General features: G+C 71.9%; 54 protein-coding genes (1 of these 54 cut by a window edge). 34 read left to right on the top strand and 20 right to left on the bottom strand.

Annotated features, from left to right (window positions below):
* Nucleotides 1-415: 415 nt before the first annotated feature.
* The 8 genes from ACIQPT_RS18530 to ACIQPT_RS18565 all read right to left on the bottom strand — a co-directional run bounded on the left by ACIQPT_RS18530 (nt 416) and on the right by ACIQPT_RS18565 (nt 10,520).
* Nucleotides 416-1,873 carry a catalase gene (locus ACIQPT_RS18530; RefSeq protein ID WP_401156953.1) on the bottom strand — a complete coding sequence of 486 codons (1,458 nt, stop codon included), beginning with the start codon at nt 1,871-1,873 and terminating at the stop codon, nt 416-418.
* Between the two features lie 229 nt (nt 1,874-2,102).
* Entirely contained in the window at nt 2,103-2,996 is an 894-nt protein-coding gene (locus ACIQPT_RS18535) for a 2-hydroxy-3-oxopropionate reductase (RefSeq protein WP_401156954.1), read from the bottom strand.
* An 80-nt stretch (nt 2,997-3,076) separates the two neighbouring features.
* On the bottom strand, nt 3,077-3,916 hold the full coding sequence (locus ACIQPT_RS18540) for a TIM barrel protein (RefSeq protein ID WP_401156955.1): 840 nt from the start codon (nt 3,914-3,916) through the stop codon (nt 3,077-3,079).
* A gap of 228 nt (nt 3,917-4,144) precedes the next feature.
* On the bottom strand, nt 4,145-5,605 hold the full coding sequence (locus ACIQPT_RS18545) for a cellulose binding domain-containing protein (protein ID WP_401156956.1): 1,461 nt from the start codon (nt 5,603-5,605) through the stop codon (nt 4,145-4,147).
* Nucleotides 5,602-7,269: a beta-N-acetylhexosaminidase gene (locus tag ACIQPT_RS18550; protein WP_401156957.1), complete on the bottom strand. Its 1,668-nt coding sequence runs from the start codon at nt 7,267-7,269 to the stop codon at nt 5,602-5,604. Before ACIQPT_RS18550 ends, ACIQPT_RS18545 begins: the two co-directional genes overlap by 4 nt.
* 83 nt (nt 7,270-7,352) lie before the next feature.
* Complete coding sequence (locus ACIQPT_RS18555; protein WP_401156958.1) at nt 7,353-8,198, bottom strand: carbohydrate ABC transporter permease; 846 nt, start codon at nt 8,196-8,198, stop codon at nt 7,353-7,355.
* Nucleotides 8,195-9,178, bottom strand: coding sequence for a carbohydrate ABC transporter permease (locus ACIQPT_RS18560; RefSeq protein WP_401156959.1), 984 nt, complete (start codon nt 9,176-9,178; stop codon nt 8,195-8,197). Before ACIQPT_RS18560 ends, ACIQPT_RS18555 begins: the two co-directional genes overlap by 4 nt.
* Before the next feature lie 73 nt (nt 9,179-9,251).
* Complete coding sequence (locus ACIQPT_RS18565; protein WP_401156960.1) at nt 9,252-10,520, bottom strand: extracellular solute-binding protein; 1,269 nt, start codon at nt 10,518-10,520, stop codon at nt 9,252-9,254.
* A 270-nt stretch (nt 10,521-10,790) separates the two neighbouring features.
* Here ACIQPT_RS18565 and ACIQPT_RS18570 point away from each other — a divergent pair, with 270 nt between their 5' ends.
* The 10 genes from ACIQPT_RS18570 (at nt 10,791) to ACIQPT_RS18615 (ending at nt 20,497) form a co-directional block, all read left to right on the top strand.
* On the top strand, nt 10,791-11,630 hold the full coding sequence (locus tag ACIQPT_RS18570) for a GntR family transcriptional regulator (RefSeq protein ID WP_401156961.1): 840 nt from the start codon (nt 10,791-10,793) through the stop codon (nt 11,628-11,630).
* Between the two features lie 122 nt (nt 11,631-11,752).
* Nucleotides 11,753-13,012: a lactonase family protein gene (locus ACIQPT_RS18575; protein WP_401156962.1), complete on the top strand. Its 1,260-nt coding sequence runs from the start codon at nt 11,753-11,755 to the stop codon at nt 13,010-13,012.
* A gap of 110 nt (nt 13,013-13,122) precedes the next feature.
* Nucleotides 13,123-13,374: a thiamine-binding protein gene (locus ACIQPT_RS18580; RefSeq protein ID WP_401156963.1), complete on the top strand. Its 252-nt coding sequence runs from the start codon at nt 13,123-13,125 to the stop codon at nt 13,372-13,374.
* Nucleotides 13,371-13,793: a helix-turn-helix domain-containing protein gene (locus tag ACIQPT_RS18585; RefSeq protein WP_401156964.1), complete on the top strand. Its 423-nt coding sequence runs from the start codon at nt 13,371-13,373 to the stop codon at nt 13,791-13,793. Before ACIQPT_RS18580 ends, ACIQPT_RS18585 begins: the two co-directional genes overlap by 4 nt.
* Nucleotides 13,794-13,957: 164 nt before the next feature.
* Nucleotides 13,958-14,494, top strand: coding sequence for a 2-oxo-4-hydroxy-4-carboxy-5-ureidoimidazoline decarboxylase (gene uraD / locus ACIQPT_RS18590; protein WP_401156965.1), 537 nt, complete (start codon nt 13,958-13,960; stop codon nt 14,492-14,494).
* 20 nt (nt 14,495-14,514) lie between these two features.
* On the top strand, nt 14,515-14,904 hold the full coding sequence (uraH, locus tag ACIQPT_RS18595) for a hydroxyisourate hydrolase (RefSeq protein WP_018514694.1): 390 nt from the start codon (nt 14,515-14,517) through the stop codon (nt 14,902-14,904).
* A gap of 7 nt (nt 14,905-14,911) precedes the next feature.
* The gene (gene pucL / locus ACIQPT_RS18600) at nt 14,912-15,835 is read left to right on the top strand and encodes a factor-independent urate hydroxylase (RefSeq protein ID WP_329161286.1); all 924 of its coding nucleotides are present in this window, start codon (nt 14,912-14,914) and stop codon (nt 15,833-15,835) included.
* 68 nt (nt 15,836-15,903) lie between these two features.
* Complete coding sequence (locus tag ACIQPT_RS18605) at nt 15,904-17,307, top strand: nucleobase:cation symporter-2 family protein (RefSeq protein WP_401156966.1); 1,404 nt, start codon at nt 15,904-15,906, stop codon at nt 17,305-17,307.
* A 45-nt stretch (nt 17,308-17,352) separates the two neighbouring features.
* Nucleotides 17,353-18,741 (top strand): 8-oxoguanine deaminase, encoded by a 1,389-nt coding sequence (locus ACIQPT_RS18610; protein WP_401156967.1) that lies wholly within the window; start codon nt 17,353-17,355, stop codon nt 18,739-18,741.
* A gap of 295 nt (nt 18,742-19,036) precedes the next feature.
* A complete protein-coding gene (locus ACIQPT_RS18615; protein ID WP_401156968.1) occupies nt 19,037-20,497 on the top strand; it encodes a nucleobase:cation symporter-2 family protein in 1,461 nt (486 codons plus the stop codon).
* Nucleotides 20,498-20,570: 73 nt separating this feature from the next.
* Here ACIQPT_RS18615 and ACIQPT_RS18620 read toward each other — a convergent pair whose 3' ends face one another.
* A complete protein-coding gene (locus ACIQPT_RS18620; RefSeq protein WP_401156969.1) occupies nt 20,571-21,392 on the bottom strand; it encodes a chitosanase in 822 nt (273 codons plus the stop codon).
* 65 nt (nt 21,393-21,457) lie between these two features.
* Here ACIQPT_RS18620 and ACIQPT_RS18625 point away from each other — a divergent pair, with 65 nt between their 5' ends.
* Complete coding sequence (locus tag ACIQPT_RS18625) at nt 21,458-22,141, top strand: alpha/beta fold hydrolase (RefSeq protein WP_103532689.1); 684 nt, start codon at nt 21,458-21,460, stop codon at nt 22,139-22,141.
* Between the two features lie 18 nt (nt 22,142-22,159).
* Here the strand turns inward: ACIQPT_RS18625 and ACIQPT_RS18630 are convergent, their stop codons facing one another.
* Complete coding sequence (locus tag ACIQPT_RS18630) at nt 22,160-22,777, bottom strand: TIGR03086 family metal-binding protein (RefSeq protein WP_401156970.1); 618 nt, start codon at nt 22,775-22,777, stop codon at nt 22,160-22,162.
* 159 nt (nt 22,778-22,936) lie between these two features.
* Here ACIQPT_RS18630 and ACIQPT_RS18635 point away from each other — a divergent pair, with 159 nt between their 5' ends.
* From ACIQPT_RS18635 to ACIQPT_RS18650, 4 genes are all read left to right on the top strand, one after another.
* A complete protein-coding gene (locus ACIQPT_RS18635) occupies nt 22,937-23,929 on the top strand; it encodes a fibronectin type III domain-containing protein (RefSeq protein WP_401156971.1) in 993 nt (330 codons plus the stop codon).
* 111 nt (nt 23,930-24,040) lie between these two features.
* The gene (locus ACIQPT_RS18640; RefSeq protein WP_401156972.1) at nt 24,041-24,346 is read left to right on the top strand and encodes a hypothetical protein; all 306 of its coding nucleotides are present in this window, start codon (nt 24,041-24,043) and stop codon (nt 24,344-24,346) included.
* Complete coding sequence (locus tag ACIQPT_RS18645) at nt 24,343-25,875, top strand: YfcC family protein (RefSeq protein WP_401156973.1); 1,533 nt, start codon at nt 24,343-24,345, stop codon at nt 25,873-25,875. Before ACIQPT_RS18640 ends, ACIQPT_RS18645 begins: the two co-directional genes overlap by 4 nt.
* A 105-nt stretch (nt 25,876-25,980) precedes the next feature.
* Entirely contained in the window at nt 25,981-27,339 is a 1,359-nt protein-coding gene (locus tag ACIQPT_RS18650; RefSeq protein ID WP_401156974.1) for a hypothetical protein, read from the top strand.
* Nucleotides 27,340-27,416: 77 nt separating this feature from the next.
* Here the strand turns inward: ACIQPT_RS18650 and aceB are convergent, their stop codons facing one another.
* Nucleotides 27,417-29,036, bottom strand: coding sequence for a malate synthase A (gene aceB / locus ACIQPT_RS18655; protein ID WP_401156975.1), 1,620 nt, complete (start codon nt 29,034-29,036; stop codon nt 27,417-27,419).
* A 307-nt stretch (nt 29,037-29,343) separates the two neighbouring features.
* Nucleotides 29,344-29,973: an NTP transferase domain-containing protein gene (locus ACIQPT_RS18660; RefSeq protein WP_401156976.1), complete on the bottom strand. Its 630-nt coding sequence runs from the start codon at nt 29,971-29,973 to the stop codon at nt 29,344-29,346.
* Between the two features lie 202 nt (nt 29,974-30,175).
* On the opposite strand from ACIQPT_RS18660, the gene ACIQPT_RS18665 reads away from it, so the two are divergent.
* Nucleotides 30,176-30,478 (top strand): DUF5955 family protein, encoded by a 303-nt coding sequence (locus ACIQPT_RS18665; protein WP_401157149.1) that lies wholly within the window; start codon nt 30,176-30,178, stop codon nt 30,476-30,478.
* An 18-nt stretch (nt 30,479-30,496) separates the two neighbouring features.
* On the opposite strand, the gene ACIQPT_RS18670 is transcribed toward ACIQPT_RS18665, so the two are convergent.
* A complete protein-coding gene (locus ACIQPT_RS18670; protein WP_401156977.1) occupies nt 30,497-31,150 on the bottom strand; it encodes a response regulator in 654 nt (217 codons plus the stop codon).
* On the bottom strand, nt 31,147-32,346 hold the full coding sequence (locus tag ACIQPT_RS18675; RefSeq protein WP_401156978.1) for a sensor histidine kinase: 1,200 nt from the start codon (nt 32,344-32,346) through the stop codon (nt 31,147-31,149). The genes ACIQPT_RS18670 and ACIQPT_RS18675 overlap by 4 nt, the downstream gene beginning before the upstream one ends.
* 110 nt (nt 32,347-32,456) lie before the next feature.
* Here ACIQPT_RS18675 and ACIQPT_RS18680 point away from each other — a divergent pair, with 110 nt between their 5' ends.
* Both ACIQPT_RS18680 and ACIQPT_RS18685 read left to right on the top strand, forming a co-directional pair.
* Entirely contained in the window at nt 32,457-33,539 is a 1,083-nt protein-coding gene (locus tag ACIQPT_RS18680) for an ABC transporter permease (RefSeq protein ID WP_401156979.1), read from the top strand.
* Nucleotides 33,536-34,216 (top strand): ABC transporter ATP-binding protein, encoded by a 681-nt coding sequence (locus tag ACIQPT_RS18685; protein ID WP_401156980.1) that lies wholly within the window; start codon nt 33,536-33,538, stop codon nt 34,214-34,216. The genes ACIQPT_RS18680 and ACIQPT_RS18685 overlap by 4 nt, the downstream gene beginning before the upstream one ends.
* 192 nt (nt 34,217-34,408) lie before the next feature.
* On the opposite strand, the gene ACIQPT_RS18690 is transcribed toward ACIQPT_RS18685, so the two are convergent.
* The gene (locus ACIQPT_RS18690; RefSeq protein WP_401156981.1) at nt 34,409-35,212 is read right to left on the bottom strand and encodes an IclR family transcriptional regulator; all 804 of its coding nucleotides are present in this window, start codon (nt 35,210-35,212) and stop codon (nt 34,409-34,411) included.
* A gap of 365 nt (nt 35,213-35,577) precedes the next feature.
* Between ACIQPT_RS18690 and allB the strand changes: the two genes are divergently transcribed.
* The 3 genes from allB to ACIQPT_RS18705 all read left to right on the top strand — a co-directional run bounded on the left by allB (nt 35,578) and on the right by ACIQPT_RS18705 (nt 38,573).
* The gene (gene allB, locus ACIQPT_RS18695) at nt 35,578-36,921 is read left to right on the top strand and encodes an allantoinase AllB (RefSeq protein ID WP_401156982.1); all 1,344 of its coding nucleotides are present in this window, start codon (nt 35,578-35,580) and stop codon (nt 36,919-36,921) included.
* 25 nt (nt 36,922-36,946) lie between these two features.
* On the top strand, nt 36,947-38,068 hold the full coding sequence (alc, locus tag ACIQPT_RS18700) for an allantoicase (RefSeq protein WP_401156983.1): 1,122 nt from the start codon (nt 36,947-36,949) through the stop codon (nt 38,066-38,068).
* 181 nt (nt 38,069-38,249) lie between these two features.
* A complete protein-coding gene (locus ACIQPT_RS18705; protein ID WP_401156984.1) occupies nt 38,250-38,573 on the top strand; it encodes a putative quinol monooxygenase in 324 nt (107 codons plus the stop codon).
* Between the two features lie 13 nt (nt 38,574-38,586).
* On the opposite strand, the gene ACIQPT_RS18710 is transcribed toward ACIQPT_RS18705, so the two are convergent.
* The 3 genes from ACIQPT_RS18710 to ACIQPT_RS18720 all read right to left on the bottom strand — a co-directional run bounded on the left by ACIQPT_RS18710 (nt 38,587) and on the right by ACIQPT_RS18720 (nt 41,123).
* Nucleotides 38,587-39,417, bottom strand: coding sequence for an aldo/keto reductase (locus tag ACIQPT_RS18710; RefSeq protein WP_401156985.1), 831 nt, complete (start codon nt 39,415-39,417; stop codon nt 38,587-38,589).
* Between the two features lie 171 nt (nt 39,418-39,588).
* Nucleotides 39,589-40,344 carry an SDR family NAD(P)-dependent oxidoreductase gene (locus tag ACIQPT_RS18715; RefSeq protein ID WP_401156986.1) on the bottom strand — a complete coding sequence of 252 codons (756 nt, stop codon included), beginning with the start codon at nt 40,342-40,344 and terminating at the stop codon, nt 39,589-39,591.
* 137 nt (nt 40,345-40,481) lie between these two features.
* On the bottom strand, nt 40,482-41,123 hold the full coding sequence (locus tag ACIQPT_RS18720; protein WP_401156987.1) for a TetR/AcrR family transcriptional regulator: 642 nt from the start codon (nt 41,121-41,123) through the stop codon (nt 40,482-40,484).
* A 241-nt stretch (nt 41,124-41,364) separates the two neighbouring features.
* Between ACIQPT_RS18720 and ACIQPT_RS18725 the strand changes: the two genes are divergently transcribed.
* Nucleotides 41,365-42,306 carry a DMT family transporter gene (locus ACIQPT_RS18725; protein WP_401157150.1) on the top strand — a complete coding sequence of 314 codons (942 nt, stop codon included), beginning with the start codon at nt 41,365-41,367 and terminating at the stop codon, nt 42,304-42,306.
* Between the two features lie 15 nt (nt 42,307-42,321).
* Here ACIQPT_RS18725 and ACIQPT_RS18730 read toward each other — a convergent pair whose 3' ends face one another.
* Nucleotides 42,322-42,525, bottom strand: coding sequence for a hypothetical protein (locus ACIQPT_RS18730; protein ID WP_401156988.1), 204 nt, complete (start codon nt 42,523-42,525; stop codon nt 42,322-42,324).
* 145 nt (nt 42,526-42,670) lie between these two features.
* Between ACIQPT_RS18730 and ACIQPT_RS18735 the strand changes: the two genes are divergently transcribed.
* The 3 genes from ACIQPT_RS18735 (at nt 42,671) to ACIQPT_RS18745 (ending at nt 45,965) form a co-directional block, all read left to right on the top strand.
* Nucleotides 42,671-43,891, top strand: a complete 1,221-nt coding sequence (locus tag ACIQPT_RS18735; RefSeq protein WP_401156989.1) for a sensor histidine kinase — start codon at nt 42,671-42,673, stop codon at nt 43,889-43,891.
* Between the two features lie 115 nt (nt 43,892-44,006).
* On the top strand, nt 44,007-44,756 hold the full coding sequence (locus ACIQPT_RS18740; protein ID WP_401156990.1) for a response regulator: 750 nt from the start codon (nt 44,007-44,009) through the stop codon (nt 44,754-44,756).
* A gap of 36 nt (nt 44,757-44,792) precedes the next feature.
* Nucleotides 44,793-45,965: a cytochrome P450 gene (locus tag ACIQPT_RS18745; RefSeq protein ID WP_401156991.1), complete on the top strand. Its 1,173-nt coding sequence runs from the start codon at nt 44,793-44,795 to the stop codon at nt 45,963-45,965.
* A gap of 73 nt (nt 45,966-46,038) precedes the next feature.
* On the opposite strand, the gene ACIQPT_RS18750 is transcribed toward ACIQPT_RS18745, so the two are convergent.
* Nucleotides 46,039-47,058, bottom strand: coding sequence for a Gfo/Idh/MocA family oxidoreductase (locus tag ACIQPT_RS18750; RefSeq protein WP_401156992.1), 1,020 nt, complete (start codon nt 47,056-47,058; stop codon nt 46,039-46,041).
* A gap of 130 nt (nt 47,059-47,188) precedes the next feature.
* On the opposite strand from ACIQPT_RS18750, the gene ACIQPT_RS18755 reads away from it, so the two are divergent.
* From ACIQPT_RS18755 to ACIQPT_RS18795, 9 genes are all read left to right on the top strand, one after another.
* On the top strand, nt 47,189-47,947 hold the full coding sequence (locus ACIQPT_RS18755; protein ID WP_401156993.1) for a GntR family transcriptional regulator: 759 nt from the start codon (nt 47,189-47,191) through the stop codon (nt 47,945-47,947).
* Nucleotides 47,948-48,331: 384 nt separating this feature from the next.
* Nucleotides 48,332-49,306: a sugar ABC transporter substrate-binding protein gene (locus tag ACIQPT_RS18760; RefSeq protein ID WP_401157151.1), complete on the top strand. Its 975-nt coding sequence runs from the start codon at nt 48,332-48,334 to the stop codon at nt 49,304-49,306.
* A complete protein-coding gene (locus tag ACIQPT_RS18765) occupies nt 49,303-50,358 on the top strand; it encodes an ABC transporter permease (RefSeq protein WP_401156994.1) in 1,056 nt (351 codons plus the stop codon). The genes ACIQPT_RS18760 and ACIQPT_RS18765 overlap by 4 nt, the downstream gene beginning before the upstream one ends.
* Complete coding sequence (locus ACIQPT_RS18770; RefSeq protein ID WP_401156995.1) at nt 50,355-51,224, top strand: ATP-binding cassette domain-containing protein; 870 nt, start codon at nt 50,355-50,357, stop codon at nt 51,222-51,224. Before ACIQPT_RS18765 ends, ACIQPT_RS18770 begins: the two co-directional genes overlap by 4 nt.
* Nucleotides 51,225-51,357: 133 nt before the next feature.
* Nucleotides 51,358-52,524: an ROK family glucokinase gene (locus ACIQPT_RS18775; RefSeq protein WP_030592117.1), complete on the top strand. Its 1,167-nt coding sequence runs from the start codon at nt 51,358-51,360 to the stop codon at nt 52,522-52,524.
* A 71-nt stretch (nt 52,525-52,595) separates the two neighbouring features.
* Nucleotides 52,596-53,192 carry a hypothetical protein gene (locus tag ACIQPT_RS18780; protein WP_401156996.1) on the top strand — a complete coding sequence of 199 codons (597 nt, stop codon included), beginning with the start codon at nt 52,596-52,598 and terminating at the stop codon, nt 53,190-53,192.
* 462 nt (nt 53,193-53,654) lie between these two features.
* Complete coding sequence (locus tag ACIQPT_RS18785) at nt 53,655-54,881, top strand: alpha/beta fold hydrolase (RefSeq protein ID WP_401157152.1); 1,227 nt, start codon at nt 53,655-53,657, stop codon at nt 54,879-54,881.
* Between the two features lie 12 nt (nt 54,882-54,893).
* Nucleotides 54,894-55,547, top strand: coding sequence for an MBL fold metallo-hydrolase (locus ACIQPT_RS18790; RefSeq protein ID WP_401156997.1), 654 nt, complete (start codon nt 54,894-54,896; stop codon nt 55,545-55,547).
* A 42-nt stretch (nt 55,548-55,589) separates the two neighbouring features.
* Nucleotides 55,590-55,918, top strand: the 5' end (the start) of a protein-coding gene (locus ACIQPT_RS18795) for an exodeoxyribonuclease III (RefSeq protein WP_401156998.1). Its footprint extends 451 nt past the window's final position; 329 of the gene's 780 nt are visible here — the first part of the coding sequence; the start codon lies at nt 55,590-55,592; its stop codon lies off the right edge, out of view.

Below are 55,918 nucleotides of genomic sequence, written 5' to 3' on the forward strand. Positions count from 1 at the left end.
TGTTTTGGGGGTGGGGCGCCCCCCCCCCCCCCCGGGGGGCCGGGTTGGGGGGGGGCCCCCCCCCCCCCCCCGCGCGGGGGGGGGGGGGGGCCCCCCGGGGGGGGGGGCCCCCCCCCCCCCCCCCCGGACGGGCTGGGGGGTGTGCGGGCGCACGAGAAGGGCGCGGAGTACGGGACCGTATCCGTACTCCGCGCCCTCGTTCATGGGGTGACGCAAAGGTCATGCTCGGGTGACAGGGACCGCGGCGGCGGCGATCGGCCCGGGGGAGGGCGTCTCCTTCAGGTCAGGAGACGGTCCCCGGGTCCTTCACCACCGCACTGGCATCGCTCGACCGCCGCGGCCTCGTCGTCCTGCCCGTGCCGCGCGGCACCCCTCATCCGGGTGCGCGGTACGGGCAGGGGTCTATAAAGGGGGCTCAGTCCTCGCGCAGGGCGCGGACGGCCTCCTCCACGCGCTTGCCGTAGTCGGCGTCGGCGGCGTGGAAGTGGGCGAGGTTCTTCTCGATCACGTCGTCGCGGGTGACCTGCGAGAGGCCTCCGGCGATGTTCGCGACCAGGCGGCCCTTCTCGTCCTCCGACATGAGCCGGAAGAGTTCGCCCGCCTGGAAGAAGTCGTCGTCCTTGGTGTGGGCGGGCGCCTCGTGCGTGCCCGTCCAGCCGTGGATCGCCAGCGGGGCGGCGAGCGCCGCGTCGGTCTGCGCCGGACCGGCGTACGAGTTGGGCTCGTAGTTCTTGTCGTGGCGCGAGCCGTTGCGGGTCGCGTGGATCCCGTCGCGGCCGTAGTTGTCGACGACCGCGGTGCGCGGCGCGTTCACCGGCAGGTGGGTGTGGTTGACGCCCAGGCGGTAGCGGTGCGCGTCCGCGTAGGCGAACAGCCGGCCCTGGAGCATCTTGTCCGGGGACGGACCGATGCCGGGCACGAAGTTGTTCGGGGAGAACGCGGCCTGCTCGACCTCGGCGAAGACGTTGTCCGGGTTCCGGTCGAGGACCAGGCGGCCGACCCGCTGGAGCGGGTAGTCGCTGTGCGGCCACACCTTGGTGAGGTCGAACGGGTTGAACCGGTAGTCCGCGGCCTCGGCGGCCGGCATCACCTGGACGTACAGCGTCCAGGAGGGGTTGACGCCGCGCTCGATGGCCTGGAGCAGGTCCGTCTGGTGCGAGTTGGCGTCCTTGCCGACGAGCTCGGCGGCCTGGTCGCCGGAGAGGGACCGCACGCCCTGGTTCGTCTTGAAGTGGTACTTGACGAAGAAGGCCTCGCCCGCGGCGTTCGTCCACTGGTAGGTGTGCGAGCCGTAGCCGTTCATGTGACGGTACGAGGCGGGGATGCCGCGGTCGCCCATCAGCCAGGTGATCTGGTGCGTCGCCTCGGGGGCGTGCGCCCAGAAGTCCCAGACGTTGTCCGGCTCCTGCTTGCCCGTGAACGGGTCGCGCTTCTGCGAGTGGATGAAGTCGGGGAACTTGATCGGGTCCTTGATGAAGAACACCGGGGTGTTGTTCCCGACCAGGTCGTAATTGCCCTCGTCCGTGTAGAACTTGAGGGCGAAACCGCGCGGGTCGCGGACCGCGTCCGCGCCGCCGAGCGAGTCGGCGACGGTCGAGAAGCGGATGAACGTCTCCGTGCGCTTGCCCACCGCGCCGAGAAAGTCGGCGCGGGTGAAGCCGGTGACGTCGTCGGTGACCTCGAAGTAGCCGTACGCGCCGGAACCGCGGGCGTGCACCACGCGCTCCGGGATGCGCTCACGGTTGAAGCGGGCGAGCTTCTCCAGGAGGTGCTGGTCCTGGAGGAGGATCGGTCCACCGACACCGGCGGTGGCGGAGTTCTGGTTGTCGGCGACCGGGGCGCCTGACTCGGTCGTGAGCACACGCTTAGCCATGTGGCGGGATGACCTTTCGTACGAGCTGCTGACGGCTTGAGGAGCGTAGATTCGCCGCGAGGCAACGTCAACAGTTTGTTGAAAACGAAGTAGGTGGTTCCGGGCCGCGGCAGCGCCTGGGCGCGACAGGACAGGTGTCAGCGCCACCGCGACCCGGAGATCAGGGGGCCCGTCGTGCGGGCCGTGGCCCCGTACGAGGCCGGGGGCTCCTTGCGGAGCCGGGGAGGGATCAGACCTGGGAGCCGGACAGCCGCTCGACCGAGCGCAGCAGCGCCGAGTGGTCCAGGCCGCCGTCGCCCTGGGCGCGCAGCGAGGCGACCAGCTGGGCGACCACACCGCCGACGGGCAGCGCCGCGCCGACGTTGCGGGCGGCGTCGGTGACGATGCCCATGTCCTTGTGGTGCAGGTCGATCCGGAAGCCGGGGGCGAAGTCCCGGTTCAGGAAGTTGTCCTTCTTGCGGGTCAGCACGGTCGAGCCGGCCAGACCGCCGTTGAGGACGTCGAGCGCGGCGGCGAGGTCGACACCGGACTTCTCCAGGAAGACCACGGCCTCGGCGCAGGCCTGGATGTTGACCGCGACGATCAGCTGGTTGGCGGCCTTCACCGTCTGGCCGGAGCCGTGCGGGCCGCAGAGCACGATGGTCTTGCCGAGGGCGTCGAGGAGCGGCTTCGCGGCGTCGAAGTCCGCCTGCTCACCGCCGACCATGATGGACAGGACCGCCTCGATGGCGCCGGCCTCGCCGCCGGAGACCGGTGCGTCCAGGACCCGGACGCCCTTCTCGGCCGCGTTCTTGGCGAGGTCCACGGAGGTCTGCGGGGTGATGGAGGACATGTCCACCAGCAGCGCGCCGCGCTTGGCGTTCTCCAGGATGCCGTCCGGGCCGTAGGCGATGGCCTCGACCTGCGGGGAGGCGGGCACCATCGTGATGACGACATCCGCGTCCCTGACCGCGTCCGCGATCGAGGACGCTCCGGTGCCGCCGGCCGCGACCAGCCGGTCGATCTTGTCCTGCTCCAGGGTGTATCCGGTGACGGAGTAACCGGCCTTGATCAGGTTCTCGGACATGGGGGAGCCCATGATGCCGAGGCCGATCCACGCAACCTTGGGGAGGTTGTTGCTCATGAGGGTGCCTTCCTGAAAAACGTGTGTACGTAAGGGGGTTGGGCGCGACCCTCAGGTCCGCCCGGCCCGTCCGCGGCCGGTCAGTGGGCCGCTCGGGCCGACGCCGGGAGCCAGTCGAAGGACTCGGCGCTCGGCCGGTCGCCCGGCTTGTACTCCAGGCCGACCCAGCCCGCGTACCCGGCGTCCTTCAGCTCGTCGAGGAGCCGCTCCAGGGGGAGCGAGCCGGTGCCCGGCGCGCCGCGTCCCGGGTTGTCGGCGATCTGGACGTGACCGGTCTTCGCGGCGTACGCCTTGATGACCTGGCTCAGGTCCTCGCCGTTCATCGAGAGGTGGTACAGGTCCAGCAGGAACTTGGCGTTCCCGAGGCCCGTCGCCGCGTTGACCTTGTCGACGACCTCGATCGCGGCCGGTGCGCTCACCAGCGGATAGAGCGGCGACTCCGGCTTGTTGAGGGTCTCGACGAGCAGGATCGCCCCGATGCGGTCCGCCGCGCGGGCGGCCAGCACCAGGTTCTCCAGGGCGAGCGTGTCCTGGACCTGCGGGTCCGCGCCCTCGACGCGGTTGCCGTACAGCGCGTTGAGCGCCGTGCAGCCGACCGAGGCGGCGAAGTCGGCCGCCACCTCGATATTGGCCCGGAAGCGGTCCGACTCCGTGCCGGGCACGGAGAGCGCGCCGCGGTCGGGGCCGGGCAGCTGTCCGGCGTAGAAGTTCAGCCCCACCAGCTGGGTGCCGGCGTCGTCGAGCGCCTTCTTGAGGGCGTCGAGCTCCGCCTGCGGCGGGGTGGGGGTCTCGATCCAGGGCCACCACAGCTCGACCGCCGTGAAGCCCGCCGCGGCGGCTGCCGCGGGACGCTCCAGGAGCGGGAGTTCCGTGAAGAGGATCGAAAGGTTCACATCGAAGCGCTGGTCCGGGTATCCCATGAGGATGTCGGCGCTCCTTCCGTATTGCGGAAGTTAGTTTCTGCTTAACGGAAGATTGCCCGGAGGGTGGCAGGGCTGTCAAGGGGGTGCCGGAAAATTCGCCCCGGTCAGCGGCGTACGGAATCGGTGGCGCGGGCGCCTTCGGGCATACGAAAGCGGGGCGGGGGCCGCCGTCGACCCCCGCCCCGCCCGGCTCTCACGCCATGAGCGCCGCTTCCGTACGCAGGGCTATCCCGCCGGAACCGTGTCCTCGAAGCTCGTGCCCGCACCGCGGTACGCCCCGACCATCGCGTTCACCTGGGACGGGGTGAGCACCTGGTCCTTCACATGCAGGACGTAGTCCACCTGCTGGTCGTAGGCGCGGGGCGTGGTGCTCGGCTGCCCCTCCAGGTCGATCAGCCACTGGTTGAAGTTGATCGACATCGGCCGCTCGGGCAGATAGTCCGCCCCGTGCGTCCCGAAGTGCTGACCGTCGACGTAGTACGTGATCTCGTTGTCGTCGATCGTCACCACCAGGTCGTGCCAGCCCTCGTACGACTGCCGCGACTCGCTGTGCGCGTTGACCGCCTCCCACGGGTCGGGCCGGTAGGTCTCCCACGACGTCGTGTAGAGGATGTTCGCCGGCTCGCCCCAGCCGCCGTTCGGCAGATACTCGAAGTCGTACTCCGCGTAGTCGTCCGCCATCGGCGCCTTCAGGTCGTTGATGGTGAAGAACGTCTGCACGATCCGGTCGCCGTCCGGGCCCGAGCGCGGCGCGTCACTGAACTTCACCCGGGACGCGTACGTCCCGTTCTTGAACTTCATCGACTGCGTCAGGATCTCGGTGTGCTTCGTCGACTCCCCGGTGCCCGCCGTCGAGGTCTCCAGGTTCATCACCGAGTTCCCGCCCTGGTCGGCGAAGGTGACGTTCTCCGGTGCCCAGGTCGCGCCCGGCACCCCCGGGCCGCCGGAGTTGGACCGTACGCTCCAGCCGTTCGCGTTGATCGCCGGGTCGGTGTGGGAGCTGTAGTCGAAGTCGTCGAACAGCGCCGGCGCGTCACCGGGCGGGTCGGTGGGCGGGTCCGTCGGGTCCGGCGGGTCGGTCGGTCCGTTGCCGCCGGGAGCCTCGCCCCACACGGTCGCGCCGGAGACGTGCGCGGTCACCTTGGACCAGTCGCCGTACGCGGCCCGGTCCGGGCCGAAGGAGTAGTCGTCGGACTGGACGAGCGAGGCCCAGGAGCTCTGGTGGAAGCGGAGCTGCAGGTCCCCGGTGTCCGCGCCCGGCGCCAGCGAACCGGCCCCGGCCGTGAAGCCGATCTCCAGATAGCGGTCGGCCGTGGCGGTCGGGTTCGCGAGCGTCCCGAACGTACCGGTGATGTTCGCGCACCCCTTCACCGCCCAGGAACAGGCGAACCGGTAGGCGGCGGACGCCGAGTCGGCCTTGAAGTAGTAACGCACCTTGACACTGCTCAGCGGTACGGAGGCGGAGCCGGCGTTACGGACCTTCAGCCACGGCTCGCTCTGGTCGGCGTTCGCGCCGGACGCGCTCGTCCGGTACTGGACGACGATCCCGTCCGCCGCGGCGGACGCCGACGACGGCAGAGCGGCCAGACCGGTGACGGCCAGTGCCACGGCGGCGGCCGATGCGGCGGCGGTGCGCAGCCTGGACCTGCGCGGATTCCTGCGTGACGTGTTCCGTGATGTGTTCACGAGTGTTCCTCTCCGGAACGGTGGTGGGGGAGTGGTGACGAGTGGGGTCGCGCTGTTCCTCCGGATGGGGCTGGGGACGGGGACGCGTACGTGGCCGTCGCGAGCGACCGCGCGTCCAGCGGGCGGTAGGGGACGCCCAGGGCGTCCAGCCGGGCGGTGTGGTGACGCAGCCGCTCGACGAACCCCGGCCAGTCGTCGCGCCCGCCGGACCAGGAGCGGTCGGCGAGCGCGCACAGCCGTGGGTAGCTGAGGTACTCGATCTCCTCGGGGGTACGGGCGTACTCCGTCCACACCTGGGCCTGGGTCCCGAGCACCCGCGCCCGGTCCGCCTCCGGCCAGTCGTGCGGAGCCGGTTCGTAGCCGTGGACCGTGTGCAGGGAGACCGGCGCTCCGGGCTGGGCCACCGGTTCGGCCGGGTCGCCGGACTGGGCGTAGTCGAGGTAGGTGGCCCGGTGGTGCGCGGCGATCACCTGGTGGCCGCGGCGCGCGGCGGCCCGCGCGTGCGAGGAGTCGCGCCAGGTCATCACCGTGAACTCCGGCGGGAGTTCGGCGCCGTTCTCGACCCAGCCGAGCGGAATCCGGCCACGCTCCGCCAGGAACGCCCCGACCCGGCCCATGAACCAGCCGTGCAACGCCGCCGGGTCCGCGAGCCCGAGGGCCGCCGCGCGTTCCCGGGCCGCGGGGCTCTCCTCCCACTCGGTGGTCGGGCACTCCTCGCCGCCGATGTGGATGTACGGCGACGGGAAGACGTCCATGACCTCCTCCAGCACGGCGCGGCAGAAGTCGAAGACCCCCTCGTGCACGCCGAGGATCGTGTCGCACACCCCCCAGCGGGTCCACACGTCCAGCTCCCGCCCGGGGTGGTTGCCCAGCTCCGGGTAGGCGGCGAGCGCGGCCCGCACGTGGCCGGGCATCTCGATCTCCGGTACGACGGTGACGCCCCGCTCCGCCGCGTACCGCACCAGGCCCCTCAACTCCGCCTTGGTGTAGTGGCCTTCGTGCGGCACCGCGTCGAAGTGCGCTCCGTCCGGGCCGGTCGGGCCCTTCTGCGACCGGGCCCGCCGGGAGCCGACCGAGATCAGCCGCGGGTAGGCGTCGACCGGCATCCGCCAGCCCTGGTCGTCGGTGAGGTGGAGATGCAGGACGTTCAGCTTGTGGAGCGCCAACAGGTCCACGTACCGGCGCAGATAGCCGATCGGCTGGAAGCGGCGCGCCACGTCCAGCATCGCCCCGCGCCAGGGCCGGTCCGGTACGTCGGTGATCTCGACGCACGGCAGCTCCCAGGAGCCGGTGGCCGTGGAACCGCCCGACAGGGCCTCGGCGGGCAGGAGTTGGCGGATCGTCTGGACGCCCCGGAGCAGCCCGGTGAGATGGGCGGCGCGCAACTGGAGGGCCTGCGGGGCGACCGTCAGCCCGTACCCCTCCTCGCCGAGGCCGCCGAGCCGGTCGTCCAGGGCGAGGACGACCCGGCCGTCCGGCGCGGCGGCGAGGGGCAGCCCGGCGGCACGGCCGACCAGGGAACGCAGCAGGTCCGCCGCCGGCTCCGCACCCGGCAGCGCCCGGACGGTGGTCTCCCGGTCGAGCGTGAGCCTGCCTCCCAGCGAGGAGACCTTGCTGGGCCGGGGGAGGAGGGAGAGGGCGGGGGCTGGGCGCGATGCGGGCACGGGGGGCCTCCGGATTCGGTTCGCGGGCGAGCGGGCGAGCGGGCGAGCGGGCGGACGAGCGGCGGCGAGGCGCTGTCGGCGGCTCAGCCCTTGACGGCGCCGGCGGCGAAGCCGGACGTGACGTGGCGCTGGAGCAGCAGGAAGATCACCAGGGCGGGCAGCGCGAAGAGCGTGGAGGCGGCCATCGTGGCGCCCCAGTCGGTGCCGAAGGTGTTCTGGAAGGACGACAGCCAGACCGGCAGCGTCCGGTTGTCCTGCTGCTTGATGATCAGGAAGTTGGCGTAGGCGAACTCGTTCCAGGCGGTGATGAAGCCGAACAGCGAGGTCGCCATCAGACCCGGCGCCAGCAGCGGCATCGCCACCCGCCAGAACGCCCCGCTCCTGGTACACCCGTCGACCTGCGCGGCCTCCTCCAGCTCCGGCGGGATCGTCCCGATGAAGCCGCGCAGCACGACGACGGTGAACGGCAGCGTGATCATGAAGTAGATCAGCGTCAGCGTCGGCAGCCGGTCGAGCATGTCGGTGTCCCGCGAGATGATGTAGATCGGGATGATCAGCGACTCCCAGGGCGCCATCTGCGCGATGAAGATCATCAGCATGAACTGCCGCCGGCCCTTCCACCGCATCCGCGCCACGGCGAACGCCGCGCCCAGCGCCACCAGCAGCGCCAGCAGGACGGCCCCCAGCGTGACCAGGATGCTGTTCCGCCAGAACAGGGCGAAGCCGTCGGCCTCCACGGCCCGCCGGAAGTGGTCGAGCGTCCAGGTGTGCGGGAAGAGCTGCGGGTCGGCGGACCGGATGTCCTTGGACGGCTTGAAGGCCGTGGAGATCATCCAGTAGACGGGGAAGAGGCAGACCACGACGGTCACGGCCGCGGCGATGTTCAGCGGAAGCCGGCGAAGGCGCGGGCGTACGGCACGGGCGGTCATCGGGTCTCGTCCTCCTGGCGGAGCATCTGGCGGAAGTAGAGGACGAGCACCCCGGACATCAGGACCACGGTGACCATCGAGGCGGCGGAACCCAGGTCGTACCGCTGGCTGGAGAGCGCCGTCTGGACCGCGTAGACCGGCAGGATCGTCGTGGCGTCGCCCGGCCCGCCCTGGGTCATCACCCAGATCTGGACGAACGCCTTGAACGTCCAGATCACCTCCAGCGACAGCACCAGCAGGAAGATCGGACGCAGCATCGGGAAGGTGACCGAGCGGAAGATCCGTCCCGCGCCCGCCCCGTCCAGCCGCGCCGACTCGTACAGCTCCAGGGGCACGGTGGTCAGCGCCGAGTAGAGGGTGATCGCGGCGAACGGCACCGACTGCCAGACGATCAGCGTCACCAGGATCGCGAAGGCCGCGGTGCCGTTCGCGAACCACGGATAGCGGTCGAAGGAGTCGAAGCCGAGCGAGGTCAGCGACCAGTTGACGATGCCGAACTCCGAGTGGAACAGCCACTGGAAGACGGTGGTCGCCGCCACCACCGGCATCGCCCAGGCCAGCACCAGCGAGCACAGCACCACCGTCCGCCCGATCCGGCCCAGCCGCTCCACCATCAGCGCGACCAGCGTGGCGATCACCATGATCAGGACGACGTTGATCGCCATGAACAGGAAGGTGCGGCGCACCACCTCCCAGAACCGTGGATCGGAGAGCAGTGTGCGGTAGTTGCGCAGCCCGACGAACTCCGCGTCACCACTGATCAGCTGGCGCAGCCGGAAGTCCTGGAACGAGATCAGGACGGCCCGCACCAGCGGATAGACCAGCAGATAGAGCATGCCGCCGACGGCGGGGGCGATCAGGGCGTACGGCCAGAGGCCGTGCGCCCTGCCCCGCGGGGACGGGGCCTTGCGTACGGCGAGGCGCGGGGCCGGGCGTCGCCGGGGTGTGCGGGGTGCGGTCCGTTGGTCGACGACCGGCACGGCACGCCTCCTTTCCTGCTGCTGATGCTGCGGTGGCGGGTCGGGGGTCGGGGATGGGGGATGGGAGATCGGGTCAGGAGCCGGCGTTCATGGCCCGGGTGATGTCCTGCGAGGCCTTCGTGGCCTCCTTCGCCGGATCGCCCCCGGTGAGCACGGCCGTCATGTAGTCCTTGATCGGGTTCTCCGCCTCGACCGCCGCCCAGCCCGGGGTGTTGGGCGTCGCGTGCCCGTTGGCCGCGCCGACCGCCATCGCGGCGGCCCCCGGGTCGTCGGCCACGGCGGACGCCAGCGTGGTCCGGTTCGGCACATAGCTCATGGCGACGGCGAGCTTCTTCTGCCAGGTGTCCCCGGTCAGCTCCTTGATGAAGGTGACCGCCTCGTCGGGGTGGGCCGCCGCGGCCGGCACGACCAGGTCCGAGCCGCCGGTGAAGACCGCTCCCGGGGTGTCCGCGGTCTTGCCCGGGATCGGGAAGAAGGCGAGCTTGCCCTTGAGCTCGGGGTTGTTCTCCGCGATGACCTTCGCCCCGCCCGGCGTGGAGATGACCTGCGCCACCTGCCCCTGGGCCACCACCTCGACCTGCGGCGGGTCGTCCTCGTCGGAGTCCTTGGGGCCCTTGCCGAGCGCCTGGAGCTCCTTGTAGAACGCCATGCCGCGCAGCGCCTCGGGGGTGTCCAGCGCACCGGACCACTTCTCCCCGGACTCGGTCGCGAGGTCGCCGCCTTCGTCCCAGATGAACCCGGCCAGCGCGTACCACATCTGCCCGGGCAGATAGATGCCCTGCGTGCCGCCCTTGTTGAGCTTGGCCGTGGCGTCGATCCACTGCTCGCGGGTCTTGATCGCCGCGGCGTCGACGCCCGCCTTCTCGAAGAGGTCGGTGCGGTAGACGACCACCCGGTTCGCCGCGTAGTACGGGATGCCGTACTGCTTGCCCTCGTACGACCCCGGCTCGGCCAGTCCGCTCAGCCAGTCCGTGCCGTTCAGCTCCTCGGTCCGGTCGCTGAGGTCCAGCAGCCCGCCGCTCTCCGCGAACTGCGCCACCTGGGTGTTGCCCGCCTCGATGACGTCCGGGGCGTCGTTGCTCGCCAGGGCGGCGGTGATCTTCTGGCCGATCCCGTCCCACTCCTGGATCTGGATCTTCACGTCGATCGTCGGGTGGCGCTTCTCGAAGTCGGCGGTGAACTCCTTCTGGAACTCGGCGGAGACGCTGTCGCGCATCAGCCAGACGTCCACCGTCGTCCGTCCGTCCCCGTTGCCGGAGCCGGATCCGGACGACGAACTACAGGCGCTGAGCGCGGCGGTCAGGACGAGCACGGACCCACCGGCGAGCAAGCGGTACTTCACGGTTCACCTCGGAAGCAGAACGGATGTGACGGACCTGACCACCTGACCAGTAGTGCTCACTGGACAGCTCACCTCTCGATGGGGGTTGAAGGTGGCATAGACCAATGGGGCCGTCAACCCCTTGCGTACAAAGGGGATTTGGTGATCTGTACGTAACGAGATCGCTCGTGCATCATCCGGAAAGCGCTACACTTCACCTGACCAGCGGGCCAGTTCGGTCGGACTGGTCATCAACTGGTAAGAAAAATCAATCCGTCGGGAGGGGAACGCGTGGACGCGGACGTGCCGGGGACGGTGCTCAAACGGGAGCGGACCCGCGATGCCGTGCTGGAGCTGATCGAGTCGCGCAGCCCCGGGGACGCCATTCCCTCGGAGCGCGCCCTGTGCGCCCTGCTCGGCGTGTCGCGGCCCACCGTGCGCGCGGCGGCCGACGAGCTGGTCGCCGCCGGGCTCCTGGTGCGCGAACACGGCCGGGGCATGTTCGTCGCCCCCGCCAAGATCACCCAGGAGCTGGTCGCCGGGGACCGGGCGCTGAGCGTGCCGCAGGCGGCGGGCACCTGGTCGAGCCGGCTGCTGGAGTTCACCACGCTCCAGGCGGGGGCCCGGGTCGGCCGCAAGCTGCGGATGTCGCCCGCCGCCGAGATCGTCTACGTGGCGCGGCTGCGGCTGGTCGACGGTGCGCCGATGGCCATCGAGCACCTGCACATCCGGGCCGGGCTGGTGCCGGGCCTCAGCGCGCAGGAGCTGGAGAGCGGTGATCTGTACGAGCATCTGCGCGCCACGCACGGTGTGCACGTCCACGAGGCGGTCCAGGCCATCGAACCCACCGTCGTCACGCGCGCCGAGGCCAAGCTGCTCGATGTCCCGGAGCTGTCGCCGGCGCTGCTCTTCGAGCGGCTGACCTCGGACACCACGGGCCGTCCGGTGGAGTACGTCCACTCGCTCTACCGGGGCGACCGCTACCGGATCGTGTCCCGGCTGGCGCTCGGCCCGGCGGCCGAGGTGGCCCCCGACCGGGAGGGGCACCACCCGGGCATCCCGCCCGGCGACTTCGCGCACGGCGACGCCATCGCCTCCTCGACCAGGGGGGACATCCAGGCGGGCGACTGATCGCCGACAGCCGTTGCGTTGCACAGCGTGCAACTCGTGTTGCACCTCTTGCCTGGAGGGCGTCGGCGGGCCAGGGTGGCGGACGCATCCGAAGCAGCCGACCCCCACACGAGGTGCCTCGCATGAACCCAGCCCCCCGCCCGAACCCTGTTCCCGGCCCTGGCCGCTCCCACCCCGGCCCCGCGTCCGCCGACGGTCCCCCCACCCCCGGCGTCCCCAGCCGCCGGGGTCTCCTCGGCGGTCTGCTGGCGGGAGCCGCCCTGGCCGCCGCCCCCGCGCTCGCCACCCCCGCCCATGCCGGGAGCCGTCCGGCTCCCGCGCCCGCCCGGACCGCCGCCCCGCGCGCCACCCGCCCGCTGCTCCTCGGCACGTACACCTCCGAGGCGGGCGGCGGCACGGGCATCGGCACCGCCGCGTACGACACCGGGACGGGTGCGATCACCCCCGGACCGGTGATCAACGGCGTCGAGAACCCCTCCTACCTGGCCCTCCACCCCTCCGGCACCACCGTCTACGCGGTCGCCGAGCAGGACGCGGGCGCGGTCACCGCCGTGGCGCTCGCGCCGGACGGGACGTACGAGGTGCTCGGCAGCCGCCCCACCGGCGGCTCCGGCCCCACCCACCTCTCCGTCCACCCGTCCGGGGACTGGCTGCTGAGCGCGAACTACACCTCCGGCAGCGTCGCCGTGCACCCGATCGCGGCGGACGGATCGCTGGGGGAGCGCACCGACCTGGTCACCCACAGCTCACCGCCGCCCGGCCCCGGCCAGGGCGGACCGCACGCCCACCAGATCGTCACCTCGCCCGACGGCGGCCACGTCCTCGCCGTCGACCTGGGCACCGACGCCGTGTACACGTACACGCTGGACGAGAGCGCCGGGACGCTCACCGAGGTCTCCCGCGCCGCCCTCGCACCCGGATCCGGCCCCCGCCACCTGGCCTTCCACCCCGGCGGGCGCTTCGCCTACCTGGCCTGCGAGCTGGACGACACCCTGGTCGTCTGCGCGTACGACCCCGCCACCGGCGCCCTCACCCCGGGCCCCGGGCAGTCCACCGGTACGGGATCCGGCACCAGCTACCCCGCCCAGCCGGTGGTCACCGGCGACGGGGCGTACGTCTACCTCGCCAACCGGGGCCACAACAGCCTCACCCGTTACGCCGTCGAGGACGACGGGGCGGCCCTGCGGCTGCTGGACACCGTGCCCGTCGGCGGTGACTGGCCCCGCCAGCTCGCCCTGTCCCCGGACAGCGCCCTGCTCTTCGCCGCCAACCAGCGCTCCTCCACCGTGACCGTCTTCGAGGTCGGCCCCGACGGCACCCTGACCGGCGCGGGCGACCCCTTCCCGGCACCGGTCGCGGTCTGTGTGCTGCCGCTCCCGTGACCACCGCCGGCGGGGCCCCGCGCGCACCGGAGCGGGGCCCCGTCCAGCGGTTACAGTCGTGGCCGAGCCGCGGGAGCCCGCACCCGGGGCGAGGACACCATGGAGGCACAGTGCGCTTGAGGGTGGAATTCACCACCGAGCCGTTCGATCTCGACGAGGCGCCCACCCACGCGGTGGTGGCCCGCGAGGTGATCCAGGCCGCCGAGCTGGACGCCGTCGACGTCGGCCCCTTCGGCAACACCGCGGAAGGGGGCGCGGACGAGGTGCTCACCGCCGTGGACGCGCTGCTGCGCCAGTCCCTGGCCTCGGGCGCCACCCGGGTCTCGCTCCAGGTGAACGTGATCGAGGGGGACGTGTCATGACCGATTCCGTCGATCACCCCCCGACGGCAGCCGCCGATAACACCTCGGCAACGGCCGATCATCCCCTCGTCTCCGCCGTCAAGCCGCTCGTCGACGCGATGGGCGCCGAGCTGCTGGTCCCCGAGCAGGCCCAGCCGGACGACGTGGTGCTCGCCTGGGAGGGCCGGGACGTCATAGCCGTACGCCTGCCCCAGCTTTCCGACTCGCTGGACCACATCCTCGCCGCGATGGAGCGACGGCACGGGATGCCGCTCGCCGACCTGGACCGCAAGGCCAAGCAGGGCGTCGTCCGGACGCTGGAGGCACGCGGTGCCTTCTCCGTACGGCATGGCGTGGAGACCGTGGCCGGCGCCCTGGGCGTCTCCCGGTTCACCGTGTACAACTATCTGAACCGGGAACATTCGGCCAAGGGTGAGTAGTTGGCCGAACCCGCCGAACACACAGGAAAGCCGCCGTCCGCATGCCGGGACGGCGGCTTTCTTCGTTCGCGAGATTTCAACAAAGTGTTGACGTCGTGTTGCGGAGGGCGTTAGCTATCCGCAGCCCGAACAACGCACAGCGAAAAACAGCCACGGAGGCTCCCGTGACTTCGAGCTCCACACCGGGCCTCACCCGGTTCAACACCCTGGCGGACGGCGAGGCCACTCCCGCACTGCACGAGGTGTGTGCCAGTGCGACCTGGGGAAACACCATCCTCGCCGGGCGTCCGTACACCACCGAAGAAGCCCTGCTCGCCGCGAGCGACGCCGCCATGGCGCAGCTCACCGCGGCGGATCTGGCCGAAGCGATGGCCGGCCACCCGCCGATCGGCCGCCCGAAGCCCGGCGACCCGACCTCCTCCCGCGAGCAGCGGGGGATGGCCGGCGCCTCCGAGGAGCTCAAGACCGAGATGCTCGAACTGAACCTGGCCTACCAGGAACGGTTCGGACATGTCTTCCTGATCTGCGCCACCGGCGCCACCGGTGAGCAGATGCGCGACGCGGTGAAGTCCCGGATCGGGAACTCGCCCGAGCAGGAGCAGGAGATCGTGCGCACCGAACTGGGCAAGATCAACCGCATCCGGCTGACCCGTCTCGTGACGGAGACCCTCGCAGAGGGCGCTTCCGCACAGGACTCTTGAGATCTAGGAGAGTGACGGTCTTGAGTACCGACACGACCGCATCGGTGTCCACCCACATCCTGGACACCAGCATCGGCCGCCCCGCCGCGTCCGTCGCCGTCTCGCTCGCCGCCCGCAGCGGAAGCGACGCGCCGTACGTGACGCTCGGAGCGTCCGCGACCGATGCGGACGGGCGCTGCAAGGACCTCCCGGCACTGCCGGAGGGAACGACCCATGTGCGTCTCGACTTCGACACCGAGACGTACTTTTCCAAGAAGCAAGCCGAGGCGCAGCAGGACGCCCCCCGCGTAAGGGACAGCGGCGCGTTCTTCCCGGAGGTGACCATCGCGTTCGCGGTCGTCCCGGGCGAGCACTATCACGTACCGCTGCTGCTCAACCCGTTCGGCTACTCCGTTTACCGAGGGAGCTAGCACCGACATGCCCACGATTCTCGGCCAGAACCAGTACGGCAAAGCAGAGAACCGCGTCGTCAAGATCGTGCGGGACGGCGACACCCACCACATCAAGGACCTGAACGTCTCGGTCGCCCTCTCCGGCGACATGGACGACGTGCACTACTCCGGCTCCAACGCCAACGTCCTGCCGACCGACACCACCAAGAACACGGTGTTCGCGTTCGCCAAGGAGCACGGGATCGAGTCCGCCGAGCAGTTCGGCATCCACCTCGCCCGGCACTTCGTCTCCTCGCAGGAGCCGATCCACCGCGCCCGGATCCGGATCGAGGAGTACAGCTGGGAGCGCATCGCGACCTCCGACGGCAACTCGAAGTTCATCGGGGCCGACGAGGTCAAGCACTCCTTCGTCCGCAAGGGCCAGGAGACCCGCGTCTCCCAGATCACCTACGACGGCGAGAACTGGGAAGTCATCTCGGGTCTCAAGGACCTCACGGTGATGAACTCGACCAACTCCGAGTTCTGGGGCTACGTCAAGGACCGGTACACGACGCTCAAGGAGGCGTACGACCGCATCCTGGCGACGGACGTCTCGGCCCGCTGGCGCTACAACTGGACCAGCGACGAGCAGCGCATGCCGAACTGGGAGAAGTCCTACGAGCAGGCGCGCAAGCACATGCTCCACGCCTTCGCCGAGACGTACTCCCTCTCGCTCCAGCAGACCCTGTACCAGATGGGTTCGCGCATCATCAACAGCCGCAGCGAGATCGACGAGATCCGCTTCTCGCTGCCGAACAACCACCACTTCCTGGTGGACCTCGAACCGTTCGGCCTCAAGAACGACAATGAGGTCTACTTCGCGGCGGACCGTCCCTACGGTCTGATCGAGGCCACCGTTCTCCGGGACGGCGTCGAGCCGAAGATCCCGGTCGACATGACCAACCTCTGACGCGGCACTGAACCGGCCCCCGCCCGGCCACAGACGGGCGGGGGCCGGTCATCCCGGAGGGAACATCCATGGCACAGCCTGCAACGGGGCCGGCAGAAGGCCCGTGTACCACCTCACCGACCACCGCCGCCGACACGGCGGTTCACCCGGTCGACGAGAAGCTTCCTCCCGCGCGGCTCGTCCCCGCCGCACTCCAGCACATCGCCGCCATGTACGCGGGCGTCGTCACCCCTCCGCTGATCATCGGCCAGGCCGTCGGCCTGGACGCCGCCGGCATGACCCGGCTCATCGCCGCGAGCCTCCTGATCGCCGGACTCGCCACCATCCTGCAGACCGTCGGCCTCGGCCGCTTCGCCGGCAACCGGCTCCCCTTCGTCAACGCCGCCTCCTCCGCCGGGATCGCGCCGATGCTCGCCATCGCCGAGACCAGCGCACCGGGCCACCAACTCCCCGCGATCTACGGAGCGGTGCTCGTCGCCGGCGTCTTCTGTCTGACGGTCGGCCCCTTCTTCGGCCGACTGCTGCGCTTCTTCCCGCCGCTCGTCACCGGCGTGGTCATCACCCTCATCGGCGTCACCCTCATGCCGGTCCCGGTCGCCTGGGCGCAGGGCGGCGACGCCACCGCCGCCGACTTCGGCGCCATGAAGTACCTGGCGCTGGCCGCCTTCACGCTCGTCGTCATCCTGCTCATCCAGCGGTTCGGCCGCGGCTTCCTCAAGCAAGTGGCCCTGCTCATGGGCATGTTCGTCGGCACGCTGGCCGCGATCCCGTTCGGACTCGCCGACTTCTCCGCGCTGAAGTCCGCACCGCTCGCCGCCCTGCCGACCCCCTTCGCTTTCGGCGCGCCGGAGTTCCACCCCGCCGCGATCCTCTCGCTCTGCATCGTCATGCTCGTCCTGATGACGGAGTCCTCGGCCGGGATGCTGGCCCTCGGCGAGATCTGCGACCGCCGCACCGACGGCCGCACGATCACCCGGGGCCTGCGGACGGACGGCATCGCCACCCTGCTCGGCCCGGTCTTCGGCGGATTCCCGACCAGCGCCTTCGCCCAGAACGTCGGCGTCGTCTCGCTGACCCGCGTACGCAGCCGGTACGTCGTCGCCGCGGCGGGCGGCGCCCTGCTGGTCCTCGGCGCCTTCCCGGTGCTCGGCGCGGTCGTCTCGCTCGTCCCGATGCCCGTCCTCGGCGGCGCCGGCATCGTCCTCTTCGGCTCCATCGCGGTCAGCGGCATCCGTACGCTCTCCGAGGCCGGCCTGGACGACAGCTCCAACATCATCCTGGTGGCCGTCGCCCTCGGCGCGGGCATCATCCCGCTCGCCGCGCCCACCTTCTACGCCGGATTCCCGGCCTGGGCGCAGACCGTCCTCGGCTCCGGGATCAGCGCGGGAGCACTGGTCGCGGTCGTGCTCAACCTGTTCTTCCACCATCTCGGCACCCACAGCCGCACCGCTGTGGCACTCAAATCCTCCTAGGGTCCTGCCGTGCCCACATCGCCACAGAGAGAAGAAGGAAGCACCATGGCAGCTTCGGCAGACCCTCAGCGCATCATCATCGAGAACTGTTCGATCGCCACCGTCGACGCCCACGACACGGAGTACGCGTCCGGGTACATCGTCGTGGCGGACAACCGCATCGAGTCCGTCGGCGCCGGCAAGGCGCCGGAGGGCCTGGCCGGAGTCGTCCGCCGCATCGACGGCACCGGGCACCTCGCGACGCCCGGCCTGGTCAACACCCACCACCACTTCTACCAGTGGATCACCCGGGGCCTGGCCACCGACCACAACCTCTTCAACTGGCTGGTCGCCCTCTACCCGACCTGGGCGCGCATCGACGAGCCGATGGCCCGCGCCGCCGCGCAGGGCTCGCTGGCCATGCTGGCCCGGGGCGGCGTCACCACCGCCATGGACCACCACTACGTCTTCCCGAAGGGCTCCGGCGACCTGTCCGGCGCGATCATCGGGGCCGCCCGCGAGATGGGCGTACGGTTCACCCTCGCCCGGGGCTCCATGGACCGCAGCGAGAAGGACGGCGGCCTGCCGCCGGACTTCGCCGTCGAGACCCTGGAGGGCGCGCTCGCCGCCACCGAGGCGACGATCGACGCCCACCACGACGCCTCCTTCGACGCGATGACACAGATCGCCGTCGCGCCCTGCTCGCCGTTCTCGGTCTCCACCGAACTGATGCGCCAGGGCGCCGAGTTGGCCCGCCGTAAGAACGTACGGCTGCACACGCACGGTTCGGAGACCGTCGAGGAGGAGCAGTTCTGCAAGGAGCTGTTCGGGATGGGCCCGACCGACTACTTCGAGTCCACCGGCTGGCTCGGCAACGATGTGTGGATGGCGCACTGCGTCCACATGAACGACTCCGACATCGCCGCCTTCGCCCGTACGGGAACCGGCGTCGCCCACTGCCCGTCCTCCAACGCCCGCCTCGCCGCCGGCATCGCCCGGGTCCCCGACATGCTCGCCGCCGGCGTACCTGTAGGCCTCGGCGTGGACGGCACCGCCTCCAACGAGTCCGGCGAACTCCACACCGAGCTGCGCAACGCGCTCCTCATCAACCGCCTCGGCGCCCACCGCGAGGCCGCCCTGAACGCCCGTCAGGCCCTGCGCCTCGGGACCTTCGGCGGGGCCCAGGTCCTGGGCCGCGCCGACCAGATCGGCTCCCTGGAGGCCGGCAAGCTCGCCGACCTCGTCCTGTGGAAGCTGGACACCCTGGCCCACTCCTCGATCGCCGACCCGGTGACCGCGCTCATCTTCGGCGCGGCCGCCCCGGTGACCCTCTCCCTCGTCGACGGCAAGCCGGTCGTCGAGGGCAACCACCTCACCACGGTGGACGAGGACGCCATCGCCCGCGTCACCCGCGACGAGGCCCGCCGCCTCGCGCAGATCGCCGCCGGGGCCTGATCCCGCGCGGTATCCCCGACCGGCCGGTCGAGGGGGACGGCCCGAGACCGGCCGCCGTGGACCCGAGCGGGGTCCACGGCAGCCGGTCCGGCGGACGCGCACCCCATGGTGCGCGCCCGCCGGACCGGTGAAGAACGCTGCCCGCACACACCCCCGTGCGAGCCCCCCCCGCACCCCCCTCTGCACCACCTGCACGACCTGCACCACCTGAGAGAGCCGCACCGCCGCACCACTTACGCACCACCTCCCTGAACCCCACGTCGCCGACGACGTGTAACCGACCGGAGGAACCGCCGTGGCCGCTGAGCCCAGGTTTCGCAAAGACGCAGATGCAGCCGCCCCCGACGCGACGGCCGACGCCGCCGCAGAAGAAGCGGGAGCCGACCGGAAACACCCGGTCGACGAAACCCTCCCTCCCCTGAAGATGTTCACCAGCGGCCTCCAGCACGTGGCCGCCATGTACGCGGGCGTGGTGGCCCCGCCGCTCATCGTGGGGCCGGCCGTCGGTCTCACCGCCAAGGAGACCGCCTTCCTGATGGGGGCGAGCCTGTTCACCGCGGGGATCGCCACGCTCCTCCAGACCATCGGCTTCTGGAAGGTCGGCGCCCGGCTGCCCTTCGTCAACGGCGTCTCGTTCGCCGGTGTCGCCCCGATGATCGCGATAGGCAAGGACCGGGGGCACGACGGGATAGCCGTCATCTTCGGCGCGATCATCGTCGCGAGCCTGCTCGGCTTCTTCGTCGCCCCGTACTTCGGCAAACTGGTCCGCTTCTTCCCGCCCGTCGTCACCGGCACCGTGATCACGCTGATCGGCATATCGCTCCTCCCGGTCGCCTTCAACTGGTCCCAGGGCGGCAACGCCACGGCGGACGACTACGGTTCGATGACCAACATCACCATGGCCGCCGTGACCCTGGTGATCGTGCTGGCCATGCGCAAGCTGCTGCGGGGCTTCCTCCAGCAGATCGCGATCCTGCTCGGTCTGGTCATCGGCACCCTGATCGCCATCCCGGCCGGCATCACCGACTTCGGCGCCATCAAGGACGCGGATGTCGTGGGCTTCCCGACGCCGTTCGCCTTCGGCGCCCCGCAGTTCGAGATCGCCGCCATCATCTCCATGTGCATCGTGATGCTGGTCTGTATGACCGAGTCCACCGCGGACATGCTGGCCCTCGGCAAGATCGTCGGCCGCCCGGCCGACGAGAAGATCATCGAGGGCGGTCTGCGCGCCGACACCCTCGGCAGCGCCATCAGCCCGCTCTTCAACGGGTTCATGTGCAGCGCCTTCGCCCAGAACGTCGGCCTCGTCGCCATGACCAAGATCCGCAGCCGCTTCGTCGTCGCGGTGGGCGGCGCGATCCTGATCGTCCTCGGACTGGTCCCGGTCGCCGCCTCGGTCATCGCGCTCGTACCGCTGCCGGTGCTCGGCGGCGCGGGCATCGTCCTGTTCGGCACGGTGGCGGCCAGCGGCATCCAGACCCTGGCCACCGCCGCCCTGGAGAAGGGCGAGAACGCCCTGATCGTGGCGGCGGCCGTCGGCATCGGTCTGATCCCGATCGCCGCGCCGCAGTTCTACCACGCCTTCCCCGAGGACCTGCTGGTCGTCCTCGACTCGGGCATCTCCACCGGCTGCGTGGTGGCGATCGTGCTGAACCTCGCCTTCAACCACTTCGGCCGCAAGCCCGACGCGGAGGACGAGGAGCAGGCGAACGGCGAGCACGTGGTGCCGGCCGCCACGGGGGTCGGCGTCCACTGACGTATCCGCTCGCAGCCCGGTGAAGCCCCGTGCCCCCGCACGGGGCTTCGGCCGTGTTCCGGCTCCGGCGGCGTCAGCCCTTCTCGATCCGGTAGGCGTCCCCGTACACCTTCCACCGCAACGGCGTCTCCAGTCCGAGCTTCCCCTCCCGTACGAAGACCCGCTGGGCGGTCTCCACCCGGCTGGTGTCGGTGTGCGAGGTCTCCTTGCCGATCGCGGCGACCCGGGCGTCGAGGAACGCGTTCAGATACGCCTTCTCGTCGCCGCCCCGCGCGGGCGTCCGGGCCGCCGCCATCGCATCGCGGCGCATCGTGCGGAACCCGACCGAGCCCTCCGTGTCGCCCTCGCCGTGCATCACGTACGCGTCGTAGTAGATGAACTGCCCGAGCGCGCCGAGCCCGTCCTTCTCGGCCCGCCCCACCGCCGGCCCGAAGTACAGGGCGTCGCGCTCCGCGTCCTGCGCCGCGCGGAAGGCGGGGTCCTCGGCCGCCTTCGCCCAGGCCCGGGTGAACGGCCCACCGAGCCCGGTGTGCGCGTCGCTGCCCTCCACCGCGCGCAGCGCCGGAAGGAACCGCTCCAGCGGATTGCCGGGGCGCGCCTTCGCGTACCGCTCCACGACCTCCGTCATGTCACCGGTGCCGGAACAGAACCCGATGATGCCCGCCGTGTACCCCCGGCTGTCCCCGATGTCCTCGATGTACGGGTACTGCGCCTCCCAGTCCAGCGAGGAGTTCTCCGCGCTGGAGACCAGTCGCATCGCGATCCGCTTCTTCGCCGGGTCGTTCAGCCCCGCGTCCGCGGCGTCGGGCGCGGATCCGGAACATCCGGCCAGGGCGGCGGCCGTGAGGAGCGTGGCGGCGAGGGGCAGGCGCAGGGCCCGGACGAAGTGCTTCACCCGCCCAGCCTGCCAGGCCGGGGCCCCGGAGCGGACGGCCGCCCGTCGGCTGTAGCGTCAGGGGCATGGAAGATCAGTCTGTTGTGGATGTCGGCGATGTGCGCCTCGCGTACCGGACCTGGGGCGATGCGTTCGGCTCGCCCGTCGTGCTGCTGCACGGCCTCGGCGGTTCGGCCGCGAACTGGGAGGCGGCCGGCACCCTGCTGGGCCAGGAATGGCGGGTCTTCGCCCTGGACCTGCGCGGCCACGGTGAGAGCGACTGGCCCGACGACTACGGCCTGGACCTGATGGTCGAGGACGTCGTCGGCTTCCTCGACGAACTGGAACTGGACCGGGTCGGCCTCGTCGGCCACGGCATGGGCGGTGTCGTCGCCCGGCTGCTGGCGCAGGAGCACTCCGACCGGGTGGAGCGGCTGGTGCTGGTGGAGACCCCGGCCCCGTTCCCCGGCGACCCGGGTCCGGCGGGGCGGGCCGAGGGCCCGGTGGACTACGACGAGAACGCGGTGCCCGCCGTACGGGACCAGCTCGCCGACCCCGGACCGGACGCGGACGAGGGCCTCGGCGACATCGTGTCCCCGACGATGATCATCAGCGGGGGGCCGGAGAGCGCGATGGAGCAGCACCGCCAGGCGGACGTGGCCTCCCTGATCCCGGACTGCCGGCTGATCACGGTCCCGGGCGGCCACCGGATGCACGAGACCCGGGCGGACCAGGTGGCCGCGCACATCACGGAGTTCTTCACCAGCTGAGCCGTGTCCCGGCCACGCTCAGCCCTCCGGCCGCCAGTCCGGACGGCGGCCGCTGAGGCCGATCACCCGGTCGAGCAGCGGGGCGTCGTCCGGCACGGGGACGGGCGGCCCGAAGATCCCACCGCGGTCCGGATCGTCCTCGTCCGGGGCGAGCAGGACCGCGCAGGACCGCAGCTCGGCCTCCCCGGCCGCGTACGGCTGACCCGTCGAGCGGGCCAGGTCCCAGCCGTGGACGACGAGCTCATTGAGCGCGACGGCCCCGGCCACCTCGCCGGGCAGCTCCACTCCGCCGGCCCGGGTCATGCCGGTCCAGGCGTCGGGGGAGCGCCAGGCCACGGCCACCTCCTCCAGTTGCCGGGGCAACGCCTCACGCCAGTCGTCGTCGAGGACGGGGAGCGCGGCGTCCGGGGAGACGGCGGTGCTCGCGCCGAGATCCTTGCGGGCGGCGTCGCGGAAGGCGGCGGTCAGCCCGGTGAGGTGGCCGAGCAGCTCCCGTACGGCGTAGTCGGGGCAGGGGGTGGGGCCGTCCAGCCCCCCGTCGTCGACCGAACCGAGCAGCCCGGCGATCCGCCGGGCGGCCGGCTCCAGGTCGGGAAGGCCGGCGGCATCCGGCGCGGAGGTCTCATAGGTGTCCATACAGGGAAGACCCCTCCACCACCGAAAACTCATCGGCCGGAGGCTCGCCCGGCCCGCGCGACGGGTGGCGCAACCCGGCATATAGCGGAAGGTTCCCGGCCGGACTCTTGTCGGAGGCCCCCGCGCCATGTCATACAGGTCTGGACCATTGCTGTCCGGATGGAAGGCACCCCCGTGCAACGCCCCCACATATCTGCCGCGTTGACCTGTTCCGCCGCTCTGCTCCTCGCCACGCTCACCGCCTGCGGCGGCACCGCCGAAGCCGATACGCAGCCCCCCAGCACCCCTGAGGGCGTGACCGCTCAGGCCAGCAGTTCCACCTCGGTGCACGTCATGTGGGACCCCGCATCCGACAACAAGGCGATCGCCGGATACGAGGTCTACCGGGCGAAGACCAAGGTCAGATCCGTTCCGGCGACGAAGCACATGATCGACGTGGACGGGCTGAAGGCCGCGACGGACTACACCTTCACGGTCCGGTCCAAGGACGCCGCCGGAAACCTCTCCGCGCCCAGCAAGGCCATACCCGTCACCACACAGGCCACCCCGCCCAAGGACGACACGCCCCCCACCGTCCCCGCGAAGCTGGCCGGAACCGCCGAGGGCGGCCGCGCGGCCACCCTGACCTGGCAGCCGGCCAAGGACGACGTCGGGGTCACCTCGTACGACATCTACCAGGAGGGCTCCCGGATCCACAGCGTGCCGGGCACCGCGACCACGGCGAAGGTGACGGGCCTGCGCCCCGGGACCGTCTACACCTTCACCGTCCGGGCCCGGGACGCCTCCGACAAGTCCTCGCCCGACAGCAACGCCGTCGACCTCACCACCGCCCGGGCGGCCGGCGCCCCCGCGAGCACCGCCCCCACCGGTCTGCGCACCGAGGTCGGCAAGGAGGGTGCCGAGTTCACCCTCGATCTGTCCTGGGACCAGCCCGAGACGGGCGGAGTGATCCCCGCCTACCAGCTCTACCTGAACGGCAAACTGACCACCACCATCGTCTGGGGCGGCACGCCTCCGAAGGGCCGGGCCACCTACCGGCTGAACCTCCCGGACCCGGCGGGAACCCGCTATTCGGTGAAGCTCCGGGCCAAGCTTCCGGACGGCAAGTGGGGCGACTTCTCGGCCCAGCCCACGGTCGTCCTGACGGACTGACACCCGTCGCGGCATCCGCCTCCCCTGGCGTGCGGCTCCTCGCACCTTGTGGTCCATTGATCCCGGAAGGGGCAGCGGGCCGAAGGGCAAGAGGAGCGAAGGGGCAGCACCATGGACCGGGGAGACGGCCTGAGCACACGGGCCGACGCGCTGATGGACGGGCTGGTCGCCGACCTGGAACGGCCGACGGCCACCCCCTCCATCCCCTCCATCGCCTTCCCGGGCTTCCCGCCCGAGCCCGTCCGGCAGGCCCGCGCCAAGCTGAACCCCAAGGCGGTTCCGCACGCCCCGAACGAGCGGGTCCACTTCACGGAGCCGCGCTCGGCGGTGATCGCGGAGGCCGCGTTCCCGAGGGAGTACGCGAAGACGTACGGCGACACCGCGAAGCGCGCCGCTGCCGCAGGGGGCGGCGCATGAGCAGCGCGGCGGACACGAGACCGGCGCCGGAGGAAGAGCCCCCGGCCAGGAAGAAGTTCACCTTCCCCAGCGCGCTGACGATCCTCGCGGTCGTCACGCTGGCCGTCTGGGCCCTGGCCTTTCTGATCCCGTCCGGCGCCTACGAACGCAACGAGGACGGCGCGCCCGTCCAGGGCACGTACCACCGGGTCGACTCCGGCCAGAGCTTCGTCGACCGCCTCAACGACCTCTTCCTCTCCCCGGTCAACGGCCTCTACGGCGTCCAGGACGCGAAGACGGGCGAGGTCGGCCCCGACCTGGCCGGCGAACTGTACGGCAGCGCTGGCGTGTTCCTGTTCGTGCTGGCCATCGGCGCGTTCATCACCGTGGTGTTCGCCACCGGAGCCCTGGACCGGGGCATCGGCCGCCTCGCACACCGGCTGCGCGACCGGGGAGCGCTGCTCATCGCCGGGGTGATGCTGGTCTTCGCCCTGCTCGGCACGGTCGAGGGCTTCGCGGAGGAGACGCTCGGCTTCTACGGCCTGATCATCCCGCTGATGCTGGCCCTCGGCTACGACCGCATGGTGGCCGTCGGCACGATCATCCTGGGCGCGGGCATCGGCGTGCTCTGCTCGACGGTGAACCCCTTCGCCACCGGAGTCGCCTCCTCGGCCGCCGATATCTCGCTCGGTGACGGCATCGTGCTGCGCGCGATCATGTGGGTGGCCCTGACGGCGGTGACCATCGCCTACGTCGTCCGGTACGCGGGCCGCGTCCGCGAGAACCCCGACCGCTCGCTCTCCGGCTTCCTCCCCGGCGACCGCGAACACAACGCGGCGGACGCGGACGAACCCCCGGAGCTGACGCGGCTGCACCAGATCGTCCTGGTCCTGGTCGGCCTGGTCTTCGCCTTCATGATCTTCTCGGTCGTCCCCTGGTCCAGCGCCCTCACCGGCGACGCCGACGCCACCCCGTACGGCTTCGAACTCGGCTGGTCCTTCCCCCATCTGGCGGCCCTGTTCCTGGTCGCGGCGGTCCTGGTGGGCGTCGTCGCCCGGTTCGGCGAGCAGCGGCTCAGCGCGACGATCATCCAGGGCGCGGCCGACTTCATCTCCCCGGCCCTGGTCATCGTGCTCGCCCGCGGTGTCACGGTCATCATGAACAACTCGCAGATCACCGACACCGTGTTGCACTCGATCGAGGGCGTGGTCTCGGGCACCTCCTCGGCGCTCTTCGCGGTCTTCGTCTTCATCGTCAATCTGCCCCTCGCCTTCCTCATCCCCTCCACCTCCGGCCACGCCACCCTGGCGATGCCGATCCTGGCCCCGCTCGCCGACTTCGCGGGCGTCTCCCGCGCCGTGGTCGTCACGGCCTGGCAGGCGGCGAGCGGCTGGATGAACCTCTGGGTCCCGACGACGGCGGTCACCATCGGCGGGGTGGCGCTGGCGAAGGTCAGCTACGACACGTACCTCCGGTTCGTCTGGCCGTTGCTGGCCATCCTGTCCGCTCTGATCTGCGGGTTCGTGGCGCTGGGGGCGGTGTGGACGTGAGGGGCCTCGTCTACTCTGGATCATCGGTCGTGGTCCGAGAGGGGCGGGGAGATGCGAGGCGCACGAAGTGGCTTGTCCGGTCTGCTGGTTGTGGGAATTCTGGCCGTGACGGGATGCAGTACGGGGGAGGCGGACGACGGTGCCCCGAAAGACGGCAAGGACGGCCGGAGCACAGCGTCGAAGCCCGCCGAGAAGCCGGAGGCGAAGGCGTACGAGGCGCCGGTGAAGTTCGCCGCGAAGGCCACGGGCGATGGGCTCGCCCAGTACGGGCCCTGGCTGAATTCGGTGTTGGCCGGGCGCTATCTCTTCACCCGGAGCGTCGAGGACCTCCGGATCACGGACGTGGCCACCGGACAGGAGGCGGGGCCGCGCCTGAAGCCGGAGAACCCGGCCGGGCGGGTGTACGCGGGCGCGTTCGACTGGGACACGGACCGGGAGGACGCCCTGGCCCCGTTCGTACTGGAGCGGTCGGACGGCCCGCCGCTCGTCCTCGTCCCCTACCACGTGGCCAAGGAGGGCCGTGGCACCACCGCCTCCCAGCAGCTCATCGAACTCCTGGTCGTCGACTCCGGCACCGGCGAGCTGCGCAGCCGGCTGGAGACCCCGCTGGTGGCGGACGCGTACCGGGGCCGGTCCACGGCCGTACGCGTCGTGGGCGCGCAGGACGGCACGGTGGCGGTCTCACTGCGCGTGCACGACCGGCGGTCCTCCTCTCCCAACGCGGTCAGGGAGACCTTCGGCGTCGACCTGAGCGACCCCGACCGGCCCAGGACCACCTGGAAGAAGGCGGGCTTCGAGGCGTACACCGTCGCCGGAGGAAACGCGGTGGGCGCGGAGGCCGACACCGGCCTGCAGTACAAGGTGCTGACGGCCGTGAGCATGAAGGACGGCGAAACGGTGTGGCAGGACCGCACCTATGAGCGCAGCGCGGGCATGAACCCCGAACTCCAGGCGCAGTGGACGACGCCCGCGGGGCCCGACCGGATCATCACGACGAAGGTGACGCACAGCGGCCTCGTCACCTCCACCGCTCAGCTGCTCCTCGTGGACGCGGCGACGGGCAAGCAGCGGCCGCTGTCCGGCAAGAAGCGGCCCGTGCACTGCCGTTACGACGGCACCTCGGTCGTGGTGTGCGGCCCGCACCCCGGTGCGAGCAGGGCCCCGAAGGAGGTCTTCGCGCTCGATGCCCCGAGCGGAAGGATCCTGTGGGAGCTGCCCGACAGCGCGGCCGGTCGCATCGCCCCCGACGTCACCGCCGTCCGGCACGGCCGGGTCTACGCCGAGACCTCCTCGGGCCCGGTGGTCCTGGACGCGCGCAGCGGGGAGGACATCGAACTCGATCCGGGCATCGCGCCGGTGGTCGTGAACGAGTACGCGGGACTGGCGGCCCGGTCGCGCGGCTCCGGCTCGGGCCGGACGTCGGAGCCGGTGTGGGATCTGTCGCTGCATCGGACCCGCGGCTGAACCCGCCCGCAGACGAGAACCGCCCCCGGCGCTGTGCGGTGCCGGGGGCGGTGGTGTCTCGCGTACGTCGTGACGGGTCAGCGCAGCTGCTCGTACGCGGGCAGCGTCAGGAAGTCCGCGTAGTCCTGGTCCAGCGAGACCTGGAGCAGGAGGTCGTGGGCCTGCTGCCACTTGCCGGCGGTGAAGGTGTCCTCGCCGATCTCCTCGCGGATCGCGGCCAGTTCCTCGGCGGCGACCTTGCGGGCCAGGTCCGCCGTGGCGTGTTCGCCGTTCTCGAAGACCACGTCCGCGTTGATCCACTGCCAGATCTGCGAGCGGGAGATCTCGGCGGTGGCCGCGTCCTCCATCAGGTTGAAGATGGCGACCGCGCCCAGGCCGCGCAGCCAGGCCTCGATGTAGCGGATGCCGACCGCGACGGCGTTGCGCAGGCCGTCGTAGGTGGGCTTGGCGTCGAGGGTGTCGATGGCGATCAGGTCGCCGGGGGCCACCGAGACGTCCTCGCGCAGCCGGTCCTTCTGGTTGGGCTTCTCGCCGAGGACCGCGTCGAAGGAGGCCAGGGCGATCGGGACGAGGTCGGGGTGGGCGACCCAGGAGCCGTCGAAGCCGTCGTGCGCCTCGCGGTCCTTGTCCGCCTTGACCTTCTCGAAGGCCACCTTGTTGACCTCGGCGTCGCGGCGCGAGGGGATGAAGGCGGCCATGCCGCCGATCGCGTGCGCGCCGCGCTTGTGGCAGGTGCGGACCAGGAGTTCGGTGTACGCCCGCATGAACGGGGCGGTCATCGTCACCGCGTTGCGGTCCGGGAGGACGAACTTGGCCCCGCCGTCACGGAAGTTCTTGACGATGGAGAACAGGTAGTCCCAGCGGCCGGCGTTGAGCCCGGCGGCGTGGTCGCGCAGCTCGTAGAGGATCTCCTCCATCTCGTACGCGGCGGTGATCGTCTCGATCAGGACGGTGGCGCGGACCGTGCCCTGCGGGATGGAGACGTAGTCCTGGGCGAAGACGAAGATGTCGTTCCAGAGGCGGGCCTCCAGGTGCGACTCCGTCTTGGGGAGGTAGAAGTAGGGCCCCTTGCCGAGGTCGATCAGGCGCTGGGCGTTGTGGAAGAAGTAGAGGCCGAAGTCGACCAGCGCGCCGGGCACGGAGACGCCGTCCAGCTGGAGATGGCGCTCCTCCAGGTGCCAGCCGCGCGGGCGCATGACGACCGTGGCGAGGTCCTCGGCGGACTTCAGCGCGTACGACTTGCCGGACTTCGGGTCGGTGAAGTCGATGCGGCGCTCGTAGGCGTCGGTCAGGTTGAGCTGGCCGAGGACGACGTTCTCCCACGTGGGGGCGGACGCGTCCTCGAAGTCGGCGAGCCAGACCCTCGCGCCCGAGTTCAGGGCGTTGATGGTCATCTTGCGGTCGGTCGGACCGGTGATCTCCACCCGGCGGTCGTTCAGCGCGGCCGGAGCCGGTGCGACCTTCCAGGAGTCGTCCGCGCGGATCGCCGCCGTCTCGGGCAGGAAGTCCAGCGTGGAGGTGCGGGCGATCTCGGCGCGGCGCTCACCGCGCCGGGCGAGCAGCTCATTGCGGCGCGGGGTGAACTGCCGGTGCAGTTCGGCCACGAACGCGAGGGCCGCGTCGGTCAGGACCTCTTCCTGCCGGGGCAGGGGCTCGGCATCGACGATGGCCAGCGTGGACGGCGCTGGTGCGGACATGAGCTGTCACTCCTTCAGCGGGCGGCGGCGTCTCATGGCCGCCGGGTCGCCTGAGACGGCACGGCGTGCCATGGCTCCGAGATACGGCCGTGGGCGCCGTCTGAGGTTCAGAGGGCTTCTGACCAGTGGATAGTAGTTTCCTCATGGTGGAAGTTCAATGGTTTGTTGATGTCGAGATTCTCCGGGTCGACAGAAATGGGCCGGTGGCGGCGCAGCGTGCCAGCGCGGCCACGGACTGTTCCCGCCGTTCCCGCCGTTCCCGCTGTTCCGGCTGTTTCGGCTGTTTCGCGGCGAGCGGTCCCTCCGGTCACTCCAGGTGCTTCAGATCCTGCGAGGTGTCGATGTCGTACGCCTCGGCCACATCCGAACACTCCACGAGCGTGATCGCATCGCGGTGCTCCCGCAGATATGCCCGCGCGCCCTGGTCGCCCACCGCCCCCGCCGCGATGTCCGTCCACCGGTCGGCCCCGAACAGCACCGGATGGCCCCGCTCCCCGCCGTACGAAGCGGCCGCCAGGCTCGCCCGCGAGCGGTACGCCAGACGCACCCGCGCCACCGCCTCCGCCCCGATCCCCGGCTGATCGACCAGGAGGACGAGCGCCGCGTCCGCGTCCGTCGCGCTCAGGGCGGCCAGGCCCAGCCGGAGCGAGGAGCCCATGCCCTCCTCCCAGTCCGGGTTCACCACGACCGCGCAGCCGGAGAGATCCGCGCGGGCCATCACCTCGTCGGCCGCCGCGCCCAGCACCACATGCAGCGGGCCGCAGCCCCCGTTGCGCAGGGAGCGCACCGCGTGCTCGACCAGCGGGCGGCCCCGGTGCTCCAGCAGCGCCTTCGGGCGGCCGCCGAGCCGGCGCCCCCCTCCGGCGGCCAGCAGCACCCCCGCGACCTTGGGGTTCTTCGCCTGGGAACGCGTGTTCGTAGTCATGTCCGTAACCATGGGGTCTGGATACCACTGAGCCCTTCGCACACGCGACACGCATGTCACCCTCAGGGGTAACCCTGATTTCTTTCCGTGGGCTGGCGCGCACTGCCTGTCATGGCGTTAACTTGCGGGCGAACCCGGGGACTTGGCCACCGCCCGGGATTCGGGGGTCACACCGGCACAAGGACGTGCGAGGGGGAGTGCTGTGTTGCGAAGCGTGGGGCAGAAGCGGCTGACCGGCAGCGGCGAGGACCCGAGAGTGGCCGAGCTGCGGATCGCCGTCTCCCGGCTCCGCCGGGAACTGGCCGGGCTCCGGACCGAATTCCCGGACCGGCCGATCGCCGAGGACGAGCTGGCGGCCCTGGACGAGATGGCCGTCAGCGGCGTGCCGGAGATCCCCCGGATGCGCCGTTCCCTGCTGCTGATCGCGGGGGCGATCGGCTCGGTGAGCGCGGTGGCCGCCGCCCTGCGCGAGGTGCGCAACGCGGTGGACCTCTTCGGGGAGCCCCCGCGCGGCTGATCGGCCCCATGCGTCCCGTCAGCGGCGGATGAGCCTGCGGGCCGTGGCCGCCGCGACCGCCGACGTACGGGAGTCCACGCCCAGCTTGGCGTAGATGTGCACCAGGTGGGACTTCACCGTGGCCTGGCTCAGGAACAGCCGCTTGCTGATCTGCAGGTTCGACAGGCCCTCCCCGACCAGCTGGAGCACCTCCAGCTCGCGCCGGGTCAGCGCCTCGGCCGGGGTGCGCATCCGGTCCATCAGCCGGTGCGCCACCGACGGCGCCAGCGCCGAGCGGCCCGCCGCCGCCGTGCGCACCGCCGCCGCCAGCTCCTGCGGCGGCGCGTCCTTCAGCAGATAGCCGCTCGCCCCCGCCTCGACCGCCGCCAGGATGTCCGCGTCGGAGTCGTACGTGGTGAGGATCAGGACCCGGGGGCCGTCCGGTGCGGCGGTGATCGTCGCCGTGGCCTCCGAGCCGTGCAGGCCCGCACCGAACTGGAGGTCCATCAGGACCACGTCGAAGCCGCCCGCCGCCGCCAGGGCGACGGCCTCCTCGGCGGTGGCGGCCTCACCGGCGACCCGGAAGTCCGGCTCGGTGTCCAGGACCGCCCGCAGCCCCGCCCGCACGACCGGGTGGTCGTCCGCCAGCAGCAGCCGGATCGCGTCCCCGCTCGCCTCCCCGCTCACGCTCATGCCGCACGCTCCGTTTCCGTGACGGGCAGCGGCAGCGTGACCGCCACCGCCGTGCCCTGGCCGGGCGCCGACTCCACGCTCAGCGCACCGCCGAGCGAACCGGCGCGTGCCCGCATCGCCGGCAGTCCGAAGCCGCCGTCGCCGCGCTCGTGCACCGGCGCCCCGGACGGGTCGAAGCCCTGCCCGTCGTCCACGACGTCCAGCGCCACCGAGGTGTCCATGAAGCTCAGGGTGATCTCCGCCCGCCCGGCCCGCGCATGGCGCACCGTGTTGGCCAGCGCCGACTGCGCGGTCCGTAGCAGCGCCACCTCGTACGGCGTCGGCAGCTCCACCGGAGTGCCGCTGACCGCGAACCGTACGGTCAGGTCCGGTGCGGTCGTACGGGCGCAGAGCCGCTCCAGCGCGGCGGCCAGCGAACCGTGCTCCAGATCCGGTGGTGTCAGCGCGCGCACGAAGGAACGGGCCTCGGCCAGGTTCGCCTGCGCGGCCTCACGGGCGGCCCGCACATGCGCGGCCGCCGGGGCGTCCTCGGGCAGCGAGCGCTCGGCGGCCCGCAGCAGCAGCTGGATGCTGGACAGGCCCTGGGCCAGCGTGTCGTGGATCTCCCGGGCGAGGCGCTCGCGCTCCGCGAGGGTCCCGGCCGTGCGTTCCGCCTCGGCCAGGTCCGCGCGGGTGGCGACCAGCTCCACGATGAGCTCGCGCCGCCGTTCGCTCTCCCGGAAGAGCGCGTCGTACCCAAGGACGGTGGCGACGGCGACGGCCGCGCCGATCAGCGGCCCGATGAACGCGCCGGGCGCGATCTCCTGCCGGTGCACGACGAAGCTGGTGATCGCGGCGGCCGCGGTGACCACGACGGCGGGCAGCGCCCAGCGCATCGGCAGGAAGTGGAGCTGGAGGAAGTAGAGCGGGAAGGCCACCCACAGGGCCTCCGGCGACAGCACCAGCAACGCGGCCCACAGGACCCACAGCCCGCCCAGCCACACCGCCCCCGCCCGGCTTCCCGGCTGTACGGGAGAGGCGAGCGCCCCCGCCGCGTACACGGCCGCCAACAGCACCGCCACCACCACGACCGCCGTCGTGTGCGGCGCGTCCTCGCTCACCGTGCGGACCACCACCAGGGCCAGCAGCCCCATGAGCAGGGCGTGCAGACAGAGCCGCAGGGCTGCCGTGACGTGGGTGTGCGAACGCGAATCCATGGTTCGTCCAGCGTAGCCGCGCCCTCCCCGGAGCCGGTCAATCGAAAGGTTGATCCCCGGCCCGTCCGCCGCGCGATGTTTTCCCGCCCGCGCCCGCCGACGCTGGAGCCATGTTCGTCGCATGGAGAGACCTTCGCTTCGCCAAGGGCCGGTTCGCGCTCATGGGCTCGGTCGTGGTGCTGATCACGCTGCTCGTGGGCCTGCTGTCCGGCCTGACCGCCGGCCTGGCCCGGGAGAACACCTCGGCCGTCACCGGGCTCGACGCCGACCACCTGGCCTTCGCCGCGCCACCGGACGGGCAGGCGGAGTCGTTCACCAACTCGACCGTCCGGGAGGACGACTGGCGGGCCTGGGCCGGGCGGCCCGGGGTCGAGGCCGCGCAGCCCGTCGGCATCCGCACCCTGAACGCCACCGCCGCCGGTGAGCGGACCGCCGCCGTGTCGGCCTTCGGCGTCGAACCGGACGGCACCCTCGGGCCGGCCGGGATCGGCCCGGGGCGGGTCGTGCTCTCCGAGAAGGCCGCCGAGGAGCTGGACGCGGCCGCCGGTGACCGGATCGCGCTCGGCCGGACCGAACGCGAGGTCGCCGCCGTCGCGGGGGACGCCGCCTACAGTCACACGCCCGTCGTCTGGACCACCCTCGACGACTGGCAGCAGATCGGCCACGACGGCGCCGGGCCCGCCGAACAGGCGACCGTGATCGCCCTGACCACCACCGGCGGCGTCGACCTCGCGGCCGGGGACGAGGCGGCGGGCACCAGCACCCTCGCCCTCGACGACTCCCTCACCGCCATCGGCTCCTACCAGGCCGAGAACGGTTCGCTGCAGCTGATGCGCGGCTTCCTCTTCGCCATCTCCGCCCTCGTCATCGGCGCCTTCTTCACCGTCTGGACGATCCAGCGCAGCGGCGACGTCGCCGTACTGAAGGCGCTCGGCGCGTCGACCCCGTACCTCCTGCGCGACGCCCTCGGACAGGCCGTGGTGATGCTCGCCCTCGGTACGGGTCTGGGCACCGCCCTCGCAGCCGGGGCCGGCGCCCTGATCGGCGGGGGAGCCGTGCCGTTCGTCCTGGACGCGGCGACCGTCCTCGTCCCGGCCGCCGTGATGATCGCCCTCGGCGCGCTCGGGGCCGCCCTGTCCATCCGGCGGATCACCGCCGTCGACCCGCTCACCGCACTCGGGAGTGCCCGATGACGCTCACCCTGACCGACGTCACCCTCACCTACCCGGACGGCGAGGGCCGGCTCACCGCCCTGGACCGGGTCACGCTGGACGTGCCCCCGGGCACGCTCACCGCCGTCGTCGGACCGTCCGGCTCGGGCAAGTCCAGCCTGCTCGCGGCCGCCGCCACCCTGGTCACCCCGGACTCCGGCGAGGTCGTCGTGGCCGGGACGCCGACCGCCGGGCTGAGCCGGGCCGGCCGGGCCGCCCTGCGCCGGGACCACATCGGCATCGTCTTCCAGCAGCCGAATCTGCTGCCCTCGCTGACCGCCGCCGAACAGCTCCAGGTGATGCGCCATCTGTCCGGCGGCTCCGCCCGCGCCGCCCGCCGCCGGGCCCTGGAACTGCTGGACGCGGTCGGTCTCGCCGACCGGGCGCACCGGCGGCCGCACCAGCTCTCGGGCGGTCAGCGCCAGCGGATCAACATCGCGCGGGCCCTGATGAACGAGCCGGCGGTCCTGCTCGTCGACGAGCCGACCAGCGCGCTCGACCATGAGCGCGGCGCGGCCGTGCTCGACCTGCTGGTCACCCTGACCCGGGAGCGCGCCACCGCCACGGTGCTGGTCACGCACGACCTGGCCCACCTGGACCGGATGGACCGCACGGTGACGATGGACGACGGGCGGCTGACGGTCCCGGCGCACACCTGAGGGCCGGGTCCGGAACGAGGAGCGGGGGGGGGGGGGCCCCCCGCCCCCCCCCCCCCGGCGGGGTGGGGGGGGGGGGGGGGGGGCGGGGGGGCCCCCCCCCCCCCGGGGGGGGGGGCCCCCCCGGGGGGGGGGGGGCCCCCCCCCCCCCCCCCCCCCCCGCTCCTCGTATCAGTGGTTCTGCGGTTCTGCGGTTCAGCCGCCGTTCGTGCCGCTGCTCGCCAGGGCTTCGGACAGCTCGCCCGCGACCTGCTGGAGAATCGGCACGATCCGCTCCGTGGCCGTCTCCGTCACGCGTCCCGCCGGGCCCGAGATGGAGATCGCGGCGGAGGTGGGGGAGTTCGGCACGGGGACCGCGAGGCACCGCACCCCGATCTCCTGCTCGTTGTCGTCCACCGCGTATCCGGCGCGGCGCACCAGCTCCAGGGCGTCGAGGAAGCCCTCCGGCGTGGTGATCGTCTTCTCCGTCGCGGCCGGCATGCCCGTACGGGCCAGGAGTGCGCGGACCTCGTCGGCGGGGGTGTGCGCGAGGAGTGCCTTGCCCACGCCGGTGGAGTGCGGCAGGACCCGGCGGCCGACCTCGGTGAACATCCGCATGGAGTGCTTGGACGGCACCTGGGCGACGTACACGATCTCGTCCCCGTCCAGCAGCGCCATGTTCGCCGTCTCGCCGGTCTCCTCCACCAGTCGGCTGAGATAGGGGCGGGCCCAGGTGCCCAGCAGCCGGGAGGCGGATTCGCCGAGCCGGATCAGGCGGGGGCCGAGCGCGTAGCGGCGGTTGGGCTGCTGGCGTACGTACCCGCAGACGACCAGGGTGCGCATCAGCCGGTGGATGGTCGGCAGGGGCAGACCGCTGCTCGCGGACAGCTCGCTCAGCCCGACCTCGCCCCCGGCGTCGGCCATCCGCTCCAGCAGATCGAAGGCGCGCTCAAGGGACTGCACCCCACCGCTGGAACCGGAGGGCTTGGAGTCGGCTGTGCTGGCGTGGGACGGCGGCACGTCAACGGTCCTTTCGAAGCGGAAGGCAAGGCAGCAGCCTACCGGGCGGTTCCCGGACGGCCCACAGTCGCCCGGCCGGCGTCCGTGCCGGTCAGGGACTGTTTTGTCCGGGTGCCGCCGGTCGGTGCGGACGGCTCGGAGCCGCCCCTCCTGGCTCATGCTACGTTCCGCAGTTCGAAATATGACTTTTACTTTGTGGAAACCTCCAGTCGGCTGGCGCGGTGGTCCGACGGGTCCCCGTGGCGGAAGGTGGGGTCTTGACGAGGGCGATTCCCGAGTGAAGACTCCATCGAAGCTTCAACAGTTCGTTGAATTCCTGTCGTGGATCATTTGTTGTGGATCATTTCTGGAGTGAAGGAGCACGGGTGTCCGGTCCGGACGTGAACCTGGTACTGCGCTCGACGCGCGTCGTCACCCCCGGGGGGACCCGCCCGGCGGCGGTCGCCGTCGCGGGCGGGACGATCGACGCGGTCCTGCCGTACGACACCGAGGCGCCCGCGGGCGCCCGCCTGGAGGACCTCGGCGACGACGTCCTGCTGCCCGGCCTGGTCGACACCCACGTTCACGTGAACGACCCCGGCCGCACCGAGTGGGAGGGCTTCTGGACCGCCACCCGCGCGGCCGCCGCCGGTGGCATCACCACGCTCCTGGACATGCCGCTCAACTCCCTCCCGCCGACCACCACCGTCGAGAACCTGCGGACCAAGCAGCAGGTCGCCGCCCCCAAGGCGCACGTCGACACCGGCTTCTGGGGCGGGGCGATCCCGTCCAACGTCAAGGACCTGCGCCCGCTGTACGAGGCCGGGGTCTTCGGCTTCAAGTGCTTCCTGTCGCCCTCCGGCGTCGAGGAGTTCCCGGAGCTGGACCAGGAGCAGCTGGCCCGCTCCATGGCGGAGATCGCCGGCTTCGGCGGACTGCTCATCGTGCACGCCGAGGACCCGCACCACCTGGCCGAGGCCCCGCAGCGCCCCGGACCCGCCTACGCGGACTTCCTCGCCTCCCGCCCGCGCGACGCCGAGAACACCGCGATCGAAGGGCTCATCGCCCACGCCAAGCGGCTGAACGCGCGGATCCACGTCCTGCACCTCTCCTCCAGCGACGCCCTGCCGCTGATCGCCGCCGCCAAGCGCGAAGGCGTCCGCGTCACCGTCGAGTCCTGCCCGCACTTCCTCACCCTCACCGCCGAGGAAGTCCCGGACGGGGCCACCGAGTTCAAGTGCTGCCCGCCGATCCGCGAGGCCGCCAACCAGGACGCGCTCTGGGCCGGGCTCGCCGACGGCACCATCGACTGCATCGTCAGCGACCACTCCCCGTGCACCACGGACCTCAAGACCCCGGACTTCGCCTCCGCCTGGGGCGGCATTTCCTCCCTCCAGCTCGGCCTGCCCGCCATCTGGACCGAGGCCCGCAGGCGCGGCCACTCCCTCGACGACGTCGCCCGCTGGATGTCCGCCGCCCCCGCCGAACTCGCCGGACTGACCCGCAAGGGCGCCATCGAGGCCGGCCGCGACGCCGACTTCGCGGTCCTCGCCCCCGAGGCGACCTTCACCGTCGACCCCGCCGAGCTCTTCCACCGCAACCAGGTCACCGCCTACGCCGGGAAGACCCTGCACGGCGTGGTCCGCTCCAGCTGGCTGCGCGGTGTCCGCATCGCCTCCGACGGCGTCCTCGCCGAGCCCACCGGCCGCCTCCTCGAACGCGACCACTGACCGTTCCCGAAAGGACCTCCCGACCATGACGGACGCCGCGATACCGCGCTTCACCGGAGACGCCGCCCCCTACGCGGGCGGCGACCCGTACGCCGACCACCGCACCGCCGACTTCCCCTTCACCCACCTCGTCGACCTGGCCGACCGCCGCCTCGGCGCGGGCGTCATCGCCGCCAACGACGAGTTCTTCGCCGAGCGCGAGAACCTCCTGAAGACCGGGCCCGCCGTCTTCGACCCGGAGCACTTCGGCCACAAGGGCAAGATCATGGACGGCTGGGAGACCCGCCGCCGGCGCGGGGTCAGCGCCGCCGAACCGCACCCCACCGCCGACGACCACGACTGGGCCCTCGTCCGCCTCGGCGCACCCGGCGTCATCCGGGGCATCGTCCTGGACACCGCCCACTTCCGCGGCAACTACCCGCAGGCGGTCTCCGTCGAGGCGGTGTCCCTGCCCGGCTCCCCGTCCCCCGAGGACCTCCTCGCCCCCGACGTGAAGTGGACGACGCTCGTCCCCCGTACGGCGGTCGGCGGCCACGCGGCCAACGGCTTCGCCGTCGACGCCGAGCAGCGCTTCACCCACCTGCGGGTCAACCAGCACCCGGACGGCGGGATCGCCCGGCTGCGCGTGTACGGAGAGGTCGCCCCGGACCCCGCCTGGCTCGCCGCGCTCGGTACGTTCGACCTCGCGGCCCTGGAGAACGGCGGCCAGGTCGAGGACGCCTCCGACCGCTTCTACTCCCCGGCCACCAACACCATCCAGCCGGGCCGCTCGCGCAAGATGGACGACGGCTGGGAGACCCGCCGCCGGCGCGACCGGGGCAACGACTGGATCCACTACCGCCTCGCCGCGCAGTCCGGGATCCGGGCCGTCGAGATCGACACCGCCTACCTCAAGGGCAACTCCGCCGGCTGGGCGAGCCTCTCGGCGCGGGACGGCGAGGGCGGCGACTGGACGGAGCTCCTGCCCCGGACCCGCCTCCAGCCCGACACCAACCACCGCTTCGTCCTGGACGGGACCGTCCGGGCCACCCACGTACGGATCGACATCTTCCCGGACGGCGGCATCTCACGGCTCCGGCTGTTCGGATCGCTCACCGACGAGGGCGCCGCCGCACTGGCGGCCCGTCACCGGGAGCTCGGCGGCTGACCCGAAGAGACCGACGGAGTCGGGCACACCGCGGTCGCAGGGGGATCGCGGTGTGCCCGGCCGGTCCCGTTACGTGAGGGTGTGTCACCCTGGTCGAGGTGCGGCGAGCAGGCCTGAGGGCCGTGCGCGCCGCGCCTTCCGTCGTTTCCGGTATGCCGACGCCCCGACCAGGAGCCCCCCCATGATCTTCATCGCCGTCAAGTTCACCGCCCTCGACCCCGACGCGTGGCTCACCCGGCTGGACAGCTTCACCGTCGCCACCCGCGCTGAGCCCGGCAACCTCTTCTTCGACTGGTCGCACAGCGTGGAGAACCCCAACGAGTTCGTTCTGCTGGAGGCCTTCGCCGACGCGGCGGCGGGCGAGGCACATGTGAACTCCGACCACTTCAAGGCGGCGATCGCGACGATGTCGGAGCTGGTGGCCGAGGTCCCCGAGATCATCAACGTAGAGACGGAGGGCACCGGCTGGTCCCGGATGGCGGAGGTCACCCCGCGCAACCGGTGACCAGGGAGTCTTCCTAGAACTCCTCGTGGGACTCCGGGTCGCCGCCGAACCGCCGCTGCCGCCCGGACGCGATCGTCGTCAGCTCCTGCGCCGTCAGCTCGAACCCGAACAGATCGAGGTTCCCGCGCTGCCGGCCCGGATCCGCCGACTTCGGGATCGGCACCGCGCCCAGCTGGGTGTGCCAGCGCAGCACCACCTGGCCGGGGCTCACCCCGTGGTCCTCGGCGATCGCCACGGTCGAGGGATCCTCCAGCACCTCCCGGCCCCGGGCCAGCGGGCTCCAGCTCTCCGTGACGATGCCCTTCGCCGCGTGCACCGCCCGCAACTCCTCCTGCGGGAGCAGCGGATGCATCTCGATCTGGTTCACCGAGGGCAGCACACCCGTCTCCCGCTCCAGCCGCTCCAGGTGCGCGGCGGTGAAGTTGGAGACGCCGATGGAGCGGACGAGACCGTCCTCGCGGAGCCGGATCATCGCCTTCCAGGTGTCCACGTACCGGTCGACGCGGGGGAGCGGCCAGTGGATCAGATAGAGGTCGACGTACTCGACGCCCAGCCGGGCCCGTGACTCCTCGAACGAGGCGAGCGTCTCCTCGTACCCCTGGTGCCGGCCGGGCACCTTCGTGGTGAGGAGGACCTCCTCGCGGGGGACGCCGCTGCGGGCGATGCCCCGGCCGGTGCCGCTCTCGTTGCCGTAGTTGAGGGCCGTGTCGACCAGCCGGTAGCCCAGCTCCAGGGCCCCGGCGACGGCCTCCTCGGCCGCCGCGTCGTCCAGCGGATAGGTGCCGAGCCCCACCGCGGGGAGCCGTGTGCCGTCGTTGAGCGTGTGAACCGGTGTGCCGGACATGTGCTGGGTCCCGTCCTTCCCGTCGCTGCCCCGTCCCGGCCAGCGTAGGGGCGCGGCCGGGAAGGGGCAGGCCGGACGGGGCCGCCGGGGGAGCGGCCGGGGGAGCGCCACGCGGCGGACCGGGGGAGCGCGCCGGGTGAGGGACCGGCGCGTCCCGGGGTGCGCCGCCGCTCAGGCCGCGTGGCCGCCGTCCACGACGACCTCCGTGCCCGTGATGAAGCCCGCCTCCGCGCTCGTGAGGTACGCGACGAGCGAGGCGACCTCCTCCGCGCTGCCGAACCGGCCCAGGGCGGTCGCCGCGCGCTGGCCCTCGGCGAACGGCCCGTCGGCCGGGTTGAGATCGGTGTCCACGGGCCCCGGCTGGATCAGGTTGACCGTGATGCCGCGCGGCCCCAGCTCCCGGGCGAGCGGCTTGGTCAGCCCGACCAGGGCGGACTTGCTGAGCCCGTAGAGGGCGGAGCCGGGCCCGCCCACGTACCGGCTCAGGGCGGAGCCCACGGAGACGATGCGGCCACCGTCCGCCAGCCGCTCCGCCGCCGCCCGGCAGGCGAGGAAGACCGCGCGCACGTTCACCGCCAGCGTCCGGTCCACCTCCGGCGCGGTGAGCGCGGAGATCGGGCCGAGGACGCCGATGCCCGCGTTGTTGACCAGGATGTCGAGCCGGCCGAGCGCGTCCGCCGCCCGGTGCACGGCGTCGGCGGAGGCGTCGGTGTCCGCCGCGTCGCAGCGCAGGGCGACGCCCCGGCGGCCGAAGCCCTCGATCTTCGCGACGACCGCACGGGCCGCCTCCTCGTCCCGTACATAGGTGACGGCGACGTCCGCGCCGTCCTGGGCGAGCCGCAGCGCGATCGCGGCGCCGATGCCCCGGCTGCCGCCGGTGACCAGGGCGGCGCGGGACACGACGGTGGTGGGAAGGGTGCTGGACATGGCTGGTTCCTTGCCGATGGGGAAGCCGTCGCTCCGACGGCTTCCCCCAGCAAACGCGCGCGGACCCCCGCGCACCGGCGGGTATCGGACACCCACGGCCGCCGGAGCCCCGGAGCCCGCGCGTCCGCCCGCGCCGCCTACCGTAAAGGCAGCCGTGCGGGGTCGGTCGCCGCCGCCCGCAGGCGGCCCAGGATGGCCCGCGCCGCCTTGTCGTAGCCGAGGTTGTTGTTCTGGAGCACCGACTCGGCGTTGGCCAGCTCCAGCAGCGCGATCACCTCGAACGCCAGCTGGCACACGTCGGTGTCCCCGGCCAGCTCCCCGGTGGACCTGGCCTCCTCGATCGTCTCCTCGACGAAGGTGACCCAGCCCGTCTGCGCGGACGCCAGGGCGTCGTGCACCCGGCCGCTGCGGGCGTCGAACTCGGCGGTGGCGGCGTAGAAGAAGCAGCCGCCCCGGAACACCCGCTCGCGGGAGTACGCGATCCACGCCTCGCACAGCCGCCAGACCCGCCCGAGCCCCGGCGGCACCGACCGGGTGGGGCGCAGTACATGGTCGACGTACATGGCCACCGCCCCCCGTACGGTGGCCAGCTGGAGCCCCTCCTTCGAGCCGAAGAGGGCGAACACCCCGCTCTTGCTCAGTCCCAGCTCGGTGGCCAGCCGCCCCAGCGACAGGCCCTCCAGCCCTTCGACCGAGGCGATCTGCACCGCCCGTCCCAGAATCAGCTGCCGGGTCTGGTTCCCCCGCTCGACCCGTCCGTCCGCTCTTACCGACGCCATGTGACCACTCCGTGCCTCAGAGTTATCGAGGCGTCAGTCTAGGGAGCGGCGGCGTGGTCGACGGACCCTCCGTCGCCCGGCCGAACGGCCCGACCGCCCCTGACCACGGGTGATACCCGGGAGGGATCCGACCGTTGAGACAGGTGTTCCTTTTCCAGGAGCCCTCCGGGTAGCGTGATCACTTCGCGTGCGAGCCGGTGAGGTCTCCACAACACGTTCCGTGGAGATCCAGGAGAACCAGGTGTCCGCTGCCGCCGTGCCCGCCCTCGGGAGCGTCTCGCCCCCGCGCCGCGCCTGGGTCACCGATCTGCCCGTGCTGGCCGTCGCCGTCGTCTGGGGAGCCAGCTACCTCGCGGCCAAGGGCATCACCACCACCCACACCGTCATCGCCGTGCTCGTCCTGCGCTTCGCGATCGTGCTGCCGGTGCTCGTGGCGACCGGCTGGCGCAAGCTGCGTGCGCTGACCGGCGCGCAGTGGCGGGGCGCCGGGCTGCTGGGCCTGGTGCTGAGCGGGATCTTCCTGCTGGAGACGTACGGGGTGGTGCACACCTCCGCCACCAACGCCGGCCTGATCATCAGCCTCACCATGATCTTCACACCGCTGGCCGAGGCCGCCGTGACCCGGGTCCGCCCGTCGGCCGGATTCGTCGCCGCGGCCGGGCTCTCCGTCGCCGGAGTGGTCCTGCTGACCCAGAGCGGCGGATTCACCAGCCCCTCGACCGGTGATCTGCTGATGCTGCTCGCCGCCCTCGCCCGGACCGTCCACGTCCTGGCGATGGCCCGGATCAAGGCGGTCCAGGACGCCGACTCGCTCTCCCTGACCACGGTCCAGCTCGGCGGCGCGGTCGCCGTCTTCGCGGTCCTCGCCGCCGTCCCGGGCACCGGCGCCTCGCCGTGGAGCGCGGCGGCGGACTTCGGCGCCCGGGAGTGGGCGGGCCTGGTCTTCCTCTCGGTGTTCTGCACGCTGTTCGCGTTCTTCGTGCAGATGTGGTCCGTGCGCCGCACCTCGCCGTCCCGGGTCAGCCTGCTGCTCGGTACGGAACCGCTGTGGGCCGCCGCCGTCGGCATCAGCCTGGGAGGGGAACGGCTCGGTGCGCTGGGGGTGGTCGGGGCCGTCCTCGTCCTGGCGGGCACCGCGTGGGGCAGGCGGGGCGCGGACCGGGAGCGCGCCGGGGCGGCGTAGGGGGTGTCCTGCCGGTCAGTTCTTGATCGAGTCCGCGGCGATCATCACGGCCGTGCCCGTCACGATCAGCACGATGTTGACGAACAGCATGCGGTCGCTGAGAAAGTCGATGTGCCGCACCACCGTCCACAGCCGGAACCAGCCCGTCCACTCGTACAGCAGCCCGCCCACACCCTGGGCGAAGACGAGGAACCCGATCGTCTCGACGATTTTCTTCATGGGCCGAGCCTCCCGCCCGGCCCGGGCCCGCCGCGTCGGCCACCGGTCCCGTCCGCCGCGCCGAAAGTAGCGGGCCGTACGACTTTGGTCGCCGCCTGGCCCCGCGACGCCCCTCCGGGACGCCTCGCTGCGTAACTTTGTCGATATGACGCGCACCGAGTACCGCTGGCTGCTCCCCTCGGCGATGGCCGATCCCGGGCTGCCCGACGACCGGGCCCGGACGCGGCGGACCGTACGGGACTGGGTCGTCGACATCACGGTCTTCCTCTGCGCCGCGGGGTTCGGCCTGCTGGTCCTCGCCGCGATCGAGGCCGACGAGACCACGGCGGACGTCGTCGTGATCGTGGACTCGGTGGTCGGGGCCGCGGCCTGCTGCGCGCTCTGGGTCCGGCGGCGCTGGCCCGTCGCACTCGCCGCCGTGCTGACCGCCGTCTCCATCATCGAACCCGTGGCGGCGGGCGCGCTGATGGTGGCCCTCTTCAGTCTGGCCGTCCACCGGCCCTTCAGGCCCGTGGCGATCGTCGGCGCGGGCGCCCTGGCCGTCACACCCCTCCAGCCCTTCCTGCGCCCCGACCCGGCGACCTCCTACGTCGCCTCGACCATCATCGGGGTCCTGCTGGTCCTGCTGGTGCTCAGCTGGGGCATGGTCGTACGCTCCCGGCGCCAGCTCGTCGTCACCCTCCGGGAACGGGCCCGCCGCGCCGAGGCCGAGGCGGAGCTGCGCGCCGAGCAGGCCCAGCGCCTGGCCCGGGAAGCCATCGCGCGCGAGATGCACGACGTCCTGGCCCACCGGCTGACCCTCCTCAGCGTGCACGCCGGGGCCCTCGAATTCCGGCCCGACGCCCCCGCCGCCGAGGTCGGCCGGGCCGCCGGCGTCATCCGGGACAGCGCCCACGAGGCTCTCCAGGACCTCCGCGAGATCATCGGCGTCCTGCGCGGGCCCGCCGACACCGACGAGGGCGACCGGCCGCAGCCCACCCTCGCCACCCTGGACGCCCTCGTCGCCGAGTCCCGGCTCGCGGGCATGAAGGTCACCGTCGACAACCGGGTCGCCGACCCCCAGGACGCCCCCGCCGCCACCGGCCGCACGGTCTACCGGATCGTGCAGGAGTGCCTGACCAACGCCCGCAAGCACGCACCCGGCGCCGAGGTCACCCTCACCGTGACGGGCGGCCCCGGCGAGGGCCTCACCGTCGGGGTGGAGAACCCCGCCCCCACCGAACCCTTCGAACGGGTCCCCGGCTCCGGCCAGGGGCTCATCGGCCTCACGGAACGCGCCACGCTGGCCGGCGGCGCGCTGGAGCACGGCCCGACGGAGGACGGCGGCTTCGCGGTCCGGGCCCGGCTGCCGTGGCCCGCCGCGTGACGCCCGCGGGTGCGACGCAGGCCGCGGTGACGTCCGCCCGCATGCCCGCAGCCGCGACGCCCGCCCGGACGCCCGCCCTGTGGGCTCCCCGCCCCGGCTCGTTACGGTGGCCGTCATGAACACCCCGGCGTCCCCGACACCCCCGGCGTCCTCCGCACCCCCGCCCGGCCGGCCCGTCCGGCTGCTGATCGTCGACGACGACCCACTGGTCCGGGCCGGGCTGACCCTGATGCTCGGCGGCGACGAGGACATCGACATCGTCGGGGAGGGCGCGGACGGCGACGAGGTCGAGGAGCTGGTCGAGCGACTGCGCCCCGACGTCGTCCTGATGGACATCCGGATGCCGGTCATGGACGGTCTCACCGCGACCGAGCGGCTGCGCCGCCGGCCCGGGGCTCCCGAAGTCGTGGTCCTCACCACCTTCCACGCGGACGAACAGGTGCTCCGGGCCATCCGGGCCGGGGCCGCCGGATTCGTCCTGAAAGACACCCCGCCGGCCCGGATCGTCGACTCGGTCCGCCGGGTCGCCGCCGGGGACCCGGTGCTCTCGCCCGCCGTCACCCGTCAGTTGATGGCCCGTGCCGCGGGCGGCGGACCCGACGACCGGGCCGGCCGTGCCGACCGCGCACGCAGACGTTTCGACCAGCTCGCCGAGCGGGAGAAGGCCGTCGCCGTCGCCGTCGGACGCGGCGGATCCAACGCGGAGATCGCGGGCTCCCTCTACCTCAGCGTCGCGACCGTCAAGACCCATGTCTCACGGATTCTCGCCAAACTCGAACTCAACAACCGTGTCCAGATCGCGCTGTTGGTCCACGATGCGGGCCTCCTCGACACGGATGGGGAAGGCGGAGGCGGCCTACGCTGACCGGAGTGGACCGGAACGGAAGAGGAGCTGACCACCATGGCCGTGCTCGATCTGCGGAACCTGCCGGACTTCACCGTCGACCCCTATCCGTACTACACGAAGCTGCGCGCCGAAGGGCCGGTGCACACCGTGCGCACCGAGGAGATGGAGCGCATCTGGCTGATCGTCGGATACGAGGAGGCCCGCGCCGCCCTCGCCGACCAGCGGTTCGGCAAGGACTGGCGGACCAGCGGGCGTTGGACCGAGTCCGATGCCATGCTCAGCGCCAACATGCTGGAGCTGGACGCCCCGCACCACACCCGGCTGCGCCGGCTCGTCGTCCGCGAGTTCACCCCCCGGCGCATCGAGGCGCTGCGTCCGCGCATCACCGAGGTCACCGCACAGCTCCTGGACGCCATGGTGCCCCTGGGCTCCGCGGACCTGGTGGACGCGCTCGCCTTCCCGCTGCCGATGACCGTCATCTGTGAACTCCTCGGCGTCCCGGACATCGACCGGGACGCCTTCCGGGCGCTCTCGAACGGCATCGTCACGCCCACCCCGGAGCAGCGGGAGGCCGACCCGGTCGGGGCGATGAGCGCCTATCTCGTCGACCTCATCGAGGACAAACGCCGCTCACCGGGCGAGGACCTGCTGAGCGCGCTGATCCGGGCCCGGGACGAGGGCGGCGACAGCCTCTCCTCCGCCGAACTGGTCGGCATGGCCTTCGTGTTGCTGGTCGCCGGACACGAGACCACCGTCAATCTGATCGCCAACGGGGTCCGGGCCCTGCTCGACCACCCCGACCAGCTCGCCCTGCTGCGCGCCGACCCGGGGCTGCTCGACAACGCGGTGGAGGAGATGCTGCGATACGACGGGCCGGTGGAGACCGCGACCTTCCGCTTCACCCGGGAGCCGGTGACGATCGGCGACACCGTGATCCCGAGAGACGAGGCGGTCCTCGTCGGACTGGCCTCCGCCGACCGCGACCCCGGCCGCTTCCCCGCCCCGGACACCTTCGACATCCGCCGGGAGCCCCAGGGGCATCTGGGCTTCGGCCACGGTGTGCACTACTGCCTGGGCGCGCCGCTCGCCCGGATGGAGGCCCGCATCGCGATCGGCGCCCTCCTGGAACGCTGCCCGGACCTCGCCCGCGACCCGTCCGGCGGCGAGCTGGACTGGCTGCCCGGTCTGCTGATGCGCGGAGCGCGGGGGCTGCCGCTGCGCTGGTGAGGTGCGCCGCGACCTCTCCTGTGTCGCCGCGCAGCGCGGTAGCGGCAGCGGCGCAGCGCGGCCTGACTTCGGCTCAGCCGCCGGGGATCTCGGCCATCGCCACCGGCCGGCGTTCACGGCGGGAGACCTCGCACGCCTCGGCGATCCGCAGGGCGTGCAGGGCCTCCCGCCCGTCGCACGGATTGGCCAGCTCGCCGCGGACCACGCGCAGGAACGCGTCCAGCTCCGCCTCGTACGCCGGGGCGAACCGTTCCAGGAACCCCGGCCAGGGCTTCGCCGGGGCGCCGGGGCCCCCGGGCTCGGCCGAGGTCAGCGGCGTACGGTCGTCCAGGCCGACGGCGATCTGGTCCAGCTCGCCGGCCAGCTCCATCCGTACGTCGTACCCGGCGCCGTTGCACCGGGTCGCGGTGGCGATGGCGAGCGTCCCGTCGTCGAGGGTGAGCAGAACGGCGGCCGTGTCCACGTCCCCGGCCTCCCGGAACATCGCGGGCCCGGCGTCCGAGCCGGTGGCGTACACCTCGGCCACCTCGCTCCCCGTGACCCAGCGCAGGATGTCGAAGTCGTGGACCAGACAGTCGCGGTACAGCCCGCCGGAGAGCGGAAGGTAGGCGGCGGGCGGCGGGACCGGGTCGGAGGTGACCGCCCGCACGGTGTGCAGCCGGCCGAGCCTCCCCTCCCGTACGGCGGCCCTCGCCTCGCCGTACCCGGCGTCGAAGCGCCGCATGAAACCGAGCTGGAGAACGCTGCCCGCCGCCTCGACCTCCGCGAGCGCGGCCAGGGTGCCGGGCAGGTCCAGGGCGATCGGCTTCTCGCAGAAGACGGGCAGTCCGGCGCGGGCGGCCCGGGCGATGAGCGCGGCGTGGGCCGAGGTCGCCGAGCAGATCACCACGGCGTCGGGCGGGCCCCCGGCCGCACCCTCCCCGGTGAACAGGCCGTCCACCGCGACGGCCGTCGCCCCCGTCCGTGCGGCGGCGCCGGCCGCCCGCTCCGGGTCCACGTCGGCCAGCAGCAGGGCGTCCACGGCGGGGTGACGGCTCAGCACCTCCGCATGAAAGGTGCCGATCCGTCCCGTTCCGATCAGTCCGATGCGCATGGGCCCCAAGGTGACGTTCGCCCGGTCGTCATGTCAAGCGTTTGTCCTGACAAATGGCGGCCGCATCGATCGGCGGTTCCCGCCCCGGTGTGCCATGGCTTTGTCCGGACAAGCGAACTACGCTCGCCCCGTGACCGCACAAGGAACCGACCGGCCGCTGCCGCTGAGCGTGGACCGCACCAGCCCGGTGCCGCTCTACTTCCAGCTGGCACAGCAGCTGGAGGCCGCCGTGGAACAGGGCCGGCTGGCCCCCGGCGCCCTGCTCGGGAACGAGATCGACCTCGCCGCCCGCCTCGGCCTCTCCCGGCCGACCGTCCGCCAGGCCATCCAGTCGCTCGTCGACAAGGGCCTGATGGTGCGTCGCCGGGGAGTCGGCACCCAGGTCGTCCACAGCCAGGTCCGCCGCCCGCTGGAGCTCAGCTCGCTCTACGACGACCTGGAGGCGGCCGGCCAGCGCCCCGCCACCGGCGTCCTGCGCAACACGGTGGAACCGGCCACCGCGGAGGTCGCGGCGGCGCTCGGCGTCGCCGAGGGCAGCGAGGTCCACCTGGTGGAGCGGCTGCGCAGCGCCCATGGCGAACCGGTGGCCCTCCTGCGCAACCATCTGCCCCCCGGGCTGCTGCCCCTGCTCACCGAGGAGCTGGAGGCCACCGGCCTCTACCGGCTGATGCGCGCCTCGGGCATCATGCTGCACAGCGCCCGCCAGTCGGTGGGCGCCTGCGCCGCGGACGCGCGGCAGGCGCGGGCGCTGGGGGAGCCGGTGGGGGCGCCGCTGCTCACGATGGAACGCACCACGTACGACGACACCGGCCGGGTGGTCGAATTCGGCTCGCACGTCTACCGGGCGGACCGGTACGCCTTCGAGTTCCAGCTCCTGGTCCGCACCTGAGCCCATCCAGCCCGTCCGGCGTTTGAGGACGGAACCGTTGCGGTGGTGTCGGCCGCACCCGTGAGGTTCCTGTGCCCAGGGCCCCTGTGGTCTTCGGGCCCTTCAACCCGAGGGTTCCGTCCTCAAACGCCGGACAGGCTTGATGGGCACGGGCCCGCAAAGGCCGACGGGCTGAAATGGTGCGGGCACACGGGTTGCGCCGCCCGGGTCCCGTACCCCAGGCTCCTGTGTCCTCGGCCCACCCGCGCAAGGGTTGCGGGCAGGGCTCGGGGATACTTGGGCAGCCGGCCCGGGACCGTACACTCCCCGGCCCGGTCAAGCGCACAGCGAGCAGCAGTAGAAGGGCACGGCGTCGTGGCAAGGGTTCGGACAGGGGTACGCGCGCTGGGCGCCGTGCTGGCAGTGGTGCTGGCCGCCGCAGGATGCAGCAGCACCGGCGGCAAGCGGGCGGAAGAGCGCGCGGCCGAGGCCGCCGAGGGCCGGGCCGCGGTGAACACACCGCGCTGGACCTTCGCCATGGTCACCCACTCGGGCGACGGCGACACCTTCTGGGACATCGTCCAGAAGGGCGCCGAGCAGGCGGCCGTCAAGGACAACATCAACTTCCTGTACTCGCACAACGACGAGGCCAACCAGCAGGCCCAGCTCGTCCAGACCGCGATCGACAAGAAGGTCGACGGGCTGATCGTCTCGCTGGCCAAGCCGGACGCGATGAAGGCCGTGGTCGCCAAGGCCGTCAAGGCGGGCATCCCGGTCGTCACCGTGAACTCCGGCTCCGCCGAGTCCAAGGAGTTCGGGGCGCTCACCCACATCGGCCAGGACGAGTCGATCGCCGGTGAGGCCGTCGGCGACGAGCTGAACGGCCGCGACCGCAAGAAGGCCCTGTGCGTCCTGCACGAGCAGGGCAACGTGGGCCACGAGCAGCGCTGCGCCGGAGCGAAGAAGACCTTCGACGGCACGATGCAGAACCTGTACGTCGACGGCACCAACATGCCCGACGTCACCGCGTCCATCGAGGCCAAGCTCCAGTCCGACAAGAGCATCGACGCGGTCGTCACCCTCGGCGCCCCCTTCGCCGACGCGGCCGTCCAGGCCAAGCAGACGGCGGGCAGCAAGGCCGAGATCGACACCTTCGACCTCAACGCGAAGGTCGCCACCGGCCTCCAGACCGACAAGCTCGGCTTCGCCGTCGACCAGCAGCCCTACCTCCAGGGCTACGAGGCCGTCGACCTGCTCTGGCTCTACCGCTACAACCGCAACGTCCTCGGCGGCGGCCTGCCCGTCCTCACCGGCCCGCAGATCATCACCAAGGACGACGCCGACGCCCTGGCCGACTACACCAAGCGGGGCACCCGATGAGCGGCTCCACCGCCGCCCCGGAGAAGCCGGCGGAGGTGGACGAGCGCCTCGTGCGCACCTCACCGCTGCGCAAGCTGCTCGGCCGCCCCGAGCTCGGCTCGGTCGTCGGCGCGGCAGCCGTGTTCCTGTTCTTCGCGATCGTCGCCGACAGCTTCCTCCAGGCCTCCAGCTTCGGCACCGTGCTGTACGCGGCCTCGGTCCTCGGCATCATGGCCGCCCCGGTCGCGCTGCTGATGATCGGCGGCGAGTTCGACCTCTCCGCCGGGGTGATGGTGACCAGCTCCGCGCTGATCTCCTCGATGTTCAGCTACCAGATGACGGCCAACGTCTGGGTCGGCGTCTTCGTGTCGCTGCTGGTCACGCTCGCCATCGGCGCGTTCAACGGCTTCATGCTGACCCGCACCAAACTGCCGAGCTTCATCATCACGCTCGGCACCTTCCTGATGCTGACCGGTCTGAACCTCGGCTTCACCAAGCTCATCAGCGGCACCGTCTCCACCAAGGCCATCGGCGACATGGAGGGCTTCGAGTCCGCCCGCGCCCTGTTCGCCTCGACGCTGACCCTCGGCGGCGTCGAGTTCAAGGTGACGATCCTGTGGTGGGCGGCGCTCGTCGGCGTCGCCACCTGGATCCTCCTCCGTACCCGCTTCGGCAACTGGATCTTCGCGGTCGGCGGCGAGGCCGACGCGGCCCGCGCGGTCGGCGTCCCGGTCATCCGCACCAAGATCGGGCTCTACCTGGGCGTCGCCTTCGCCGCCTGGATCTCCGGCCAGCACCTGCTGTTCAGCTACGACGTCGTCCAGTCCGGCGAGGGCGTCGGCAACGAGCTGACGTACATCATCGCCGCCGTCATCGGCGGCTGCCTGATCACCGGCGGCTACGGCTCCGCGATCGGCTCGGCGGTCGGCGCCTTCATCTTCGGCATGACCAGCAAGGGCATCGTGTACGCCGAGTGGAACCCGGACTGGTTCAAATTCTTCCTGGGAGCGATGCTGCTCCTGGCCACCCTGCTCAACGCGTGGGTGCGCAAGCGCGCGGAGGCGACCTCATGACGGCCACCCCTGAAGACACCGCGGGAACGACCGGGGGAGCGACCGCCGGACCGCTCGTCGAGCTGGACGACGTGTCCAAGTTCTACGGCAACATCAAGGCCCTGGAACATGTCTCGCTGGAGGTCCACGCGGGCGAGATCACCTGCGTCCTCGGCGACAACGGCGCCGGCAAGTCGACCCTCATCAAAATCATCGCCGGGCTGCACCGGCACGACGCCGGACGCTTCCTGATCGACGGCGAGGAGACCACCCTCGCCAACCCGCGCGACGCCCTGGACCGGGGCATCGCCACCGTCTACCAGGACCTCGCCGTCGTCCCGCTGATGCCGGTCTGGCGGAACTTCTTCCTCGGCTCCGAACCCACCATCGGCTTCGGCCCCTTCAAGCGCCTCGACGTCCGGAAGATGCGCGAGACGACCCGTACCGAACTGCTCCGCATGGGCATCGACCTGCGCGACGTGGACCAGCCCATCGGCACCCTGTCCGGCGGCGAGCGCCAGTGCGTGGCCATCGCCCGCGCCGTCTACTTCGGCGCCAAGGTCCTGGTCCTGGACGAGCCGACCGCCGCCCTCGGCGTCAAGCAGTCCGGTGTGGTCCTCAAGTACGTGGCGGCCGCCCGCGACGCGGGCCTCGGCGTGGTCCTCATCACGCACAACCCGCACCACGCGCACCTCGTCGGCGACCGGTTCGTCCTGCTCAAGCGCGGCGCGATGTCCGGCAGCCACACCAAGGAAGACATCACGCTGGACGAACTGACCCGCCAGATGGCGGGCGGCAGCGAGCTGGAGGAGCTCAGCCACGAGCTGGAACGCACCCCGACCCCCACCCTCCCGGGCAGCCACGGCCCGGCCGACGACACCCCCTGACCGCCGACCCGCCCCGGCGCGGCCGACCCCGGCCACCGGCCCCCGGGGCCGGGCAGTGGCAGAATCGAGCCCGGCGGGCGCCGTCCGCCGCCGGCCGCGACAGCGGCCCGGCCCCCCAGACCCCGCAGGGACGATGAGCACGTACCGCGACTTCGCACACCGCGGCTCCGCCCGCGCCACCGTCCTCAAGACCGTCGGCACCAAGGAACGCCGCTCCCACCTCACCGCCCCCCGGGTCCCCACGGTCGGGATCGACATCGGCGGTACGAAGGTGATGGCGGGCGTCGTCGACGCCGACGGCAACATCCTGGAACAGCTGCGCACGGAGACGCCCGACAAGTCCAAGAGCCCCAAGGTCGTCGAGGACACCATCGTCGAGCTGGTCCTGGACCTCTCCGACCGGCACGACGTCCACGCGGTGGGCATCGGCGCGGCGGGCTGGGTGGACGCCGACCGCTCCAAGGTCCTGTTCGCCCCGCACCTCGCCTGGCGCGACGAGCCCCTGCGCGACGCCATCGCCTCCCGCCTCGTCGTCCCCGTCATGGTCGACAACGACGCCAACACCGCCGCCTGGGCGGAATGGCGCTTCGGCGCGGGCCGCGGCGAGGACCACCTCGTCATGATCACCCTCGGTACGGGCATCGGCGGCGCGATCCTGGAGGACGGTCAGGTCAAGCGCGGCAAGTACGGGGTGGCCGGTGAGTTCGGCCACATGCAGGTCGTGCCCTCGGGCCACCGCTGCCCCTGCGGCAACCGCGGCTGCTGGGAGCAGTACAGCTCCGGCAACGCCCTGGTCCGCGAGGCCAGGGAACTGGCCGCCGCCGACTCCCCGGTCGCGCACTATCTACTGGACCGGGTGAAGGGCAACATCCCCGACATCACCGGGCCGCTCATCACCGAACTGGCCCGTGAGGGCGATGCGATGTGCATCGAGCTCCTCCAGGACATCGGCCAGTGGCTCGGCGTCGGCATCGCCAACCTGGCCGCCGCGCTCGACCCGTCCTGCTTCGTCATCGGAGGCGGCGTCAGCGCCGCCGACGACCTCCTGATCAACCCCGCGCGGGACGCCTTCAAGCGCCACCTCACCGGGCGCGGCTACCGCCCCGAGGCCCGGATCGCGAAGGCGCAGCTCGGCCCCGAGGCGGGTATGGTCGGCGCCGCGGACCTGGCCCGGCTGGTCGCCCGCCGCTTCCGCCGCGCCAACCGGCGGCGCGTCGAGCGGTACGAGCGGTACGCCCAGATCTACGACCAGGCGGCGAGCACCATCCGCAACACCCGGTCCACCCGTACCGCCGACTGAACCGCAGCCGCCCTCCCCGGCGTCCACCCTTCAGTACGCCGTCACCGCAGCACCTTGAGGACCACCTGATCATGATCGCAGCCGAGCACCCCGTGGTGCCGCACCAGTCGGAGTCTCCGGGCGACGGCGAGGGCAAACCGCCCGAGGACAGCCGGCGCGTGTTCAAGCGGCGCTTCATCACCGCGACGATCATCGTGCTGCTGATCGGCATCCCGGCCGGCTATCTGCTGATCTCGGCCGGCCAGAGCCGCCGCTCGGGCCAGGACAAGGAGGCCGAGGCGGCCGCCCAGGGGCTCCGCGAGGGCTGGCCCTCCAAGATGCAGCGCCGGATCTTCGAGATCCCGATCCCCGGCAACGGGCAGGGCGTCCAGTACTACGAGACGAACAACTGGAAAGCCAGCCGGATGTACGCGAAGTTCCGGACGACCTCCGCCGGTCTCGACCGCTTCCTGACCGGGGTGGGCACGGGACGCGCGGCGCTGGAACCCGACACGATCGACATCAGTCAGCGCGACATCAAGATCACCGGTTGGTCCTTCGGCCCGGGAGAGCGCTGGGCCAGCACCACGCACAGCAACAAGAAGCCGCGCCCCACCCAGAACATCACGGTCAATATGACCGACCCGGCCAGTCCTGTCGTGTATGTCGTATCGGCGGCGACCCCCTGACCGGGACCGGGCGGGGCGCTCAGTAACCTGGAGCGAGTGAGCGAAGTGAGCGAGACGACCCCGCAGCCCGTGCAGGCCCCCCACCCCGGTGGGCCCGCCCCGCACCCCGGAGCGCCTCACCAGGCGGTTCCGGCCCCGCACCAGGGACCGGACGCCGTGCCCCTGTCGGCCGCCCCGGAGTCCTTCCCGGCGCCCTACCCGGCCCCCGGCGGCCAGGGGACGCCCGGATTCCCGTCGGCGCCAGGGGCCGCGCAGCCGGACCTGACCCCGCTCGCCCCGCAGGCCCCGCAGGGCCCCTTCGCCCCGCAGCCGGGCCCGGCGCAGCAGGACACCTCGGTCCCGCAGGCCCCGCACGCCCCGCAGGCCACCTCCGTACCGCAGGCCACTCCCGCCCCGCAGGCTCCGGCCGGTGCCCCCCGGACGCTTCAGTACCGTTTCGACGGGCCCGAGGACGCCCCGGTCCTGGTCATCGGCCCCTCGCTCGGCACGACGTGGCACATGTGGGATCGCCAGATACCCGAGCTGTCCCAGCACTGGCGGGTCTTCCGCTACGACCTGCCCGGCCACGGCGGCGCGCCCGCCCACGCCGCCCCCTCCGTCGCCGAGCTGGCAGACCGGCTGCTCGCCACGCTCGACGGGCTCGGCGTCCAGCGGTTCGGCTACGCGGGCTGCTCGATCGGCGGGGCGGTCGGCGCGGACCTGGCCCTGCGCCATCCGCACCGGGTCGCCTCGCTGGCGCTCGTCGCCTCCTCGCCCCGGTTCGGCACGGCCGACGAGTTCCGGCAGCGCGGCGTGATCGTCCGCACCAACGGCCTGGAGCCGATGGCCCGCACCGCGCCGGAACGCTGGTTCACCCCCGGCTTCGCCGCCGCGCAGCCCGCCATCGTCGAGTGGGCCGTCCAGATGGTCCGCACCACCGACCCCGGCTGCTACATCGCCGCCTGCGAGGCGCTCGCGGCCTTCGACATCCGTGGCGCGCTGGGCCGGATCGGCGTCCCCACGCTGGTTTTGGTCGGGGCGGAGGATCAGGTCACCGGGCCCGCCGAGGCCCGCACCCTGGTCGCCGGGATACCGGACGCCCGCCTGGCGCTCGTCCCCGGGGCCTCGCACCTCGCCCCCGTCGAGCAGCCCGCCGCCGTCAGCGACCTGCTGCTGATGCACTTCTCCACCGCCTGGCAGCAGGACACCTCGGCCGCGATCCCCGTGCTGCCGCTCGCCACCGGGCCCGCGACGCCCGCCGCCCCGTTCGCCCCGGTGGCCGAGATCGCCCCGGCCTCCGGCGCGCCCGAGACCTCCGCGCCGACGCCGGACGACCGGCACGAGCAGGGCACGAAGGTGCGCCGCGAGGTGCTGGGGGACGCCCATGTCGACGCGGTGAACGCCGCCGCCGACGGGTTCACCGACGATTTCCAGGAACTGGTCACCCGGTACGCCTGGGGCGAGGTGTGGAGCCGGGACGGCCTCGACCGCCGCACCCGCAGCTGCATCACGCTCACCGCGCTCGTCGCCTCCGGCCACCTGGAGGGCCTGGCCGCACACACCCGCGCCGCCCTGCGCAACGGCCTGACTCCCGCCGAGATCAAGGAAGTTCTGCTGCAGACCGCCGTCTACTGCGGCATCCCGGCGGCCGGAGCGGCCTTCGCCATCGCGCAGAACGTGATCCAGGAGGAAACCACGCCGCCCGCGTAGCAGGATGGAGCCATGAACGCATCGGCTCGGGCACTCACGCTCACCAAGAAGACCCACTCCTGCGTCCGGATCGAGAAGGAGGGGCGGGTCCTGGTCATCGACCCCGGCGGCTTCTCCGAGGACGACGCGGCGCTCGGCGCGGACGTCATGCTGGTGACGCACGAGCACCCCGACCACTTCAACGAGGCGCGGCTGCGGGCGGGCCTGGAGGCGAACCCGGCGGCCGAGGTCTGGACGCTGCGCAGTGTGGCCGGGCAGCTCTCGGCGGCCTTCCCGGGGCGGGTGCACACCGTGGGCGACGGGGACGCGTTCTCCGCCGCCGGATTCGACGTCACCGTGCACGGCGAGCTGCACGCGGTGATCCACCCGGACATCCCGAGGGTCACCAACGTCGGCTTCCTCGTCGACGGTTCGGTCTTCCACCCCGGCGACGCGCTCACCGTGCCCGACCGCCCCGTGGACACCCTGCTGCTGCCGGTCATGGCTCCCTGGAACAAGATCTCCGAGGTCATCGACTACGTGCGCGAGGTCAAGCCGCGGCGCGCCATCGACGTCCACGACGCCCTGCTGACCGATCTGGCGCGGCCGATCTACGACAACCAGATCGGGGCCCTGGGCGGTTCGGACCACGGCCGGCTGGCCCCGGGCGGCGTCACCGAGCTGTGAGCCCACCGGCGACTGTCAGTGGGAGCCGCTAGGTTGGCTGCCATGCGCATCGCCACCTATAACGTCAATTCGATCACCGCCCGGCTGCCGAGGCTCCTGGCCTGGCTGGAGAGCAGCGGCACCGATGTGCTGTGCGTCCAGGAGACCAAGTGCACGGCGGAGCAGTTCCCCGCCGAAGCCCTGCGTGAGGCGGGCTACGAGTCCGCGGTCAACGCCACCGGCCGGTGGAACGGGGTCGCGCTGCTCTCCCGCGTCGGCCTCACCGACGTCGTCTCCGGGCTGCCCGACGGCCCGGAGTACGACGGGGTGCAGGAGCCCCGCGCGATCTCGGCGACCTGCGGCCCGTTGCGCCTCTGGTCGGTGTACGTGCC

The organism is Streptomyces sp. NPDC091289, assembly GCF_044757365.1.
Lineage (GTDB): Bacteria > Actinomycetota > Actinomycetes > Streptomycetales > Streptomycetaceae > Streptomyces.

Coding starts and splice junctions, on each gene's coding strand:
- ACIQPT_RS18530 (WP_401156953.1), bottom strand. CDS start 1,873: ATGGCTAAGCGTGTGCTCACGACCGAGTCAGGCGCCCCGGTCGCCGAC.
- ACIQPT_RS18535 (WP_401156954.1), bottom strand. CDS start 2,996: ATGAGCAACAACCTCCCCAAGGTTGCGTGGATCGGCCTCGGCATCATG.
- ACIQPT_RS18540 (WP_401156955.1), bottom strand. CDS start 3,916: ATGGGATACCCGGACCAGCGCTTCGATGTGAACCTTTCGATCCTCTTC.
- ACIQPT_RS18555 (WP_401156958.1), bottom strand. CDS start 8,198: ATGACCGCCCGTGCCGTACGCCCGCGCCTTCGCCGGCTTCCGCTGAAC.
- ACIQPT_RS18575 (WP_401156962.1), top strand. CDS start 11,753: ATGAACCCAGCCCCCCGCCCGAACCCTGTTCCCGGCCCTGGCCGCTCC.
- ACIQPT_RS18585 (WP_401156964.1), top strand. CDS start 13,371: ATGACCGATTCCGTCGATCACCCCCCGACGGCAGCCGCCGATAACACC.
- pucL (WP_329161286.1), top strand. CDS start 14,912: ATGCCCACGATTCTCGGCCAGAACCAGTACGGCAAAGCAGAGAACCGC.
- ACIQPT_RS18605 (WP_401156966.1), top strand. CDS start 15,904: ATGGCACAGCCTGCAACGGGGCCGGCAGAAGGCCCGTGTACCACCTCA.
- ACIQPT_RS18610 (WP_401156967.1), top strand. CDS start 17,353: ATGGCAGCTTCGGCAGACCCTCAGCGCATCATCATCGAGAACTGTTCG.
- ACIQPT_RS18625 (WP_103532689.1), top strand. CDS start 21,458: ATGGAAGATCAGTCTGTTGTGGATGTCGGCGATGTGCGCCTCGCGTAC.
- ACIQPT_RS18630 (WP_401156970.1), bottom strand. CDS start 22,777: ATGGACACCTATGAGACCTCCGCGCCGGATGCCGCCGGCCTTCCCGAC.
- ACIQPT_RS18635 (WP_401156971.1), top strand. CDS start 22,937: ATGGAAGGCACCCCCGTGCAACGCCCCCACATATCTGCCGCGTTGACC.
- ACIQPT_RS18640 (WP_401156972.1), top strand. CDS start 24,041: ATGGACCGGGGAGACGGCCTGAGCACACGGGCCGACGCGCTGATGGAC.
- ACIQPT_RS18645 (WP_401156973.1), top strand. CDS start 24,343: ATGAGCAGCGCGGCGGACACGAGACCGGCGCCGGAGGAAGAGCCCCCG.
- aceB (WP_401156975.1), bottom strand. CDS start 29,036: ATGTCCGCACCAGCGCCGTCCACGCTGGCCATCGTCGATGCCGAGCCC.
- ACIQPT_RS18660 (WP_401156976.1), bottom strand. CDS start 29,973: ATGGTTACGGACATGACTACGAACACGCGTTCCCAGGCGAAGAACCCC.
- ACIQPT_RS18670 (WP_401156977.1), bottom strand. CDS start 31,150: ATGAGCGTGAGCGGGGAGGCGAGCGGGGACGCGATCCGGCTGCTGCTG.
- ACIQPT_RS18675 (WP_401156978.1), bottom strand. CDS start 32,346: ATGGATTCGCGTTCGCACACCCACGTCACGGCAGCCCTGCGGCTCTGT.
- ACIQPT_RS18680 (WP_401156979.1), top strand. CDS start 32,457: ATGTTCGTCGCATGGAGAGACCTTCGCTTCGCCAAGGGCCGGTTCGCG.
- ACIQPT_RS18685 (WP_401156980.1), top strand. CDS start 33,536: ATGACGCTCACCCTGACCGACGTCACCCTCACCTACCCGGACGGCGAG.
- alc (WP_401156983.1), top strand. CDS start 36,947: ATGACGGACGCCGCGATACCGCGCTTCACCGGAGACGCCGCCCCCTAC.
- ACIQPT_RS18705 (WP_401156984.1), top strand. CDS start 38,250: ATGATCTTCATCGCCGTCAAGTTCACCGCCCTCGACCCCGACGCGTGG.
- ACIQPT_RS18710 (WP_401156985.1), bottom strand. CDS start 39,417: ATGTCCGGCACACCGGTTCACACGCTCAACGACGGCACACGGCTCCCC.
- ACIQPT_RS18715 (WP_401156986.1), bottom strand. CDS start 40,344: ATGTCCAGCACCCTTCCCACCACCGTCGTGTCCCGCGCCGCCCTGGTC.
- ACIQPT_RS18720 (WP_401156987.1), bottom strand. CDS start 41,123: ATGGCGTCGGTAAGAGCGGACGGACGGGTCGAGCGGGGGAACCAGACC.
- ACIQPT_RS18730 (WP_401156988.1), bottom strand. CDS start 42,525: ATGAAGAAAATCGTCGAGACGATCGGGTTCCTCGTCTTCGCCCAGGGT.
- ACIQPT_RS18735 (WP_401156989.1), top strand. CDS start 42,671: ATGACGCGCACCGAGTACCGCTGGCTGCTCCCCTCGGCGATGGCCGAT.
- ACIQPT_RS18740 (WP_401156990.1), top strand. CDS start 44,007: ATGAACACCCCGGCGTCCCCGACACCCCCGGCGTCCTCCGCACCCCCG.
- ACIQPT_RS18745 (WP_401156991.1), top strand. CDS start 44,793: ATGGCCGTGCTCGATCTGCGGAACCTGCCGGACTTCACCGTCGACCCC.
- ACIQPT_RS18750 (WP_401156992.1), bottom strand. CDS start 47,058: ATGCGCATCGGACTGATCGGAACGGGACGGATCGGCACCTTTCATGCG.
- ACIQPT_RS18765 (WP_401156994.1), top strand. CDS start 49,303: ATGAGCGGCTCCACCGCCGCCCCGGAGAAGCCGGCGGAGGTGGACGAG.
- ACIQPT_RS18770 (WP_401156995.1), top strand. CDS start 50,355: ATGACGGCCACCCCTGAAGACACCGCGGGAACGACCGGGGGAGCGACC.
- ACIQPT_RS18775 (WP_030592117.1), top strand. CDS start 51,358: ATGAGCACGTACCGCGACTTCGCACACCGCGGCTCCGCCCGCGCCACC.
- ACIQPT_RS18780 (WP_401156996.1), top strand. CDS start 52,596: ATGATCGCAGCCGAGCACCCCGTGGTGCCGCACCAGTCGGAGTCTCCG.
- ACIQPT_RS18790 (WP_401156997.1), top strand. CDS start 54,894: ATGAACGCATCGGCTCGGGCACTCACGCTCACCAAGAAGACCCACTCC.